52 protein-coding genes, 1 pseudogene and 1 riboswitch (2 of these 54 only partly in view) are annotated in these 56,143 nt (G+C 62.4%); of the genes and pseudogenes, 31 read left to right on the forward strand and 22 right to left on the reverse strand.

Annotated elements, in window-relative coordinates:
* Together gatA and gatC are read right to left on the reverse strand one after the other, a co-directional pair.
* Nucleotides 1-935: the 5' portion of an Asp-tRNA(Asn)/Glu-tRNA(Gln) amidotransferase subunit GatA gene (gatA, locus tag ACIPQ1_RS23070; RefSeq protein WP_411386495.1), read on the reverse strand. 517 nt of this gene lie to the left of the window's left edge; only the first 935 of its 1,452 coding nucleotides appear in the window; it begins with the start codon at nucleotides 933-935; the stop codon falls past the left edge of the window.
* A 16-nt stretch (nucleotides 936-951) separates the two neighbouring features.
* Nucleotides 952-1,239, reverse strand: a complete 288-nt coding sequence (gatC, locus tag ACIPQ1_RS23075) for an Asp-tRNA(Asn)/Glu-tRNA(Gln) amidotransferase subunit GatC (protein ID WP_039592252.1) — start codon at nucleotides 1,237-1,239, stop codon at nucleotides 952-954.
* A gap of 214 nt (nucleotides 1,240-1,453) precedes the next feature.
* Between gatC and mreB the strand changes: the two genes are divergently transcribed.
* From mreB to tldD, 8 genes are all read left to right on the forward strand, one after another.
* Nucleotides 1,454-2,491, forward strand: a complete 1,038-nt coding sequence (gene mreB / locus ACIPQ1_RS23080; protein WP_002555108.1) for a rod shape-determining protein MreB — start codon at nucleotides 1,454-1,456, stop codon at nucleotides 2,489-2,491.
* A gap of 171 nt (nucleotides 2,492-2,662) precedes the next feature.
* Nucleotides 2,663-3,766: a rod shape-determining protein MreC gene (gene mreC / locus ACIPQ1_RS23085; protein ID WP_250965721.1), complete on the forward strand. Its 1,104-nt coding sequence runs from the start codon at nucleotides 2,663-2,665 to the stop codon at nucleotides 3,764-3,766.
* Nucleotides 3,763-4,251 carry a rod shape-determining protein MreD gene (gene mreD / locus ACIPQ1_RS23090; RefSeq protein WP_003197820.1) on the forward strand — a complete coding sequence of 163 codons (489 nt, stop codon included), beginning with the start codon at nucleotides 3,763-3,765 and terminating at the stop codon, nucleotides 4,249-4,251. Before mreC ends, mreD begins: the two co-directional genes overlap by 4 nt.
* Before the next feature lie 162 nt (nucleotides 4,252-4,413).
* A complete protein-coding gene (locus ACIPQ1_RS23095) occupies nucleotides 4,414-5,010 on the forward strand; it encodes a Maf family protein (protein WP_250965722.1) in 597 nt (198 codons plus the stop codon).
* A gap of 56 nt (nucleotides 5,011-5,066) precedes the next feature.
* Entirely contained in the window at nucleotides 5,067-6,524 is a 1,458-nt protein-coding gene (rng, locus tag ACIPQ1_RS23100) for a ribonuclease G (RefSeq protein WP_053118461.1), read from the forward strand.
* 60 nt (nucleotides 6,525-6,584) lie between these two features.
* Complete coding sequence (locus tag ACIPQ1_RS23105; RefSeq protein ID WP_411386496.1) at nucleotides 6,585-10,388, forward strand: YhdP family protein; 3,804 nt, start codon at nucleotides 6,585-6,587, stop codon at nucleotides 10,386-10,388.
* A gap of 139 nt (nucleotides 10,389-10,527) precedes the next feature.
* Complete coding sequence (locus ACIPQ1_RS23110; RefSeq protein ID WP_186710679.1) at nucleotides 10,528-11,391, forward strand: carbon-nitrogen hydrolase family protein; 864 nt, start codon at nucleotides 10,528-10,530, stop codon at nucleotides 11,389-11,391.
* 5 nt (nucleotides 11,392-11,396) lie between these two features.
* Nucleotides 11,397-12,839 carry a metalloprotease TldD gene (tldD, locus tag ACIPQ1_RS23115; protein ID WP_186710681.1) on the forward strand — a complete coding sequence of 481 codons (1,443 nt, stop codon included), beginning with the start codon at nucleotides 11,397-11,399 and terminating at the stop codon, nucleotides 12,837-12,839.
* 153 nt (nucleotides 12,840-12,992) lie between these two features.
* Here tldD and yjgA read toward each other — a convergent pair whose 3' ends face one another.
* Entirely contained in the window at nucleotides 12,993-13,517 is a 525-nt protein-coding gene (gene yjgA / locus ACIPQ1_RS23120) for a ribosome biogenesis factor YjgA (RefSeq protein ID WP_014336624.1), read from the reverse strand.
* Between the two features lie 108 nt (nucleotides 13,518-13,625).
* On the opposite strand from yjgA, the gene pmbA reads away from it, so the two are divergent.
* The 6 genes from pmbA to ACIPQ1_RS23150 all read left to right on the forward strand — a co-directional run bounded on the left by pmbA (nucleotide 13,626) and on the right by ACIPQ1_RS23150 (nucleotide 19,002).
* Complete coding sequence (pmbA, locus tag ACIPQ1_RS23125) at nucleotides 13,626-14,972, forward strand: metalloprotease PmbA (protein ID WP_207963246.1); 1,347 nt, start codon at nucleotides 13,626-13,628, stop codon at nucleotides 14,970-14,972.
* A 260-nt stretch (nucleotides 14,973-15,232) separates the two neighbouring features.
* Nucleotides 15,233-15,628 carry a hypothetical protein gene (locus ACIPQ1_RS23130; RefSeq protein ID WP_053118468.1) on the forward strand — a complete coding sequence of 132 codons (396 nt, stop codon included), beginning with the start codon at nucleotides 15,233-15,235 and terminating at the stop codon, nucleotides 15,626-15,628.
* Nucleotides 15,621-16,997 carry a class II fumarate hydratase gene (locus tag ACIPQ1_RS23135; RefSeq protein WP_411386499.1) on the forward strand — a complete coding sequence of 459 codons (1,377 nt, stop codon included), beginning with the start codon at nucleotides 15,621-15,623 and terminating at the stop codon, nucleotides 16,995-16,997. The genes ACIPQ1_RS23130 and ACIPQ1_RS23135 overlap by 8 nt, the downstream gene beginning before the upstream one ends.
* A gap of 28 nt (nucleotides 16,998-17,025) precedes the next feature.
* On the forward strand, nucleotides 17,026-17,466 hold the full coding sequence (locus tag ACIPQ1_RS23140) for a hypothetical protein (protein WP_446534827.1): 441 nt from the start codon (nucleotides 17,026-17,028) through the stop codon (nucleotides 17,464-17,466).
* Nucleotides 17,467-17,468: 2 nt separating this feature from the next.
* Entirely contained in the window at nucleotides 17,469-18,092 is a 624-nt protein-coding gene (locus ACIPQ1_RS23145; protein WP_411386500.1) for a superoxide dismutase, read from the forward strand.
* A 19-nt stretch (nucleotides 18,093-18,111) separates the two neighbouring features.
* Nucleotides 18,112-19,002 (forward strand): ZIP family metal transporter, encoded by an 891-nt coding sequence (locus ACIPQ1_RS23150; protein WP_250964709.1) that lies wholly within the window; start codon nucleotides 18,112-18,114, stop codon nucleotides 19,000-19,002.
* A 167-nt stretch (nucleotides 19,003-19,169) separates the two neighbouring features.
* Here ACIPQ1_RS23150 and ACIPQ1_RS23155 read toward each other — a convergent pair whose 3' ends face one another.
* From ACIPQ1_RS23155 to ACIPQ1_RS23200, 10 genes are all read right to left on the reverse strand, one after another.
* The gene (locus ACIPQ1_RS23155) at nucleotides 19,170-19,445 is read right to left on the reverse strand and encodes an HPr family phosphocarrier protein (protein WP_053118478.1); all 276 of its coding nucleotides are present in this window, start codon (nucleotides 19,443-19,445) and stop codon (nucleotides 19,170-19,172) included.
* Nucleotides 19,446-19,460: 15 nt separating this feature from the next.
* The gene (gene rapZ / locus ACIPQ1_RS23160) at nucleotides 19,461-20,318 is read right to left on the reverse strand and encodes an RNase adapter RapZ (protein WP_003178001.1); all 858 of its coding nucleotides are present in this window, start codon (nucleotides 20,316-20,318) and stop codon (nucleotides 19,461-19,463) included.
* Between the two features lie 2 nt (nucleotides 20,319-20,320).
* Nucleotides 20,321-20,785, reverse strand: a complete 465-nt coding sequence (gene ptsN / locus ACIPQ1_RS23165; RefSeq protein ID WP_186708763.1) for a PTS IIA-like nitrogen regulatory protein PtsN — start codon at nucleotides 20,783-20,785, stop codon at nucleotides 20,321-20,323.
* A 12-nt stretch (nucleotides 20,786-20,797) separates the two neighbouring features.
* Nucleotides 20,798-21,106, reverse strand: a complete 309-nt coding sequence (gene hpf / locus ACIPQ1_RS23170) for a ribosome hibernation-promoting factor, HPF/YfiA family (protein WP_003178005.1) — start codon at nucleotides 21,104-21,106, stop codon at nucleotides 20,798-20,800.
* 77 nt (nucleotides 21,107-21,183) lie between these two features.
* Nucleotides 21,184-22,677, reverse strand: coding sequence for an RNA polymerase factor sigma-54 (locus ACIPQ1_RS23175; protein WP_186708766.1), 1,494 nt, complete (start codon nucleotides 22,675-22,677; stop codon nucleotides 21,184-21,186).
* A 164-nt stretch (nucleotides 22,678-22,841) separates the two neighbouring features.
* Nucleotides 22,842-23,567, reverse strand: coding sequence for an LPS export ABC transporter ATP-binding protein (gene lptB / locus ACIPQ1_RS23180; protein ID WP_018614004.1), 726 nt, complete (start codon nucleotides 23,565-23,567; stop codon nucleotides 22,842-22,844).
* Nucleotides 23,567-24,112, reverse strand: a complete 546-nt coding sequence (gene lptA, locus ACIPQ1_RS23185; RefSeq protein WP_186708793.1) for a lipopolysaccharide transport periplasmic protein LptA — start codon at nucleotides 24,110-24,112, stop codon at nucleotides 23,567-23,569. The genes lptB and lptA overlap by 1 nt, the downstream gene beginning before the upstream one ends.
* Nucleotides 24,099-24,668, reverse strand: coding sequence for an LPS export ABC transporter periplasmic protein LptC (gene lptC, locus ACIPQ1_RS23190; RefSeq protein WP_250964713.1), 570 nt, complete (start codon nucleotides 24,666-24,668; stop codon nucleotides 24,099-24,101). The genes lptA and lptC overlap by 14 nt, the downstream gene beginning before the upstream one ends.
* 7 nt (nucleotides 24,669-24,675) lie before the next feature.
* Nucleotides 24,676-25,200, reverse strand: coding sequence for a KdsC family phosphatase (locus ACIPQ1_RS23195; protein ID WP_186708798.1), 525 nt, complete (start codon nucleotides 25,198-25,200; stop codon nucleotides 24,676-24,678).
* On the reverse strand, nucleotides 25,201-26,175 hold the full coding sequence (locus ACIPQ1_RS23200; RefSeq protein WP_186708801.1) for a KpsF/GutQ family sugar-phosphate isomerase: 975 nt from the start codon (nucleotides 26,173-26,175) through the stop codon (nucleotides 25,201-25,203).
* Nucleotides 26,176-26,448: 273 nt separating this feature from the next.
* On the opposite strand from ACIPQ1_RS23200, the gene ACIPQ1_RS23205 reads away from it, so the two are divergent.
* From ACIPQ1_RS23205 to hisC, 10 genes are all read left to right on the forward strand, one after another.
* Entirely contained in the window at nucleotides 26,449-27,258 is an 810-nt protein-coding gene (locus ACIPQ1_RS23205) for an ATP-binding cassette domain-containing protein (protein ID WP_446534828.1), read from the forward strand.
* Nucleotides 27,258-28,055: a lipid asymmetry maintenance ABC transporter permease subunit MlaE gene (gene mlaE / locus ACIPQ1_RS23210; protein WP_411386502.1), complete on the forward strand. Its 798-nt coding sequence runs from the start codon at nucleotides 27,258-27,260 to the stop codon at nucleotides 28,053-28,055. The genes ACIPQ1_RS23205 and mlaE overlap by 1 nt, the downstream gene beginning before the upstream one ends.
* Nucleotides 28,055-28,522 (forward strand): outer membrane lipid asymmetry maintenance protein MlaD, encoded by a 468-nt coding sequence (gene mlaD / locus ACIPQ1_RS23215; protein ID WP_003178020.1) that lies wholly within the window; start codon nucleotides 28,055-28,057, stop codon nucleotides 28,520-28,522. Before mlaE ends, mlaD begins: the two co-directional genes overlap by 1 nt.
* Nucleotides 28,523-28,533: 11 nt before the next feature.
* Entirely contained in the window at nucleotides 28,534-29,187 is a 654-nt protein-coding gene (locus ACIPQ1_RS23220; RefSeq protein ID WP_092333293.1) for an MlaC/ttg2D family ABC transporter substrate-binding protein, read from the forward strand.
* 8 nt (nucleotides 29,188-29,195) lie between these two features.
* Nucleotides 29,196-29,501: an STAS domain-containing protein gene (locus ACIPQ1_RS23225; RefSeq protein ID WP_250964732.1), complete on the forward strand. Its 306-nt coding sequence runs from the start codon at nucleotides 29,196-29,198 to the stop codon at nucleotides 29,499-29,501.
* 114 nt (nucleotides 29,502-29,615) lie between these two features.
* Nucleotides 29,616-29,855, forward strand: coding sequence for a BolA family protein (locus tag ACIPQ1_RS23230; protein WP_007953556.1), 240 nt, complete (start codon nucleotides 29,616-29,618; stop codon nucleotides 29,853-29,855).
* Nucleotides 29,856-29,877: 22 nt separating this feature from the next.
* Nucleotides 29,878-31,143 (forward strand): UDP-N-acetylglucosamine 1-carboxyvinyltransferase, encoded by a 1,266-nt coding sequence (gene murA / locus ACIPQ1_RS23235; RefSeq protein WP_186708857.1) that lies wholly within the window; start codon nucleotides 29,878-29,880, stop codon nucleotides 31,141-31,143.
* A 130-nt stretch (nucleotides 31,144-31,273) separates the two neighbouring features.
* Entirely contained in the window at nucleotides 31,274-31,909 is a 636-nt protein-coding gene (gene hisG / locus ACIPQ1_RS23240; RefSeq protein WP_053118502.1) for an ATP phosphoribosyltransferase, read from the forward strand.
* A gap of 123 nt (nucleotides 31,910-32,032) precedes the next feature.
* Nucleotides 32,033-33,370, forward strand: a complete 1,338-nt coding sequence (gene hisD, locus ACIPQ1_RS23245; RefSeq protein WP_446534829.1) for a histidinol dehydrogenase — start codon at nucleotides 32,033-32,035, stop codon at nucleotides 33,368-33,370.
* Nucleotide 33,371: 1 nt separating this feature from the next.
* Nucleotides 33,372-34,424 (forward strand): histidinol-phosphate transaminase, encoded by a 1,053-nt coding sequence (hisC, locus tag ACIPQ1_RS23250; RefSeq protein WP_411386504.1) that lies wholly within the window; start codon nucleotides 33,372-33,374, stop codon nucleotides 34,422-34,424.
* A gap of 345 nt (nucleotides 34,425-34,769) precedes the next feature.
* On the opposite strand, the gene ACIPQ1_RS23255 is transcribed toward hisC, so the two are convergent.
* Nucleotides 34,770-35,612: a methyl-accepting chemotaxis protein gene (locus tag ACIPQ1_RS23255; RefSeq protein WP_411387464.1), complete on the reverse strand. Its 843-nt coding sequence runs from the start codon at nucleotides 35,610-35,612 to the stop codon at nucleotides 34,770-34,772.
* 15 nt (nucleotides 35,613-35,627) lie between these two features.
* Nucleotides 35,628-36,908, reverse strand: a pseudogene (locus ACIPQ1_RS23260) (HAMP domain-containing protein); the annotation flags it as partial.
* 218 nt (nucleotides 36,909-37,126) lie between these two features.
* On the opposite strand from ACIPQ1_RS23260, the gene ACIPQ1_RS23265 reads away from it, so the two are divergent.
* On the forward strand, nucleotides 37,127-37,942 hold the full coding sequence (locus ACIPQ1_RS23265) for a M48 family metallopeptidase (RefSeq protein ID WP_446534830.1): 816 nt from the start codon (nucleotides 37,127-37,129) through the stop codon (nucleotides 37,940-37,942).
* A 140-nt stretch (nucleotides 37,943-38,082) separates the two neighbouring features.
* Here ACIPQ1_RS23265 and ACIPQ1_RS23270 read toward each other — a convergent pair whose 3' ends face one another.
* From ACIPQ1_RS23270 to ACIPQ1_RS23280, 3 genes are all read right to left on the reverse strand, one after another.
* Nucleotides 38,083-38,667, reverse strand: coding sequence for a TMEM165/GDT1 family protein (locus ACIPQ1_RS23270; RefSeq protein ID WP_446534831.1), 585 nt, complete (start codon nucleotides 38,665-38,667; stop codon nucleotides 38,083-38,085).
* Between the two features lie 90 nt (nucleotides 38,668-38,757).
* A riboswitch (yybP-ykoY riboswitch) is annotated at nucleotides 38,758-38,880 on the reverse strand.
* A 50-nt stretch (nucleotides 38,881-38,930) separates the two neighbouring features.
* Entirely contained in the window at nucleotides 38,931-39,929 is a 999-nt protein-coding gene (locus ACIPQ1_RS23275) for a methyltransferase (RefSeq protein WP_446534832.1), read from the reverse strand.
* A gap of 33 nt (nucleotides 39,930-39,962) precedes the next feature.
* Nucleotides 39,963-40,928 carry a 2-hydroxyacid dehydrogenase gene (locus tag ACIPQ1_RS23280; RefSeq protein WP_411386505.1) on the reverse strand — a complete coding sequence of 322 codons (966 nt, stop codon included), beginning with the start codon at nucleotides 40,926-40,928 and terminating at the stop codon, nucleotides 39,963-39,965.
* A 296-nt stretch (nucleotides 40,929-41,224) separates the two neighbouring features.
* Between ACIPQ1_RS23280 and ACIPQ1_RS23285 the strand changes: the two genes are divergently transcribed.
* The 6 genes from ACIPQ1_RS23285 (at nucleotide 41,225) to ACIPQ1_RS23310 (ending at nucleotide 51,027) form a co-directional block, all read left to right on the forward strand.
* A complete protein-coding gene (locus ACIPQ1_RS23285; protein WP_207963216.1) occupies nucleotides 41,225-41,854 on the forward strand; it encodes a LysE family translocator in 630 nt (209 codons plus the stop codon).
* Nucleotides 41,855-42,008: 154 nt separating this feature from the next.
* Complete coding sequence (locus ACIPQ1_RS23290) at nucleotides 42,009-43,691, forward strand: fatty acid--CoA ligase (protein ID WP_446534833.1); 1,683 nt, start codon at nucleotides 42,009-42,011, stop codon at nucleotides 43,689-43,691.
* A gap of 331 nt (nucleotides 43,692-44,022) precedes the next feature.
* On the forward strand, nucleotides 44,023-45,879 hold the full coding sequence (locus ACIPQ1_RS23295) for a DUF1302 domain-containing protein (protein WP_250964724.1): 1,857 nt from the start codon (nucleotides 44,023-44,025) through the stop codon (nucleotides 45,877-45,879).
* 25 nt (nucleotides 45,880-45,904) lie between these two features.
* Nucleotides 45,905-47,269 (forward strand): DUF1329 domain-containing protein, encoded by a 1,365-nt coding sequence (locus tag ACIPQ1_RS23300; RefSeq protein ID WP_053118519.1) that lies wholly within the window; start codon nucleotides 45,905-45,907, stop codon nucleotides 47,267-47,269.
* A gap of 353 nt (nucleotides 47,270-47,622) precedes the next feature.
* Complete coding sequence (locus ACIPQ1_RS23305; RefSeq protein ID WP_446534834.1) at nucleotides 47,623-50,355, forward strand: LuxR C-terminal-related transcriptional regulator; 2,733 nt, start codon at nucleotides 47,623-47,625, stop codon at nucleotides 50,353-50,355.
* A 171-nt stretch (nucleotides 50,356-50,526) separates the two neighbouring features.
* Nucleotides 50,527-51,027: a methylated-DNA--[protein]-cysteine S-methyltransferase gene (locus ACIPQ1_RS23310; protein WP_250964727.1), complete on the forward strand. Its 501-nt coding sequence runs from the start codon at nucleotides 50,527-50,529 to the stop codon at nucleotides 51,025-51,027.
* Nucleotides 51,028-51,213: 186 nt separating this feature from the next.
* On the opposite strand, the gene ACIPQ1_RS23315 is transcribed toward ACIPQ1_RS23310, so the two are convergent.
* The 4 genes from ACIPQ1_RS23315 to ACIPQ1_RS23330 form a co-directional block, all read right to left on the reverse strand.
* Nucleotides 51,214-53,121 carry an alkaline phosphatase D family protein gene (locus ACIPQ1_RS23315; RefSeq protein ID WP_446534835.1) on the reverse strand — a complete coding sequence of 636 codons (1,908 nt, stop codon included), beginning with the start codon at nucleotides 53,119-53,121 and terminating at the stop codon, nucleotides 51,214-51,216.
* A gap of 266 nt (nucleotides 53,122-53,387) precedes the next feature.
* Nucleotides 53,388-54,383: a TRAP transporter substrate-binding protein gene (locus ACIPQ1_RS23320; RefSeq protein WP_446534836.1), complete on the reverse strand. Its 996-nt coding sequence runs from the start codon at nucleotides 54,381-54,383 to the stop codon at nucleotides 53,388-53,390.
* A 106-nt stretch (nucleotides 54,384-54,489) separates the two neighbouring features.
* Nucleotides 54,490-55,773 (reverse strand): C4-dicarboxylate TRAP transporter large permease protein DctM, encoded by a 1,284-nt coding sequence (gene dctM, locus ACIPQ1_RS23325; RefSeq protein WP_411386509.1) that lies wholly within the window; start codon nucleotides 55,771-55,773, stop codon nucleotides 54,490-54,492.
* Nucleotides 55,770-56,143, reverse strand: the 3' portion of a protein-coding gene (locus ACIPQ1_RS23330) for a TRAP transporter small permease (protein WP_446534837.1). The gene runs 259 nt beyond the window's last position; 374 of the gene's 633 nt are visible here — the last part of the coding sequence; its start codon lies beyond the right edge, outside the window; the stop codon is at nucleotides 55,770-55,772. Before ACIPQ1_RS23330 ends, dctM begins: the two co-directional genes overlap by 4 nt.

Consider the following 56,143-nt stretch of genomic DNA (forward strand, 5'->3'; position numbering starts at 1 on the left):
GCCGGAGCGATCACGTAGTACGCCGGAATGGCGTGCTGCATGTTCGGCAGGCTGATTTCCTTGATGACCGCGCCGAGCTTCTCCAGCTCCTTGACGCTGTTGTGGACCAGCTCGGCGATGCGTGGGTCGAGGCCGGCGCTGAAGTATTCCTTTGGCACGCCGATGCGCAGGCCCTGCAGCGAGCCGTTGAGGCTGGCGCTGTAGTCCGGCACGGGCTCATCGATGCTGGTGGAATCGTTCGGGTCGAAGCCGGCCATGCCTTGCAGCAGGATCGCGCAATCTTCGGCGGTGCGCGCCAGTGGGCCGCCCTGGTCGAGGCTGGAGGCGTAGGCGATCATGCCCCAGCGCGAAACGCGACCGTAGGTCGGCTTCAGGCCGGTGAGGTTGGTGAATGCCGCCGGCTGGCGAATCGAGCCGCCGGTGTCGGTGGCGGTGGCGGCTGGCAACAGGCGCGCGGCCACGGCGGCTGCGGAACCGCCGGACGAGCCGCCCGGTACGTGCTCCAGGTTCCACGGGTTCTTCACCGCGCCGTAGTAGCTCGACTCGTTGGCCGAGCCCATGGCGAATTCGTCCATGTTGGTCTTGCCCAGGGTCACGGTGCCGGCGGCGGCCAGCCTGGCGACCACGGTGGCGTCGTACGGGGCCTTGAAATTGTCGAGCATCTTCGAGCCGCAGCTGGTGCGGATGCCTTGGGTGCAGAACAAGTCCTTGTGGGCAATCGGCGCACCGAGCAGGGCGCCGCTCTCACCGTTGGCGCGCCGGGCGTCGGCAGCCTTGGCCTGGCTCAGGGCCAGTTCTTCGGTGAGGCTGATGAAACTGTTGAGCTGCGGGTCGAGCTGGGCGATGCGCGCCAGCAGGACTTGGGTCAGCTCTTCAGAGGAAAACTTTTTATCGGCGAGTCCGCGGGCGATCTCGGCCAGGGTCATGTGATGCATGAGAGGCTCTTTCCCTTTAGTCGATGACTTTCGGAACCAGGTACAGGCCGTTTTCGACCGCTGGCGCGATGGACTGGTAGGCCTCGCGATTATTGGACTCGGTCACGACGTCGGCGCGCAGGCGCTGACTGGCTTCCAGTGGGTGGGCCAGCGGTTCTATGCCGTCGGTATCGACCGCCTGCATCTCGTCGACCAGCCCTAGAATGCTGTTCAGGGCAGAAGTGATGTGTGGAAGATCGGCTTCATTGAGGCCCAGACAGGCCAGATGAGCGATTTTTTCCACGTCGGAGCGTTCAAGCGCCATGGGATTCTCCAGTGGAAAACAAAACGGACGCAGTCTGTCCGTGTGTTAGATTGTCGGAACACTACCGCATTTCTACGGTCCTACGGCCGCGATCTCGGTGTTTGGTGCACAGAAAAGCGGCCAATTTAACATATTGGCGCCTTGCCCAAAATCCCTGTCGTTGTTAGAGTTTGCCGCACTTTTTTACCCACGCGTTGCCTAGGGTCCCTTTCCCATGTTCAAGAAACTGCGTGGCATGTTTTCCAGCGATCTTTCCATCGACCTGGGCACTGCCAACACCCTTATTTACGTGCGCGAGCGCGGTATCGTCCTGAATGAACCCTCGGTCGTGGCCATCCGCACCCACGGTAACCAGAAGAGTGTCGTGGCTGTCGGTACGGAAGCCAAGCGCATGCTGGGCCGTACACCGGGCAACATCGCAGCTATTCGCCCCATGAAGGATGGCGTGATCGCCGACTTCAGCGTCTGCGAAAAGATGCTGCAGTACTTCATCAACAAGGTTCACGAAAACAGTTTCCTGCAGCCCAGCCCTCGTGTGCTGATCTGCGTGCCATGCAAGTCCACCCAGGTCGAGCGTCGTGCCATCCGTGAATCGGCCCTCGGTGCCGGTGCCCGCGAAGTGTTCCTGATCGAAGAACCGATGGCCGCTGCCATCGGTGCCGGCCTGCCGGTGGAAGAAGCCCGCGGCTCGATGGTCGTCGACATCGGTGGTGGTACCACTGAAATCGCGCTGATCTCCCTCAACGGCGTGGTCTACGCCGAATCCGTACGTGTGGGCGGCGACCGTTTCGACGAAGCGATCATCACCTATGTGCGTCGCAACTACGGCAGCCTGATCGGCGAATCCACCGCCGAGCGCATCAAGCAGGAAATCGGCACGGCCTACCCGGGCGGTGAAGTGCGTGAGGTCGACGTACGCGGTCGCAACCTGGCCGAAGGCGTTCCACGGGCCTTCACCCTCAATTCCAACGAAGTGCTCGAAGCGCTGCAAGAGTCGCTGGCGACCATCGTCCAGGCCGTCAAGAGCGCCCTGGAGCAGTCGCCGCCGGAGCTGGCCTCGGACATCGCCGAGCGCGGCCTGGTGCTGACCGGTGGTGGTGCGCTGTTGCGTGACCTCGACAAGCTGCTGGCCCAGGAAACCGGCCTGCCGGTGATCGTTGCCGAAGACCCGTTGACCTGCGTTGCTCGCGGCGGTGGCCGAGCGCTGGAAATGATGGACAAGCACACCATGGACCTGCTCTCCAGCGAATAAGTCTGGCGCAGTGGTCTATGTTGTTTGCGCCCGGGCAGCACTTTGCAGTGCTGCCCGTTGGCGTTTATCTTCTGTCATTCGTATCCAGGCCGGTTTGATGCCGTATGAATAAAGAAAACATTTGCCTGGGAGGAGCGGCCTATTAAACCGCTTTTCGCCAAAGGCCCCTCATTGGGCGTGCGCCTGCTGGTGCTGACCGTGCTATCGGTCGCGCTGATGGTGGTCGATGCCCGCTTCACGCTGCTCAAGCCTGTACGCAGCCAGATGTCGCTGGTGTTGATGGAATCCTATTGGATCACCGACCTGCCGCAGCGCTTGTGGCAAGGTGTCGCCAGCCAGTTTGGCAGCCGGACCGAACTGGTCGCCGAAAACGAAAAACTCAAGACCGAAAACCTGCTGTTGCAGGGGCGCATGCAGAAGCTGGCGGCCCTCACCGAGCAGAACGTGCGGCTGCGCGAGTTGCTCAACTCGTCCGCGCTGGTCAACGAAAAGGTCGAAGTGGCCGAGTTGATCGGCATGGACCCCAATCCGTTCACCCACCGCATCCTGATCAATAAAGGCGAGCGCGACGGCGTGGTCCTCGGCCAGCCGGTGCTCGATGCCCGGGGCCTGATGGGCCAGGTGGTGGAGTTGATGCCCTACACCTCGCGGGTGCTGCTGCTGACCGACACTACCCACAGCATCCCAGTACAGGTCAACCGCAACGGCCTGCGGGCGATTGCCAGTGGTACCGGCAACCCGGAACGCCTGGAACTGCGGCACGTAGCCGACACCGCCGACATCAAGGAAGGCGACCTGCTGGTCAGCTCCGGCCTCGGCCAGCGTTTCCCGGCCGGGTACCCGGTGGCGACGGTCAAGGAAGTCATCCATGACTCCGGCCAGCCGTTCGCGATCGTCCGCGCGGTGCCGACGGCAGCATTGAATCGCAGCCGCTATCTGCTGCTAGTCTTCAGCGACAACCGTACGCCCGAAGAGCGCGCCAACGACGCCGCCGTGGCCCAGGAAGCCCAGGACCGGCAGGGCGGCGAGTCGGTTACGCCGGCTGCGCCCGTGCCTGCACCCGCTGCGCCGGCCACGGTGCCCAAGCCTCAAGCGGCAACACCCGCTACGAGCGCACCGGCCACCACTCCGTCGACCGCACCCGCCACGCCTGCCGCGGCACCCGCCAGGCCGGCCACCCACGCACCGGCGTCCCAGCCTGCCAGGCCTGCGGCTCGACCACCGGCCTCGACACCCGCCGCTTCACCGGCGACCAGGGGAGCACGAGAAGAATGAGCAGTACCCAATCCGGTAACGGCTGGATGGTCTGGCTGACCTTCGCCATCGGCCTGTTGCTCAGCGTTTCGCCGCTGCCGCAATTCATGGAAATCCTGCGTCCCCTGTGGCTGGCCTTGTTGCTGGCCTTCTGGGCGCTGGCCTTGCCCCACAAGGTCGGCATGGTCACCGCCTGGTGCCTGGGCCTGGCCGAGGACGTGCTCTACGGCACGTTGCTGGGGCAGAACGCATTGATCCTGACGCTGATCACGTTCCTGGTGCTGTCGCTGCAACAACGCCTGCGGATGTTCCCCATGTGGCAGCAATGCCTGGTGATCCTGGTGATTTTCGGTCTGGCACAACTGGTGCAGCTGTGGCTCAGCGCACTGACCGGCAATCGTCAGCCGACCTTGGCGCTGGTCTTGCCAGCCCTGGTCAGCGCCTTGCTCTGGCCATGGGTCAGCTTCGGTTTGCGTGGCCTGCGCCTGCGTTTCAAAATCAACTGATTCGCGCAGGATATCGACACTTTTTTGATGACTTACATCCCTGTGGCGAGGGAGCTTGCTCCCGCTCGGTTGCGTAGCGACCGTAGGATTGGGGCCGCTACGCAGCCCAGCGGGAGCAAGCTCCCTCGCCACAAAAGCCGGTCGCGTTAGGGAGATGTCTTGATGAAGCCGCTTTACCTCGCCTCAGGCTCGCCGCGTCGGCGTGAGCTGCTCACGCAGATTGGCGTGCCCTTTACCGCCATCGGTGCGGACATCGACGAAACTCCCCTGGACCACGAAACCCCATCGGCCTATGTCGAGCGCCTGGCGCGCGGCAAGGCCGAGGCTGGGCTACGTGCGCTGCAACCCGGGGTGGATGGCTGCGTGCTCGGTGCGGACACCGCCGTGGTGCTGGAGGGGCGGATTCTCGGCAAGCCCATGGACCAGGCCGACGCCTTGTCCATGCTGCTGGGCCTGTCCGGTCGCGAGCATGAGGTGCTGACCGCCATTGCCGTGCTGGACGGCTCGCGCTGCGAGTCCCGGGTGGTGCGCAGCCGGGTGCGTTTCCGACCCATCACCGAACAGCAAGCGCTGGCCTATTGGGCCAGCGGCGAACCCCGGGACAAGGCGGGCAGCTATGGTATCCAAGGGCTGGGCGCGGTGTTCGTCGCCGGGCTCGAAGGCAGTTATTCGGCCGTGGTCGGCCTGCCGCTGTGCGAAACCGCAGAACTGCTGGGCCATTTCGGCATACCCTGTTGGCAAACCTTGAGCGTGCGCTGAGCGCCGTCCGACTTGATGCGGCCATTATCGTGAACATGCCTGAACGAGACCCTGCCATGAGTGAAGAGATCCTGATCAACATCACGCCGATGGAATCGCGCGTGGCGGTGGTTGAAAACGGCGTGTTGCAAGAGGTTCACGTCGAGCGCACGCAAAAACGTGGCATCGTCGGCAACATCTACAAGGGCAAGGTCGTGCGGGTGCTGCCGGGCATGCAGGCGGCCTTCGTCGACATCGGCCTGGACCGCGCGGCATTTATCCACGCCTCGGAAATCTCCATGCGCGAAGGGCCGGCCGTGGAGAGCATCAGCGCGCTGGTGCATGAAGGCCAGAGCCTGGTGGTGCAGGTCACCAAGGATCCCATCGGCTCCAAGGGCGCGCGCCTGACCACGCAACTGTCGATCCCGTCGCGCTACCTGGTGTACATGCCGCGTACCGCCCATGTGGGCATTTCCCTAAAGATCGAAGACGAAGCCGAGCGCGAGCGCCTCAAGCAGGTGGTCAGCGACTGCGTGGAAAAAGAGGGCATCAAGGAAACCGGTGGCTTCATCCTGCGCACCGCCGCCGAAGGGGCCGGGGCCGATGAGATCCTCATGGACATCCGCTACCTGCGAAGGCTCTGGGACCAGATTGCCGCGCAGATCAAGACCATCGCCACCCCCAGCGTGATCTACGAAGACCTGGGCCTGGCGCTGCGAACCTTGCGTGACCTGGTCAGCCCCAAGATCGAGAAGATTCGCATCGATTCCCGGGAAACCTTCCAGAAAACCACCCAGTTCGTCGCCGAACTGATGCCGGAAATCGCCGACCGTCTCGAGCATTATCCTGGCGAGCGGCCGATTTTCGATCTGTACGGCGTCGAGGACGAAATCCAGAAAGCCCTCGAGCGCAAGGTGCCGCTCAAGTCCGGCGGGTACCTGGTGGTCGATCCGGCCGAAGCCATGAGCACCATCGACGTCAACACCGGGGCGTTCGTCGGCCACCGCAACCTGGAAGAAACCATCTTCAAGACCAACCTGGAAGCCGCCACGGCCATCGCCCGGCAACTGCGCCTGCGCAACCTGGGGGGGATCATCATCATCGATTTCATCGACATGGAAGATGAAGAGCATCAGCGCCAGGTACTGCGGACCCTGGAAAAACAACTCGAACGCGATCACGCCAAGACCAACATCATCGGCATCACCGAGCTGGGCCTGGTGCAGATGACCCGCAAGCGTACCCGCGAAAGCCTCGAGCAGGTGCTGTGCGAGCCGTGCAGCAGTTGCCAGGGGCGCGGCAAGCTGAAGACCCCGGAAACCGTGTGTTACGAAATCTTCCGGGAAATCCTCCGGGAGGCGCGCGCCTACCAGGCGACCGGTTATAGAGTGTTGGCGAACCAGAAAGTGGTGGACCGTCTGCTCGATGAGGAGTCAGGCAATGTCGCGGAGCTGGAAGCGTTTATCGGACGCACGATTCGCTTCCAGGTCGAAACCATGTACTCCCAGGAACAATACGACGTGGTGTTGCTCTGAAGAGCTTGGGAAGCGGCGGGCCCGCGGATTTGATTGTCTTTGCCAGGGGAGCCCACTGACATGGAGCGTCTGACACGCTTGATCGCGACGCTGACTCGTTGGGGCTTGGGGCTTTGCGCGCTGCTGCTGGTGCTGCTGGCGTTGTACGTCAGCCTCGGTCGCGAGCTGGTCCCGCTGGTGGCCGAATACCGCGCCGAGGTCGAGACCCGCGCCGGCGCGGCCCTGGGCATGCCCGTGCACATCGGCAGTCTCGACGGCAGTTGGGACGCCCTGGCGCCGATCGTGGCGGCGCGCGACGTGGTGGTTGGCGAGGGCCCCAACGCCTTGCACCTGGATCAGGTGCGGGCCGTGCCCGACCTGTGGGACAGCTTGTTGGCGCGGCAGGTGCGCATCGCCCACCTGGAAGTCAGCGGCCTGAAGATCAGCCTCAAGGAAGGCGCCGACGGCAAGTGGGCCCTGGAAGGCCTGCCGGTGAAGGACGATCAGCCCCTCGATCCGCAGCAATTGCTCGAACGCATGCAAATGGTTTCAAGGCTCTCGGTGCTCGATAGCCAGGTGACCTTGCAACCCGTCGAGCAACCCCCGCTGACCCTGACCTACGTCGGCTTGAGCCTGCGCACCGGCGCCACCCGCCAGCGCCTGGACGCACGCCTGACCCTGCCCGACGGCCAGCCGGTGGCGATCAACCTGCGCACTCGCCTGCGCGCCAGCGACTGGAAGAATGGCCAGGCCGACGCCTACTTGAGCCTGCCGCAAAGCGACTGGTCCAAATGGCTGCCGAAGCGCCTGACCCAGCAATGGAATTTTTCCCGGATCCAGGCCGGCGGCGAATTCTGGCTCAGTTGGGGCGAGGGCACGGTGCAAAGCGCGGCCATGCGCCTGAACGCGCCGCAGCTCGACGGCGCCTATGGCGAGCGCAAGCCGGTGCAGGTCCACAACCTGGCCCTCAACGCGTACTTCCAGCGCGGCAGCCAAGGGTTCACCGCGACCTTCGACTCCCTGGCGATGAACCTGGGCGAAACCCGCTGGGAATCGCACCTGCAACTGCAACAAAGCGCTGCCACCGAGCAGGCCGAGGAGCGTTGGCACCTGCAGGCCGATCGCCTGGACCTGACTCCGCTCACGCCGTTGCTCAACGCCCTGGCGCCTTTGCCCGAAGGCCTGGCCACGACGATTGACCGGCTCAAGGTGACCGGCGCCCTGCGCAACGTGCTGTTGGACTATCGGCCGCAGAACACCGGCGACCAGAAAATCAGCTTCGCCACCAACCTGGACACTGTCGGTTTCAATGCCTATCGCGGCGCCCCGGCGGCGCGCAACGTCTCCGGGAGCCTGAGCGGCGACCTGGGCGGCGGCGAGCTGCGCATGGACAGCAAGGACTTTTCCCTGCACCTGGACCCGATCTTCGCCAAGCCCTGGCAGTACCTGCAAGCCAACGCCCGGCTGACCTGGAAGCTCGACAAGCAAGGCTTCACCCTGATCGCGCCGTACCTGAAAGTGCTGGGCGAGGAGGGCCGGATTGCCGGCGATTTCCTGATCCGCCTGCATTTCGACCATAGCCAGGAGGACTACATGGACCTGCGGGTCGGCCTGGTGGACGGCGATGGGCGCTACACCGCCAAGTATCTGCCGGCGGTGCTCAGCCCGGCGCTGGATGAGTGGCTGCGCACGGCCATCGTCAAGGGCGCGGTGGACGAGGGCTTTTTCCAGTACCAAGGCTCGTTGAACAAAGGTGCCGGGGACGCGGACCGCAGCATCAGTCTGTTTTTCAAGGTGCATGACGCCGAGCTGGCGTTCCAGCCGGGCTGGCCTTCGGTCAGCAAGGTCAGCGGCGATGTCTTCGTCGAAGACAGCGGCGTGCGCATCTTCGCCAGCCAGGGGCAGTTGCTCGATACCCAGGTCAAGGATATTTCGGTGAACATTCCCCACGTGCCGACCGGGCAGAGTTCCCATCTGCTGCTGGACGGCGGGTTCGCCGGCGGGCTGGGCGACGGCCTGAAAATCCTCCAGACCGCGCCCATCGGCACGGCCGAGACGTTCGCCGGCTGGGAAGGCGAGGGCGACCTGAACGGCAGCGTGAAGCTCGATATCCCGCTGGTCAAAGGCGAGCAGCCGAAGATCCAGGTGGATTTCGCCACCGACAAGGCCCGGCTCAAACTCAGCGAACCGGCGTTGGAGCTGACTCAGCTCAAGGGTGATTTCCGCTTCGACAGCCACAAGGGCCTGAGCGGCAAGGGCATCAGTGCCCGGGCATTCGACCGGCCCGTGACCGCGCAGATTTTCGCCGAGGGCCGTGCTGGTGCGCTCAATACGCGGGTCACCGCGTCTGGGCAAGTGGAGGTCAAGAAACTCACCAGTTGGCTGAATGTCACCCAACCGCTGCCGGTCTCCGGCGTCGTGCCCTACCAGTTACAAGTGATCCTCGACGGCGCCGACAGCCAGTTGTCGGTCAGTTCCAGCCTCAAGGGCGTGGCCGTCGACCTGCCGGCCCCCTTCGGCATGGCCGCCGACGTCGGGCGCGACACGGTGTTTCGCATGACCCTGCAAGGGCCGGAGCGGCGTTATTGGGCCGACTATGGCGACCTCGCCAGCTTCACGTACGCCGCGCCAGGCGGGAAAGTCGCTGACGGTCGCGGCGAATTGTTGCTGGGCGCCGGCGATGCGGTGTTGCCGGGCGCCAAGGGGTTGCGGCTGCGTGGCACGTTGTCGGAACTGGACGTCAGCCCCTGGCAGGACCTGGTGAACAAGTACGCTGGCCACGATCCAGGCGGCAGTGCCAAGCAACTGCTCAGCAGTGTCGACCTGACCGTCGGCAAACTCACGGCCATGGGCACCACCCTCGACCAAGCCTCGGTGCAACTGGACCGCAAGCCGGACGCCTGGGCCTTGCAGCTCGCCAGCCAGCAGGCCAAGGGCAACGTCAACCTGCCGGACGCCAAGGCCGCACCGATTGGTATCAAGCTTGATTACGTTCGCCTGCCGGCCACAGACCCGACGGTCCAGGCGGATGAAAATGCGCCGGACCCGCTGGCGTCGGTCGATCCCGGCAAGATCCCGGCCATGGATATCGCCATCGACCAACTGTTCCAGGGCCCCGATCTGATCGGCGCGTGGTCGTTGAAAGTGCGACCGACCGCCAAGGGCATCGCGCTGAACAACCTGGACATGGGCCTCAAGGGCATGGTGTTGAACGGCAGTGGTGGCTGGGAAGGCGCGCCCGGTTCCACCAGCAGTTGGTACAAGGGCCGGATCAGCGGCAAGAACCTGGGCGATGTGCTCAAGGGCTGGGGGTTTGCGCCAAGCGTGACCAGCCAGGCGTTCCGCCTGGATGTCGATGGCCGTTGGCCAGGCTCGCCAGCCTGGGTCGCCACCAAGCGCTTTTCCGGCAGCCTCGACGCATCGTTGAGCAAGGGCCAGTTCGTCGAAGTCGAAGGCAGCGCCCGGGCGTTGCGGGTGTTTGGCCTGCTGAACTTCAACTCCATCGGCCGACGCTTGCGCCTGGACTTCTCTGACCTGTTCGGCAAGGGCTTGAGCTACGACCGGGTCAAGGGGCTGCTGGTGGCGAGCGACGGGGTGTACGTGACCCGAGAGCCCATTACCCTGACCGGGCCGTCGAGCAACCTGGAACTCAACGGCACGCTGGACATGGTGGCCGACCGGGTCGACGCCAAGCTGTTGGTCACGCTTCCGGTGACCAACAACCTGCCGATTGCCGCGCTGATCGTTGGCGCGCCGGCGGTGGGTGGGGCGCTGTTTCTGATCGACAAGCTGATCGGTGACCGCGTGGCGCGCTTTGCCAGCGTAAGATACGACGTCAAGGGGCCGTGGAAAGAGCCGAAGATCACCTTCGACAAGCCGTTCTGACAGACGATGAGATAACCCCTGTGGGAGCGAGCTTGCTCGCGATAGCGGTGGGTCAGCAAAGGAAATGTGACTGATACACCGCAATCGCGAGCAAGCTCGCTCCCACAGGGGCAGTGATGCAAAAAATGAGGGAAGTACCATGCCAGTCGCCGTGATTCAAATGGTCAGCCAAAGCGATGTGCTCGCCAACCTGGCCCGTGCCCGGGTGCTGCTGGAGCAGGCTGCCGCTGGCGGTGCGAGGCTGGCGGTGCTGCCGGAGAATTTCGCGGCGATGGGGCGGCGGGACGTGGCCGATATCGGGCGTGCCGAAGCCTTTGGTCAGGGACCGATCCTGCCCTGGTTGAAACAGGCCGCCCGTGACCTCAAGTTATGGATTGTGGCCGGCACGCTGCCGTTGCCACCCAAGGACCAGCCCGAGGGCCGGTCCCATGCCTGTTCGTTGCTGGTCGATGACCAGGGCCAGATCGTCGCGCGTTATGACAAGCTGCACCTGTTCGATGTGGACGTGGCGGACAATCGCGGGCGCTATCGGGAATCGGATGACTATGCTTATGGGGCCAACGTGGTGGTGGCCGATACCCCCGTCGGCCGGGTGGGCCTGACGGTCTGCTATGACTTGCGGTTCCCGGAGCTCTACAGCGAACTACGCGCTGCCGGGGCCGAGCTGATCACGGCGCCGTCGGCGTTTACCGCGGTGACCGGCGCGGCCCATTGGGACGTGCTGATCCGCGCCCGGGCCATCGAGACCCAGTGCTACGTGCTGGCGGCCGCCCAGGGTGGCGTGCATCCGGGGCCTCGGGAAACCTTTGGCCATGCGGCGATTGTCGACCCGTGGGGCCGCGTGCTGGCGCAACAGGATCAAGGCGAGGCCGTGCTGGTGGCCGAGCGCGACAGCAGCGAACAGGCGTCCATCAGGGCGCGTATGCCGGTGGCCAGCCATCGGCGCTTTTTCTCGCAGGGCGCTCGACAGCGACCTGTCCAAGACGACGAATTCAAGGCGTAAAACATATGAGCGGGTTGTTGTCCTCAGTCAGTGAACACCTTTTAGCCCCCGGCGGCGTGACCCTCGAAAGCCTGCAAGGCGTGCTGGGCGACCTGGCCGGCCCGGGTATCGATGCCGCCGACCTGTATTTCCAAGGCCAGATCTCCGAGTCCTGGTCGCTGGAAGACGGCATCGTCAAGGAAGGCAGTTTCAACCTCGACCAGGGCGTGGGCGTGCGTGCCCAGTCCGGCGAAAAGACCGGTTTTGCCTACAGCAACGCCATCACCCTCGAAGCCCTCGGCGCAGCGGCCCGTGCGGCCCGCTCTATCTCCCGGGCCGGGCAGAACGGCACGGTCCAGGCATTCAGCAGCCAGGACGTGGCGCAGCTCTATGCCCCGGACAACCCACTGGAGGTCATGAGCCGCGCCGAAAAAGTCGAGCTGCTCAAGCGCATCGACGTCGCCACCCGCGCCCTCGACCCACGCATCCAGCAAGTGTCGGTCAGCATGGCCGGGGTCTGGGAACGGATCCTGGTGGCCTCCACCGACGGCGGCCTGGCGGCGGACGTGCGGCCATTGGTGCGTTTCAACGTCAGCGTGATCGTCGAGCAGAACGGCCGTCGCGAGCGCGGCGGCCATGGCGGCGGCGGGCGCACCGACTACCGTTATTTCCTCAGTGAAGACCGCGCCATGGGCTATGCCCGCGAAGCACTGCGCCAGGCGTTGGTCAACCTCGAAGCCATCCCGGCCCCGGCCGGTACATTACCCGTGGTGCTCGGCTCCGGCTGGTCCGGCGTGCTGCTGCACGAAGCGGTGGGCCACGGCCTGGAAGGCGACTTCAACCGCAAGGGCAGCTCGGCCTACAGTGGGCGCATGGGGGAAATGGTCGCCTCGAAACTCTGCACCATTGTCGATGACGGCACCCTGGCCGGGCGTCGTGGCTCCCTGAGCGTCGACGATGAAGGCACGCCGACCGAATGCACCACGCTGATCGAAAACGGTGTGCTCAAGGGCTACATGCAGGACAAGCTCAACGCCCGATTGATGGGTGTGGCCCGCACCGGCAACGGTCGCCGTGAGTCTTATGCACACCTGCCGATGCCGCGCATGACCAACACCTACATGCTGGGTGGCCAGAGCGATCCGGCGGAGATCATCGCCTCGGTGAAAAAAGGCATTTATTGCGCCAACCTCGGCGGTGGCCAAGTGGACATCACCAGCGGCAAATTCGTGTTCTCCACCAGCGAGGCCTACCTGATCGAAGACGGCAAGATCACCGCACCGGTCAAGGGCGCGACCCTGATCGGCAACGGGCCGGAGGCGATGAGCAAGGTGTCGATGGTGGGTAACGACCTGTCGCTGGACAGCGGGGTGGGTACGTGCGGCAAGGACGGGCAATCGGTGCCGGTGGGCGTCGGCCAGCCGACCCTGAAGATCGATGCGATTACCGTGGGTGGCACGGGCGCTTGAAGACATTCGGGGACTTGCTTGAGTCGTGGCGAGAGAGCTTGCTCCCGCTGGGCTACGCAGTAGCCCAAATGCGGTTGCTACGCAACCGAGCGGGAGCAAGCTCCCTCGCCACGGTAACAGTCACCCCGTGGAGGGGCGTGAAGCGGGTGAAACTCAACGCAGGCCGCGTTGAGTCTCGTCCAGCTCACGGATGTACTTGAAGATTTTACGGCTCGAGGCCGGTGGCTTGTTCTGCGCCAGTTCGTGCTGGGCCTGACGGATCAGGGAGCGCAATTGCTGGCGATCGGCCTCCGGGTAGTCGATGACGAACTTTTCCAGGGTGCCGTCGTCGCCTGCGATCAAGCGATCGCGCCAGCGTTCCAGGTTGTGGAAGCGTTCGTTGTACTGCCGGGTGGAGGCATCGAGTTGATCGAGCAGCACCAGGATGGCGTCAGTGTCCTGGTCGCGCATCAGTTTGCCGATGAATTGCAGGTGCCGTTTACGCGCGATATTCGCGGTGTGCTTGGGCGCATCGGCCAGGGCCCGGCGCAAGGCGTCGGTCAAAGGCAGTTTGGCCAGCAAGTCAGGCTTGAGTGTTGTCAGGCGCTCGCCGAGGTCAACCAGAGCATGCAGCTCGCGTTTGACCTGGGATTTGCTTTTTTCACCCTCGTAGAGGGAGTCGTCGTAAGAATCAACCATGGTGGCAGTCCGCAAAGAAACGCCGCCATGATAACCAGTCGGGGGCCGCTTGTCCGGCCCGGTCGCTCGATGGCCATCACCGAAAACAGAATTTGAGTGGAGAACACCATGAGTGCAGTTCAAAGCGTCGGCCCGCAAGCATTGCCGGCACTGCAGGAACAGGTCGAGCAGATCCTCGCCGAGGCCAAGCGCCAGGGTGCCAGTGCGTGCGAAGTGGCGGTGTCCCTGGAGCAGGGCCTGTCGACGTCGGTACGCCAGCGCGAGGTGGAAACCGTCGAGTTCAATCGCGACCAGGGGTTTGGCATCACCTTGTACGTGGGCCAGCGCAAGGGCTCGGCCAGCACCTCGGCCAGCGGCCCGGACGCCATCCGCGAAACCGTCGCCGCCGCGCTGGCGATTGCCCAGCACACCTCCGAAGACGAAGCTTCGGGCCTGGCCGATGCTGCGCTGATGTGCAAGGAACTGAAGGATTTCGACCTGTTCCATGCCTGGGACATCACCCCAGAGCAGGCCATCGAGCAGGCACTGCGTTGCGAAGCGGCGGCGTTCGAGACCGACAGCCGGATCAAGAACGCCGACGGCACGACGCTCAATACCCACCAGGGCTGCCGGGTCTACGGCAACAGCCACGGTTTCATCGGCGGTTATGCATCGACCCGCCACAGCCTCAGTTGCGTGATGATCGCCGAAGCCGACGGCCAGATGCAGCGCGACTACTGGTACGACGTGAGCCGCCAGGGCACCTTGCTGGCGGACCCGGTGAGCATCGGCCGCAAAGCCGCGCAACGGGCGGCCAGCCGCCTGGGCGCGCGGCCGGTGCCGACCTGCGAAGTGCCGGTGCTGTTTTCGGCCGAGTTGGCCGGTGGCCTGTTCGGCAGCTTCCTGTCGGCGGTGTCCGGCGGCAACTTGTACCGCAAGTCGTCGTTCCTCGAGGGCGCGCTGGGCCAGAAGCTGTTCCCGGAATGGATGACCATCGACGAGCGTCCGCACCTGATGCAGGCCATGGGTAGCTCGGCGTTCGATGGCGATGGCCTGGCCACCTATGCCAAGCCATTCGTGGAAAACGGCGAGCTGGTGTCCTATATCCTCGGCACCTATTCGGGCCGTAAGCTCGGCATGCCGAGCACCGCCAATGCCGGTGGCGTGCATAACCTGTTCGTGACCCATGGCGAAGAAGACCAGGCTGCCTTGCTGCGCCGCATGGGCCGGGGCCTGCTGGTGACGGAACTGATGGGCCACGGCCTGAACATGGTCACCGGGGATTATTCCCGTGGCGCGGCGGGTTTCTGGGTCGAGAACGGCGAGATCCAGTTCCCGGTCCAGGAAGTCACCATCGCCGGCAACATGCGCGACATGTTCAAACAGATCGTGGCCGTGGGCAACGACCTGGAATTGCGCAGCAACATTCGCACCGGCTCGGTGCTGATCGAGCGGATGATGGTGGCGGGGAGCTAACGCCTCACCGTGTAAAAAAGGCGCGTCATCCACTGGGGTGACGCGCCTTTTTTGTGCCCGAAGATCCTGTGGCGAGAGCGCTTTTGTGGCGAGGGAGCTTGCTCCCGCTGGACTGCGCAGCAGGCCCCAAGATCTTGCGGTCGCTACTGAACCGAGTGGGAGCAAGCTCCCTCGCCACATTGTTTTTTGTGTCGTTCGTGGTTGTGTTGCTTCTTATTATCATCTAATAATGAATCTCATTAGCCGAGTGAGCCCCGGTCATGAGTTCTGCCCTGCACGAACAACCCTACCTTGAAAGCTGGCGCTGGATGAGTCGCCAGATCCGTTGCGCGATGAACCCGGACGAGCCGCGGCTGATCGAGCATTACCTGGCCGAGGGCCGCTACCTGGCGTGTTGTACCGCCACCTCGCCGTGGATGATTTCCGAAACTGCCTTCCGTTTGCTGCTCGACACCGCCTCGGACGTCGCGCTGCCCTGGCATTGGCGCAGCCTCTGCCTCGACCAGGCCTGGCGACCATTGCGTGACCTCGAACGACAATCACTGTGCCGCTGCCGCCTCAAGCGTTGGCAGAGTCACGCCTGGGCGCTGGCCACCTGTGCCCTGGCGCCGTCGATTCCCCTTATTGAACTGGTGCAAGGATCTCCCGATGAGTAATACCCGTATCGAACGCGACAGCATGGGCGAGTTGCACGTCCCGGTGGACGCTCTCTATGGCGCCCAGACCCAGCGTGCCGTGGAAAACTTCCCGGTCAGCGGCCAGCGGATGCCGGCGCAATTCATCCGGGCCCTGATCCTGGCCAAGGCCGCGGCCGCACGGGCCAACGTAGAGCTGGAGCAGATCAGCGCGGCCCAGGGCAAGGCTATCGTCGATGCCGCCCTGGGACTGCTCGAAGGTCGTTACATGGACCATTTCCCGGTGGATATCTTCCAGACCGGCTCCGGCACCAGTTCCAACATGAACGCCAACGAAGTGATCGCCACCCTCGCCAGCGGCCTGCTGGGAGAGACGGTCAACCCGAACGACCACGTCAACTGCGGCCAGAGCAGCAACGACATCATTCCCACCAGCATTCATGTCAGCGCCGCGCTGGCCTTGCATGAGCAACTGCTACCGGCGCTGTCGCACCTGGTGCAGGTGATCGAGCGCAAGGCGAAAGAAGTCCATCCGTTCATCAAGACCGGCCGCACCCACCTGATGGACGCGATGCCGGTGCGCCTGAGCCAGGTGCTCGACGGTTGGGCCCAGCAACTCAAGGCCAATATCGGCCACTTGCAAGACCTGCTGCCGAGCCTGCAGTCCCTGGCCCAGGGGGGGACAGCGGTGGGCACTGGGGTCAATGCCCATCCGCGCTTCGCCGAGTTGTTCAGCCAGCAACTGACGCAATTGACCCAGGTGCAATTCACCCCAGGCAAGAACCTGTTCGCCCTGATCGGCTCCCAAGACACCGCCGTGGCGGTTTCCGGGCAGCTCAAGACCACGGCCGTGTCGCTGATGAAAATCGCCAACGACCTGCGCTGGATGAATTCCGGGCCGCTGGCAGGCCTGGGCGAGATAGAACTCGAGGGCTTGCAGCCGGGTTCCTCGATCATGCCCGGCAAGGTCAATCCGGTCATTCCTGAAGCCACCGCGATGGTGGCGGCCCAGGTAATCGGCAACGACACGGTGATCACCATCGCCGGTCAATCGGGCAATTTCGAATTGAACGTGATGCTGCCGATCATTGCCCAGAACCTGCTGAGCAGCATCACCCTGATGTCCAGCACCAGCCGCTTGCTGGCGGACAAGGCCATCGCCACGTTCAAGGTCAACGAAGCCAGGCTCAAGGAAGCGTTGTCGCGCAACCCGATCCTGGTGACCGCGCTGAACCCGATCATCGGTTACCAGAAGGCCGCTGAAATCGCCAAGAAGGCTTACCAGCAAGGCCGGCCGGTCATCGACGTCGCCCTGGAACACACCGACCTGACGCGCAGCGAACTCGAAGTCCTGCTGGACCCGGAGAAGCTCACCGCTGGCGGCGTGTAACCCCCGACACCTGTGTGGAGGACTCATCATGGAACACTGGAAACGTACGATCGAACGGGCCAATCGCTGTTTCATGCAAGGCGAGCTGGTGGATGCCCGCGAAGCCTACCTGCAAGCCCTGGCGCTGGCCCAAGTGTTGTTCGAGCGCTGGGCGGACGCCGACGAAGCCGTGGCCGCCTGCGTCGTCTCCCACCACAACCTGGCGGACCTTCACCTGCGCTTGAACCAGCCGGAGGAGAGCGCCGAATACTTGTGCGCGATCCACCAGCGGTTGTTGCAGACAATGCAGGACGAACGGCTGGCACCGGCCTTGCGCGCCGCTGCACAACGCCAGAGTCACAGGACCTATGTCGAACTGCTGAATTTCATCAGCGAGCACGGTGAGTACCCGCGCACCCAACGCCTGCTGCACTGCAATGCCACCACGCCCCGGCAGCGCTATGCCCCTCTTCATCATGGAGTTCATTGAACATGGCTTTTACCTTGCCTGCATTGCCTTACGCCTACGACGCCCTGGAACCGCACATCGATGCGCAAACCATGGAAATCCACTACACCAAGCACCACCAGACCTACATCAATAACCTCAACGCGGCGGTGGATGGCACCGAATACGCCGAATGGCCCGTCGAAAAACTGGTGGCCAGCGTGGAACAGTTGCCACAAAACCTGAAGGCTGCGGTGATCAACCAGGGCGGTGGCCACGCCAACCATTCGTTGTTCTGGGAGGTGATGACGCCCCAGGGCGGCGGCCAGCCCGAGGGCGCCCTGGCGGCGGCGATTGACGCGCAGCTGGGCGGCATCGAGCGTTTCAAGGAAGCTTTCACCAAAGCGGCGCTGACCCGTTTCGGCAGCGGCTGGGCCTGGTTGAGCGTGACCCCGCAAAAGACCCTGGTGGTGGAAAGCAGCGGCAACCAGGACAGCCCGTTGATGAATGGCAACGCGCCGATTCTTGGCCTGGACGTCTGGGAGCATGCCTATTACTTGCGTTACCAGAACCGTCGACCGGAATACATCAACGCCTTCTACAACGTGATCAATTGGCCTGAAGTTGCCCGACGCTATCAGGCAGCGCTGGCTTCAAGTCCTTCATGAACACAACCCAAGGCTGATCATGGACACTCAAACACTGGCGATTGGCGGCGGACGGATGTTCCGCTATGCCTTGGGGTCGCTGTTGCTGTTGGCCGGCATGACGTTGTTGGCGGCCCAGGGCCTGGCGTGGCTGGACCTGGAGCCCAAGCTGTTGCGGGCGCTTCAAGGCGGTGGGTTGTGCGCCTTGGGCACCGCGCTGGGGGCCGTGCCGGTGTTGGTCATTCGACGCATGCCCCAGGCCGTGAGCGATTCATTGCTAGGCTTCGGGGCCGGGGTGATGCTCGCCGCCACGGCGTTTTCGCTGATCGTGCCGGGCATTGCCGCGGCCGAGCAACTGGGGCTCACACCTTGGGCCGCCAGCGGTCTTATCTGTTTTGGCATCATGTCGGGGGCGTTCGGGCTGTACCTGGTGGACCGCAAGGTGTCGGCCAGTCCTGAGAGGCTGATCGCAGCGCCAGGACGTCCGGTCATTGCGCCGCGGATCTGGTTGTTCGTGTTCGCCATCATCGCCCACAACATTCCGGAAGGCATGGCGGTGGGCGTGTCAGCAGGCGGCGGCATGCCCGATGCCGACAGCCTGGCAATGGGTATCGCCTTGCAGGATGTCCCCGAAGGGCTGGTGATCGCGCTGGTGCTGGCCGCGGCGGGTATGTCGCGGGTGAAGGCGTTCCTGATTGGCGCCGCGTCCGGGCTGGTCGAACCCGTGTTCGCGCTGTTGTGCGCCTGGTTGGTGAGCCTGGCCGAAATGCTCTTGCCCCTGGGGCTGGCGTTGGCGGCCGGGGCGATGCTGCTGGTGGTGACCCATGAGGTCATACCCGAATCCCGTCGCAATGGTTACGAGAAATTGGCGAGCCTGGGATTGCTGGTGGGGTTTTGTCTGATGATGGTGTTGGATACGGCGTTGGCCTGATCCAATCCAGGGGCCATGCGTTTGTGCTGTTGTGGCGAGGGAGCTTGCTCCCGCTGGCCTGCGAAGCGGGCCCCGTTGTGTTTTCCTGCTGTGGATTTACGGCTGCTTCGCAGCCGAGCGGGAGCAAGCTCCCTCGCCACAACAAGCTCGGCTCGAGTCCTGGGGGGTTACTCGCCTTCGTCGAAATAATTGTTGATCAGCGCCACCAGCGCATCCATCGCTTCCTGCGCCTGCTCCCCTTCAGTGCTCAGGTGAATCCTGGTGCCCTTGCCAGCGGCGAGCATCATCATCGCCATGATGCTTTTACCGTCGACGGTGCTCTCGGGCGTACGCCCGACCCTGATCGTGGTATCCGGAAACTTCCCCGCCACACCGACGAATTTTGCCGACGCCCGGGCATGCAAACCCAGCTTGTTGATGATTTCAATTTCCCGAGCAGGCATCGCGATGTGAATCCTTTAGCTGAGGTCGCGGTGGCGAACCTGGACATTCTTCAGGGATTGTTGCAGGAGCTGACCCAGGCGTTCGGTCAGGTAGACGGAGCGGTGATGACCGCCGGTACAGCCGATGGCGATCGTGACATAGGCGCGATTGCTCGCGGCAAAGCGGGGTAGCCATTTGAGCAGGTAGCTGGAGATGTCCTGGTACATTTCCTCGACGTCCGGCTGTGCGGCCAGGTAGTCGATCACTGGTTGGTCAAGTCCGGACTGCTCGCGCAATTCCGGCTTCCAGTAGGGGTTGGGCAGGCAGCGCACATCGAACACCAGGTCGGCGTCCACCGGCATGCCACGCTTGAAGCCGAACGACTCCACCAAAAACGCCGTGCCCGGCTCCGGTTGGTTCAGCAGGCGCAGCTTGATTGTGTCACGTAGCTGATACAGGTTCAGGTGCGTGGTGTTGACCTTCAGGTCGGCCAGGTCGGCAATCGGCCCCAGCAACTGGCTTTCATCGTCGATGGCTTCGGCCAGGGAGCGGTTGGCGTTGCTCAGGGGGTGGCGCCGGCGGGTTTCGGAAAAGCGCTTGAGCAGCGTCTCCTCATCGGCATCCAGGTACAACACATCGCACTGGATATGCCGGCTGCGCACTTCCTCGAGCAGTTCAGGGAAGCGCGACAGGTGGCTCGGCAGGTTGCGCGCATCGATGGACACCGCCACCAGCGGCTGCGCCAGTTCCGTGTGGATCAGGGCGCGCTCGGCCAGTTCCGGCAGCAGGCCGGCGGGCAGGTTGTCGATGCAATAGTAGCCGCTGTCCTCAAGCACGTTGAGGGCCGTGCTTTTACCGGAGCCGGAGCGGCCACTGACGATGATCATGCGCATGTTTAATGACCGTTCTGCTCGTCCAGGACCACCTGGTACAAAGCTTCGTTACTCGGTGCGCTGCGCAGTTTTTCGCGCACTTCCTTGCGGTCCAGCATGCTGGCAATCTGGCGCAGCAGCTCAAGGTGCGCATCGGTCGCCGCTTCCGGAACCAGCAATACAAACAGCAGGTCGACCGGGGCGCCGTCGATGGCGTCGAAATCTATGGGGGTATCAAGGTGCAACAATGCGCTGATCGGCGCGGCACACCCCTTGAGACGGCAGTGAGGAATGGCGATGCCGTTGCCAAAACCGGTGGAACCGAGTTTTTCACGGGCAACCAGGGCCTCGAAGACGTCCTGCATCACCAGATCAGGCACCTCGCGGTGGATCAGGTTGGCAATTTGTTCGAGGGCTTTCTTTTTACTGCCGCCCGGCGCGTTCACTTGGGAACGGCCGGGGGTCAGGATGGTTTCTAGTCGGATCATGGATTGGGGGGGTTAACGACCGGTGGCGCCCTGGAGGAGGCTCTGGGTCTTTTCCTTATGCTTTTTGAGTTGGCGATCCAGCTTGTCGGTCAGCAGGTCAATCGCGGCATACATGTCTGTGTGCTCTGCGTTGGCAACCACTTCTCCGCCGGGAATATGCAGCGTGGCTTCGATTTTCTGCAGCAGCTTCTCGACGTTCATCGTGACTTGCACGTTGGTGATCTTGTCGAAATGCCTCTCCAATCGGTCGAGTTTTTCGCCGATGTAGGTGCGCAGGGGTTCGGTCACTTCCAGTTGGTGTCCACTGATGTTGACTTGCATACAGCTTCTCCTTCGTTGCCAGTGCATAAAGCGGCAGGCAGAAATGCCTGCCACTGGAACGCTGTGGCGTGGCCTTGTTACATCAACCGCTTGCGTTCGCTCGAAGGCGCGATCCCGAGGGATTCACGGTACTTGGCGACGGTACGGCGGGCCACCTGAATGCCTTGTGCCTCCAGTAAACCAGCGATCTTGCTGTCACTCAACGGCTTTTTCTGATTTTCCGCAGCCACCAGTTTTTTGATGATCGCGCGGATGGCCGTGGACGAGCATTCGCCGCCTTCGGAGGTGCTGACGTGGCTGGAGAAAAAGTATTTCAATTCATAGATGCCCCGGGGGGTATGCATGAATTTCTGGGTGGTCACCCGGGAAATCGTCGACTCGTGCATGCCCACGGCCTCGGCAATGTCATGCAGGACCAAGGGTTTCATCGCTTCATCGCCGTACTCCAGGAAGCCGCGCTGATGCTCGACGATCTGGGTGGCAACTTTCATCAATGTTTCGTTGCGGCTTTGCAGGCTCTTGATGAACCAGCGGGCTTCCTGCAGCTGATTGCGCATGAAGGTGTTGTCGGCGCTGGTGTCGGCACGCTTGACGAAGCCGGCGTACTGGGCGTTGACGCGCAGCTTGGGCACCGACTCCTGGTTGAGCTCCACCAGCCAGCGATCATTGTGCTTGCGCACGATCACGTCGGGCACCACGTACTCAGGCTCGGTGGATTCGATCTGCGAGCCGGGGCGCGGGTTGAGGCTCTGCACCAGCTCGATGACCTGGCGCAGCTCATCTTCCTTGAGCTTCATGCGGCGCATCAGTTGGCTGTAGTCGCGACCGCCCAGCAGGTCGATGTAATCGGTGACCAGTCGCTTGGCTTCGGCCAGCCACGGCGTCTTGGCGGACAGCTGGCGCAATTGCAGCAACAGGCACTCGCCCAGGTTGCGAGCGCCGATGCCGGCCGGCTCGAACTGCTGGATGCGATGGAGGACGGCTTCGATCTCGTCCAGCTCGATGTCGAGCTCGGGGTCGAAGGCTTCGAGGATTTCCTCGAGGGTCTCGTCCAGGTAGCCCTGGTTGTTGATGCAATCGATCAGGGTCACGGCGATCAGGCGATCGGTGTCGGACATCGGTGCCAGGTTCAGTTGCCACAACAGATGGCTTTGCAGGCTCTCGCCGGCAGAGGTGCGGGTGGTGAAGTCCCACTCGTCGTCATCGCTGCTTGGCAGGTTGCTGGCGCTGGTCTGGTAGACGTCTTCCCAGGCCGTGTCCACGGGCAGCTCGTTGGGAATGCGTTCGTTCCATTCGCCCTCCTCGAGGTTGTCCACCGTCGGGGCGGCTTCCTGGTAGGACGGTTCCGGGATCTCGGTGTTGGTCTTTTGCTCGACGTTGTCGGCCAGCGGATCGGTGTTATCGAAGTCGTCGCCTTCTTCCTGGCGTTCGAGCATCGGATTGGACTCCAGGGCCTCCTGGATTTCCTGTTGCAGGTCCAGGGTCGACAATTGGAGCAGGCGGATGGCCTGTTGCAGCTGCGGTGTCATCGTCAGCTGCTGGCCCATTCTCAAGACTAGCGATGGTTTCATGGCAGGGGCTTAACACCTTATTCGCCGGCGCACATGCGCCATCCACTACAGGGCGCCGGAGCGCCAAACTTAAGCAAATTATATGCCTGAAACTGAAGTGTTTGCCTAGAGCGTCGCCATAATAAAATCAAACGACGCCCGGGCAATTCGCCAGACACGTGTGCTTACAGGCGGAACTCATGGCCCAGGTACACTTCCTTGACCAGGTCGTTGGCCAGGATCGCAGCGGAGTCACCTTCGGCGATCAACTGACCGTCATTGACAATGTAGGCGGTTTCGCAGATGTCCAGCGTCTCGCGCACGTTGTGGTCGGTGATCAGCACGCCGATGCCCTTGGCCTTGAGGTGATGGATGATCTGCTTGATGTCCCCCACCGAGATCGGGTCCACGCCGGCGAACGGTTCGTCGAGCAGGATGAATTTCGGCGCGGTGGCCAGGGCGCGGGCGATTTCCACGCGACGCCGTTCACCACCGGACAGGCTCATGCCCAGGTTGTCGCGAATGTGGCTGATGTGGAATTCCTGCAACAGGCTTTCCAGCTCCTGGCGACGGCCGGCCTTGTCGAGTTCCTTGCGGGTCTCGAGGATTGCCATGATGTTGTCGGCCACCGACAGTTTGCGGAAGATCGACGCTTCTTGCGGCAAATAGCCGATACCGGCCTTCGCGCGGCCGTGCATCGGCTGGTGGCTGACATCCAGGTCGTCGATCAATACGCGACCCTGATCGGCCTGGACCAGGCCGACGATCATGTAGAAGCAAGTGGTCTTGCCCGCGCCATTGGGGCCGAGCAGGCCGACGATCTGGCCGCTGTCGATGGACAGGCTGACATCACGCACGACTTGACGGCTCTTGTAGCTCTTGGCCAAGTGCTGAGCTTTCAGAGTTGCCATTACTGGGCCTTCTGCTCGGTTTTCTTTTTAGGCTGGATCACCATGTCGATCCGCGGACGCTGCTCGGTCACCTTGCTGCCGGTGGCGCGACCGGCGCTGGCGAGTTTCTTGTTTGTGTCATAGACGATTTTCTCGCCTTGGGTGACGTTGTTGTCCTTGTCGACGACCTTGGCACGGTCGATCAGGACCACGCGATCCTGGGAGGCGTGGTACTGGATGGTCACCCCGTAGCCTTGTACCGGCTTGGTGTCGCCTGCGGTTTGCATCTGCTCGAAATAGGCCAGGTTGCCCACCGAGGTCACCACGTCGATATCGCCGGACTGGGTGCGGGTGATGGTCACGGTGTTGCCGGTGACCTTCATCGAGCCTTGGGTGATGATCACGTCGCCTTTATAGGTGGCGACGCCATTCTTGTCGTCGAGTTGCGCGTCGTCGGCCTGGATGCGGATAGGCTGGTCGCGGTCGGTGGGAAGAGCCCAGGCGCTCGCGCTTCCCAGTGCTGCGCCCAGACTGAGCAAAATAGGGAGGGTTTTAGCGAGCTTCATACTGTCCTCTTACGTTCGATAGCAGGTGTATCCTGCTTTCCTTCAAATACGCCTTCATTCCCGTGCCAGTCGATACACCCCCGGCGCCGTCGATTCTAACGGGTTGCTCGGTCTGCGCATATTCTTGCTGCGGGAATACCGTCATGCGTGTGCTGGTGATGATGGTCGTACGGTTTTTCTCGTCGGTCCGGGCGATGCGTACCGAGTCGATTAGTTCCACTTCGGTGCCACCGGAATTGACTTCGGCGTGCTCGCTCTGCACATGCCAGGGAAAATCGGTGCCGCGGAATATGTTCAAGTCCGGCTTGGTGACCAGCGTAATGTCAGTGGCCTTGACGTGGTCGACCTTGTCGGACGTCATCTCATATTGCACTTTGCCGTCGGGCAGGTACTGCAGGGTGTGGGTGTTGGTCGCGTACCAGTCGATCTTTTCCTCGACTTGGGCCGCAGGCTGGTCGAGAAACCGTTCAGGGCTGATGTTCCAATAGCCCACCGCGGCGAAAATCGCCGCGATACAGGCAAACACCACAACGGTGCGAATCTTTTTGCTCAGCATAAATGGCTCACAGGTACGCGGCGTTGGCCGCTTCGAGACGGCCCTGGGCGCGCAGGATCAGTTCACAGAATTCACGGGCGGCACCTTCGCCGCCTCGCGCCGTGGTGATTCCGTGGGCGTGCTCGCGCACGAAGCTGGCCGCGTTGGCGACGGCCATGCCCAGGCCGACCCGGCGAATCACCGGCAGGTCCGGCAGGTCGTCACCGAGATAGGCCACTTGTTCATAGCTTAGGTTGAGTTGGCCCAAGAGCTCGTCCAGCACCACCAGTTTGTCTTCGCGCCCCTGGTAAAGGTGCGGGATGCCGAGGTTCTTCGCGCGCCGCTCGACCACCGGGGTCTTTCGGCCACTGATGATAGCGGTCTGCACGCCGGCGGCCATCAACATCTTGATGCCCTGGCCGTCGAGGGTGTTGAAGGTCTTGAACTCGCTGCCGTCTTCGAGGAAATACAGGCGACCGTCAGTCAGCACGCCGTCCACATCGAACACGGCCAGCTTGATGGCTTGGCCCCGTTGCAACAGGTCTGTGTTCATTTACATGACTCCCGCGCGCAGCAAATCGTGCATGTTCAGGGCGCCCACCGGACGGTCTTCGCCATCGACGACGACCAGGGCACTGATTTTGTGGTCTTCCATGATTTTCAAGGCCTCGGCGGCGAGCATCTCGGCACGGGCGGTCTTGCCGTGGGGCGTCATGACTTGCTCGATGGTCGCGCTGTGGATGTCGATGGCGCGGTCCAGGGTGCGGCGCAGGTCGCCGTCGGTAAAGATCCCGGCGAGCTTGCCGTCGGCTTCCAGCACTACCGTCATGCCCAGTCCCTTGCGGGTCATCTCCATGAGCGCGTCCTTGAGCAACGTGCCGCGCACAACCTGTGGCAATGCCTGGCCGGCGTGCATCACGTTTTCGACTTTCAGCAGCAGGCGACGGCCAAGGGCACCACCGGGATGGGAAAAGGCGAAGTCTTCCGCGGTGAAGCCCCGGGCCTCCAGCAGCGCCACGGCCAGGGCGTCGCCCATGACCAGGGCTGCGGTGGTGGAGGAGGTCGGCGCCAGGTTCAGCGGGCAGGCTTCGTGTTCGACATGGACGTTGAGGTTCACTTCGGCGGCCTTGGCCAGCGGCGAGTCCGGGTTGCCGGTCATGCTGATCAACTGGATGCCCAGGCGTTTGATCAACGGCAGCAACGTAATGATTTCATTGGTGGAGCCGGAGTTGGACAAGGCCAGGATGACGTCGTCCCGGGTGATCATGCCCATGTCGCCGTGGCTGGCCTCGGCCGGGTGGACAAAAAAGGCCGTGGTGCCGGTGCTGGCGAGGGTGGCGGCGATCTTGTTGCCGATGTGCCCGGACTTGCCCATGCCGACCACGACCACGCGGCCCTTGCTGGCCAGAATCATCTCGCAGGCGCGTACGAAATCAGCGTCGATATGGGCCAGCAAGCCTTGCACGGCTTCAAGCTCGAGGCGGATGGTACGTTGTGCCGATTGAATCAGGTCGCTGGATTGGTTCATGTCAGAAATCGTATGGCCCGATGAAAAGGCGGCGATTATAGCGGCAATGAACAATTCCCTCACGTAAGTTCGTCATGCTTTGTGCTGGCGGCTGCAAGGTTCGACGTAATATCAGACTTTTTACCTTAAGCCAGGCTTAACGGCGGGGCCGTTGGCCTTGGGCGCTTCGCTGTTGCAGTGATATAGTTCGCCGCCGGTTCGCTGCCCGGTGGTAGCGACGCTTGTCGGCTGCCCAAGGCATTCGAATGTGAGGCTGCATCGCAAGGAGTTTAGATGAGTGCCGACAACGCCTACGTGGTCGAGCTGAAGGGACTGTCCTTCAAGCGAGGGACGCGCAGCATTTTCAATGACATCGATATTCGCATACCACGGGGCAAGGTCACCGGCATCATGGGGCCCTCCGGGTGTGGCAAGACCACGCTGCTGCGGCTGATGGGCGCGCAGCTGCGTCCCAGCGCCGGCGAAGTCTGGGTCAATGGCCAGAATCTTCCCCAATTGTCTCGCAGCGACCTGTTCGATGCGCGCAAGCACATGGGGGTGCTGTTCCAGAGCGGCGCGCTGTTCACCGACCTCGATGTGTTCGAGAACGTGGCGTTCCCGCTGCGGGTCCATACCGATCTGCCGGAAGAAATGATCCGCGACATCGTCCTGCTCAAATTGCAGGCCGTCGGGCTGCGCGGCGCCATCGACCTGATGCCGGACGAGCTGTCCGGCGGCATGAAGCGTCGTGTCGCGCTGGCGCGGGCGATTGCCCTCGATCCGAAGATCCTCATGTACGACGAGCCCTTCGTCGGCCAGGATCCGATCGCCATGGGTGTGCTCGTGCGCCTGATCCGCCTGCTTAATGATGCGCTGGGCATCACAAGTATCGTGGTCTCCCACGATTTGGCCGAAACCGCGAGCATTGCCGACTACATCTATGTGGTCGGCGATGGGCAGGTGCTGGGGCAGGGCACGCCGCAGGAACTGGCGGATTCGGACAACCCGCGCATTCGCCAATTCATGAAGGGTGATCCGGACGGGCCGGTGGCGTTCCATTTCCCGGCCACGGATTACCGTACCGATCTGCTGGGGAAGCGCTGATGCGCAAGAAATCACTGTTGGAAAGAATTCGCCTGTTCGGTCGCTCCGGCATCGACGTGGTGGCGGTGCTGGGGCGTTCCTCGCTGTTTTTGATGCACGCCTTGCTCGGTCGCAACTCGACGGGCGGCGGCTTTGGCCTGCTGGTCAAGCAGTTGCACTCGGTGGGCGTGATGTCCCTGGTGATCATCGTCGTCTCCGGGATCTTCATCGGCATGGTGCTGGCGCTGCAAGGCTTCAGCATTTTGTCCAGCTACGGTTCGGAGCAGGCGGTCGGGCAGATGGTCGCCCTGACGCTGCTGCGCGAGCTTGGTCCCGTGGTGACCGCGCTGCTGTTCGCCGGGCGTGCCGGTTCGGCGCTGACGGCTGAAATCGGTAACATGAAGTCCACCGAGCAGCTGTCCAGCCTGGAAATGATCGGTGTCGACCCGCTCAAGTACATTGTTGCCCCGCGCCTGTGGGCCGGCTTCATTTCCCTGCCGGTGCTGGCGATGATCTTCAGCGTCGTGGGGATCTGGGGCGGCTCCTGGGTGGCCGTCGACTGGCTGGGGGTCTATGAGGGTTCCTATTGGGCGAACATGCAGAACAGCGTCGATTTCCTCGACGATGTCCTCAATGGCGTGATCAAAAGTGCCGTGTTCGCGTTCGTCGTGACCTGGATCGCCGTGTTTCAAGGCTATGACTGTGAGCCCACTTCAGAGGGGATCAGCCGTGCCACAACCAAGACCGTGGTGTACGCCTCGCTGGCGGTCCTGGGCCTTGACTTTATTCTGACCGCCTTGATGTTTGGAGATTTCTGATGCAAAACCGCACCCTGGAAATCGGTGTCGGCCTTTTCTTGCTGGCTGGCATCCTGGCTTTGCTGCTGCTGGCCCTGCGGGTCAGTGGACTGGCGCCGACGGCAAGCACCGATACTTATAAACTTTATGCCAACTTCGACAATATCGCCGGTTTGACGGTCAGAGCCAAGGTGACCATGGCCGGTGTGACCATCGGCAAGGTCACGGCAATCGATCTGAACCGCGAGGATTTCACCGGTCGGGTGACGCTGCAGCTGGAAAAGCGCGTGGACAACCTGCCGACTGACTCCACTGCATCTATCCTCACGGCTGGGCTGCTGGGCGAGAAGTACATTGGCATCAGCGTGGGTGGGGAAGACACCGTGCTCAAGGACGGTGGTGTCATCCACGACACGCAGTCGTCCCTGGTGCTCGAGGACCTGATCGGTAAATTCCTGCTCAATACCGTTAGCAAAGACGCCAAATGAGGAGCTTTTGAATGATCTCTATCTTGCGACGTAGCCTGTTGGTGCTGCTCGCGGCGCTGCCGTTGATGGCCAACGCCGTGGCCGCGCCTTCGGCCCATGACATCATCCAGGACACGACCACCCGGTTGCTGGCGGACCTTGCCGCCAACAAAGAGAAATACAAGCAGGACCCCAGCGCGTTCTATGACGCGCTGAACGGCATCGTCGGCCCTGTGGTGGATGCCGATGGCATCTCCAAGAGCATCATGACCGTCAAGTACTCGCGCAAGGCCACCCCGGCGCAGATGACCCGTTTCCAGGAAAACTTCAAGCGCAGCCTGATGCAGTTCTATGGCAACGCCTTGCTGGAGTACAACAACCAGGGCATCACCGTTTCCCCGGCCAAGGATGAAAGCGGCACCCGCACCAGCGTCGACATGCAGGTCAAGGGCAACAACGGCGCGGTCTACCCGGTGTCCTACACGCTCGAGAAGATCAACGGCGAGTGGAAGGTGCGCAACGTGATCATCAACGGCATCAACATCGGCAAGCTGTTCCGCGATCAGTTCGCCGACGCCATGCAGCGCAATGGCAACGACCTGGACAAGACCATCGACGGTTGGGCCGGTGAAGTCGCCAAAGCCAAGGAAGTGACCGAAGAAGCCAAAGAGAAGCAGGAACAATGATCGAGTCGGTGAGTGAGTCGGCCGTTCGTCTGGGCGGGGCCGGTGAGCTGCTGCTCAGCGGCGTGCTGGATTACCGCACTGGGCCGACTCTGCGCAAGCAGGGCCAGGCGCTGATCAAGTCCATTGGCGGCGCCGAGGTGGTCATTGACTGCTCGGCGGTGCAGAAGTCCAGCAGTGTCGGCTTGTCGCTGCTGCTGTGTTTCATGCGGGACGCCAAGGCGGCCGGCAAAACGTGGAGCATCCGTGGGATGCCCGAAGACATGCGCGAAATAGCCCAGGTCAGCGAGCTGACCGAGCTGTTGGCGCACCCCTGACCCACATTGTTGGAAAGCCCCTCTGTCAGAGTCCTGCTTCGCGGGGTTCGCAGGCGCGGGGCTTTTTTGTATGATGTGCGACCCGCGCGCACAGGGCGCCGATTGAGGTTGAGCATGCAGGCTGTAGAAGTGAAGAGCTTCCTTGAAGGAAAGCTGCCTGGTACGCAGGTGGAGGTTGAAGGCGAAGGCTGCAATTTCCAGCTGAACGTAATCAGCGATGAACTGGCGGCGTTGAGTCCAGTGAAGCGTCAGCAGAGCATCTATGCCCATTTGAACCCATGGATCGCCGATGGCAGCATCCACGCGGTCACGATGAAATTTTTCAGCAGCGCGGCCTGGGCCGAGCGCACCTGAGCCCAAGGGCCTCGAGATTCTTATGGATAAACTGATTATTACCGGCGGCGCTCGTCTTGATGGCGAAATCCGTATTTCCGGGGCAAAGAACTCCGCCCTGCCAATCCTGGCCGCGACCCTGCTGTGCGACGGTCCTGTGACTGTAGCCAACCTGCCGCACCTGCACGACATCACCACGATGATCGAGCTGTTCGGCCGCATGGGCATCGAGCCGGTGATCGACGAGAAGCTCAGCGTCGAGATCGACCCGCGCACCATCAAGACCCTGATCGCCCCGTACGAGCTGGTGAAAACCATGCGCGCATCGATCCTGGTATTGGGCCCGATGGTCGCTCGTTTCGGTGAAGCCGAAGTCGCCTTGCCTGGCGGTTGCGCCATCGGCTCGCGTCCGGTGGACCTGCACATCCGTGGCCTGGAAGCCATGGGCGCGGTGATCGACGTCGAAGGCGGCTACATCAAGGCCAAGGCGCCGGAAGGCGGCTTGCGCGGTGCGCACTTCTTCTTCGACACCGTCAGCGTGACCGGTACCGAGAACATCATGATGGCTGCCGCACTGGCCAAGGGCCGCAGCGTGCTGCAGAACGCCGCCCGCGAGCCTGAAGTGGTCGACCTGGCGAACTTCCTGATCGCCATGGGCGCCAAGATCAGCGGCGCCGGCACCGACACCATCACCATCGATGGCGTCGAGCGCTTGCATTCGGCCACCTACAAGGTGATGCCGGACCGGATCGAAACCGGCACCTACCTGGTAGCTGCTGCCGTCACCGGTGGCCGCGTCAAGGTCAAGGACACCGATCCGACCATCCTCGAAGCCGTCCTGGAAAAACTCAAGGAAGCCGGTGCCGAAGTCACCTGCGGCGAAGACTGGATCGAAGTGAACATGCACGGCAAGCGGCCCAAGGCCGTCAACGTGCGGACCGCGCCGTACCCGGCGTTCCCCACCGACATGCAGGCGCAGTTCATCTCCCTCAACGCCATTGCCGAAGGCACCGGCGCGGTGATCGAGACGATCTTCGAAAACCGCTTCATGCACGTCTACGAACTGCACCGCATGGGCGCCAAGATCCAGGTCGAAGGCAACACCGCCATCGTCACGGGCACCGAGAAGCTCAAGGGTGCGCCAGTCATGGCCACCGACCTGCGGGCTTCGGCCAGCCTGGTCATCTCGGCCCTGGTTGCCGAAGGCGATACCCTGATCGACCGCATCTACCACATCGACCGTGGCTACGAGTGCATCGAAGAAAAACTGCAGATGCTCGGCGCCAAGATCCGCCGCGTGCCGGGCTAGTTCCGGCTGCATGGGCATAGGGATGTGCCCGTTGAATTCGTTTCAGGTCGAGGGTGGTTGCCACCCTCGATGTGTGTCCGGCGCCGCTTGCGACCGGGCATGAGTACCTTGATAAGGACTGACGTTTCCCATGTTGACTATCGCACTGTCCAAGGGCCGCATCCTTGACGACACCCTGCCGCTTCTGGCTGAAGCGGGCATCGTGCCGACCGAGAATCCGGACAAGAGCCGCAAGCTGATCATCCCCACGACCCAGGCCGACGTGCGCTTGCTGATCGTGCGTGCCACCGACGTGCCGACCTACGTGGAACATGGCGCCGCCGACCTGGGCGTCGCCGGCAAGGACGTGCTGATGGAATACGGCGGCCAGGGCCTGTACGAGCCCCTGGACCTGCGGATCGCCCGCTGCAAGCTGATGACCGCCGGGAAAGTCGGCGCGCCGGAGCCCAAGGGGCGTCTGCGGGTGGCGACCAAGTTCGTCAACATTGCCAAGCGTTACTACGCCGAGCAGGGCCGCCAGGTCGATATCATCAAGCTGTACGGTTCGATGGAGCTGGCGCCGCTGATCGGCCTGGCGGACAAGATCATCGACGTGGTCGACACCGGTAACACCCTGCGGGCCAACGGCCTGGAACCCCAGGACTTCATCGCTGACATCACCTCCCGGTTGGTCGTCAACAAGGCGTCGATGAAAATGCAACATGCTCGTATCCAGGCTCTGATCGATACCCTGCGCAAGGCAGTGGAATCGCGACACCGCGGCTGATTCACCTGCGCGACCTTGAGTCGCGCCCGTCTATCCGTGTCATAGCCAATTTTCTCAGGTGCCCACGCGAATGGACTGGTAGCTTAGGGCGCCTGAGCATTTGCCATTAATGAGGCCCTCGCTATGACCGCTCCCACTTCGATTCGCCGACTCAACGCTGCCGACCCGGATTTCGCACATCATCTGGATCATCTGCTGAGCTGGGAAAGCGTGTCTGACGACTCGGTCAATCAGCGGGTGCTGGACATCATCAAGGCCGTGCGCGAGCGTGGCGATGCCGCCCTGGTGGAATTCACCCAGAAATTCGACGGCCTGCAAGTGGCGTCCATGGCCGACCTGATCCTGCCGCGCGAGCGCCTGGAACTGGCCTTGACCCGGATCACTGTGCCCCAGCGCGAAGCCCTGGAAAAAGCTGCGGCTCGGGTGCGCGATTATCACGAAAGGCAGAAACAGGACTCCTGGAGCTACACCGAAGCCGATGGCACGGTGCTGGGCCAGAAGGTCACCCCGCTGGACCGCGCCGGCCTGTATGTGCCGGGGGGCAAGGCGTCCTATCCGTCCTCGGTGCTGATGAACGCCATCCCGGCCAAGGTCGCCGGTGTGACCGAAGTGGTCATGGTCGTCCCGACCCCGCGAGGTGAGATCAACGAGTTGGTGCTGGCCGCCGCGTGCATCGCTGGCGTGGACCGGGTGTTCACCATCGGCGGTGCCCAGGCCGTGGCGGCGCTGGCCTATGGCACCGAAAGCGTGCCACGGGTGGACAAGGTGGTCGGCCCGGGCAACATCTATGTCGCCACCGCCAAGCGCCACGTGTTTGGCCAGGTTGGCATCGACATGATCGCCGGCCCTTCGGAAATCCTCGTGGTGTGCGACGGCCAGACCGATCCGGACTGGATCGCCATGGACCTGTTTTCCCAGGCCGAGCACGACGAAGACGCCCAGGCGATCCTGGTCAGCCCGGACGCCGAGTTCCTCGACAAGGTGGCCGCGAGCATCGACAAGCTGTTGCCGACCATGGACCGCGCCGAGATCATCAACACGTCGATCAATGGCCGTGGGGCGCTGATCAAAGTCGATGACATGGCGCAGGCCATCGAAGTCGCCAACCGCATCGCGCCGGAACACCTGGAATTGTCGGTCGCCGACCCGCAGGCCTGGTTGCCGCAGATCCGCCACGCCGGTGCGATCTTCATGGGCCGCCACACCAGCGAGGCCCTGGGTGACTATTGCGCAGGCCCTAACCACGTATTGCCGACGTCCGGCACCGCGCGCTTCTCGTCGCCTCTGGGGGTGTATGACTTCCAGAAGCGTTCGTCGATCATCTTCTGCTCCGAGCAGGGTGCCTCCGAACTGGGCAAGACCGCTTCGGTGCTGGCCCGTGGCGAATCGCTGAGCGCCCACGCCCGCAGCGCCGAGTACCGCATTCTTGACGAGCCATCCGTTGAACGGCAGGAGAACTGAAATGAGTAAATTCTGGAGCCCGTTCGTCAAGAACCTGGTGCCCTACGTGCCGGGTGAACAGCCGAAGCTGACCCGATTGGTCAAGCTCAACACCAACGAGAACCCCTACGGCCCATCGCCCAAGGCCCTCGCGGCGATGCAGGCCGAGCTGAACGACAATCTGCGCCTGTATCCGGATCCCAACAGCGACCTGCTGAAAGGCGCCGTGGCCCGCTATTACGGCGTGCAGGGCAACCAGGTGTTCCTGGGTAACGGTTCGGATGAAGTGCTGGCGCACATTTTTCACGGCCTGTTGCAGCACGACCAGCCGCTGTTGTTCCCGGACATCAGCTACAGCTTCTATCCGGTGTATTGCGGCCTGTACGGTATTCAGTTCGAGGCGGTGTCGCTGGATGAGCAATTCCAGATCGACCCGGCCGACTACGCCAAACCCAACGGCGGGATCATTTTCCCCAACCCGAACGCGCCGACCGGCTGCCTGCTGGCGCTGGAGGCGGTCGAGCGGATCCTCAAGGCCAGCCCGGATTCGGTGGTCGTGGTGGACGAGGCTTATATCGACTTCGGCGGCGAGACGGCCATCAGCCTGGTGGATCGTTATCCGAACCTGCTGGTGACCCAGACCCTGTCCAAGTCCCGCTCGCTGGCGGGGCTGCGCGTGGGCCTGGCGGTGGGGCATCCGGACCTGATCGAAGCGCTGGAGCGGATCAAGAACAGCTTCAACTCCTACCCGTTGGATCGCCTGGCGAATGTCGGCGGCGCGGCGGCGTTCGATGATCGCGAGCATTTCGACCGGACCTGCCGATTGGTCATCGAACACCGTGAGTGGGTGGTGGATCAGTTGGAAGCGAAGGGCTTCGAAGTATTGCCCTCGGCGGCCAACTTCATCTTCGCCCGCCACCCCCGGCACGACGCGGCAGGGCTGGCGGCGAAACTGCGGGAGCAGGGCGTGATCGTGCGGCACTTCAAGCAGGAGCGGATTGCCCAATTCCTGCGGATCAGCATCGGCACGCCGGAGCAGAACCAGGCCCTGATCGAAGCCCTCGGCGAACTCTGAAACCCTGCATTGAGCCTGTGGAATCCTGTGGAGTCTGTGGGAGCAAAGCTTGCTCGCGAGGGCGGTGTGTCAGTCGCTTCAATGTTGGCTGACCCGAAGCCATCGCGAGCAAGCTTTGCTCCCACAGTCGTTTTGTGGTGTACACAAGATCTGCATACCGCCGCAAATCCCCCTGTGGGAGCGAGCTTGCTCGCGAAAGCGGTGTGTCAGTCACTGTAATGTTGGCTGAACTGACGCCATCGCGAGCAAGCTCGCTCCCACAGTTGTTTTGTGGTGTACGCAAGATCTGCATACCGCCGCAAATCCCCCTGTGGGAGCGAGCTTGCTCGCGATGGGGCCTTAGAATCAGACCCTGAACTGGTTGATCAGCCGCCGCTGCTGCTCTGCCAGTTTGGTCAGCCCGGCGCTGGCCGCGCTGGATTCGTCGGCACCGCTGGCCACTTCGTTCGCCACTTGCCCGATGTTGATCACGTTGCGGTTGATGTCGTCGGCCACGGCGCTCTGTTCCTCGGCAGCGCTGGCGATCTGGGTATTCATGTCGTTGATCACCGACACCGCCTGGGTAATCGTTTCCAAGGCCTGGGCCGCTTTCGCCGCATGTTGCACGCTTTCATCGGTACGATGCTGGCTGTCTTCCATCACCCGAACCACATCCCGGGTGCCTTGTTGCAGTTGCTGGATCATTGCCTGGATTTCTTCAGTCGCCTGCTGGGTCTTCTGCGCCAGGTTGCGCACTTCATCGGCGACCACCGCGAAACCACGGCCCTGTTCACCGGCCCGGGCGGCTTCGATGGCTGCGTTGAGGGCCAACAGGTTGGTCTGCTCGGCGATCCCGCGGATGGCGGTGAGGATCGCATTGATGTTCTCGCTGTCCTTGGCCAGGGTCTGCACCACACCCACCGCCTTGCCGATTTCCACGGCCAGGGCGCCAATGGAGGTGGAAGTGTCCCGCACGATCTGCATGCCCTGGCTGGCGGCCTGATCCGCATGACTGGCAGCCTGGGCCGCCTGGGTCGCGTTGCGGGCCACGTCCTGGGCGGTGGCGGTCATTTCGTGCACGGCCGTGGCGACCTGATCGATCTCCGTCATCTGCTTGTGCACGCCCTGGTTGGTGCGGATCGCGATATCGGCGGTGTGCTCCGATGAATCGCTGACACTCTGCACCGAGGTCACCACCTGGGTGATCATGCCCTGCAACTTGCTCAGGAAGGTGTTGAAGCCCCTGGCGATCGCGCCCAGTTCGTCGGCGCGGTCGCTCACCAGGCGACGGGTCAGGTCGCCTTCGCCCTGGGCGATGTCATCGAGCATCGCCACCATCTGCTTGAGTGGCCGGGCGATGCCGTGGCCCACCAGCCAGATCACCAGCAGACCGATCCCGGCAATCACCAGGCCCACCATCGCCATGCCGAAGATATCGGTCTGGCGCCGATGGTCGAGGTCTTGCTGCAAGGCTTGCAGGTCGGCCATGACCGCGTTCAGCGGCAGTTGCAGCATCAGTGTCCAGCGGGCGTTGGTCTCGCCGATGCCGAACGGCATGTACACCTCGATATGCCCGTGGGCTTCGTCGATGTCGTAACGCACTTCGCCGACGCCCAGTTTGGTCAGGTTATCCAGTTCATTGGCGTCCAGCAGGTCGCTGGCCTTTTCCCCGAGTTTGCTCGGGTCCTTGGTGAAGGCCACCAGCCGGTTGTTGCTTGAGAGCAAGGCCATTTCCCCGGCGCCGTCGTACAGCTTGCCGTCGGCGGCCACGAGCATGTCCTGGATGAAGTTCACCGACAGGTCGGCACCGACGATGCCCTGGAACTTGCCCTCGATCATGATCGGTTCGATGAACGAAGCGAGCATGGTCATCGTGCTGCCGACGCGGTAGGGCGCCGGATCGATCACGCAGGCTTTCTTGCTGTCCTGGGAGCACAGGTAGTACTCACTGGCGCGAATGCCGGTGGAGAGCAGTTTTTGATCGGTCACATCTGCGAGCTTTTCCAGGCCCAGGGAGCCGTCCTGGTTGCGAAACCACCAGGGCAGGAAACGCCCGTTGGTTTCCATGCCCAGCACCGGGCTGTCCACGTAATTGGCGTCGTCGCGGTCGATGGCATTCGGCTCCCAGGCGATGTAGGCGCCGAGGATTTTCGGGTTGCGTACGACGGTTTCGCGCAACAGGCTGATCATCTGCTCCCGGGGCACCTTCAGTTGCGGGTTGCCGTCCGCGCCGTTCATGCCCATCAAGGCATTCGTGGTGGCCAGGCCGCGGGCGAGCAACAGCGGGGCTTCCAGTTCCCGCTGGATCAGGCTGGCCTGGGTACGTGCCAAGGCACTGAGGCGTTGTTCGATGAGTTGCTCGAACTGCGCCTTGGTTCGCTGTTGCACCATCTCCTGGGTGCGGGCGCCGGCAAACAGCGCGTACAACACAAGGGCGCCGACCACGCTGAGCACGATGGCACCGGCCAGGGCGGCCACGGAAAACTGGATCGATCTGAATTTCATAAAGACTCCGGACGCGGAAATGACGTCTGGGATCTTTATCGGCGTTTCTGTGGCGTGGCATGAGGCGCTGTTCGTCGGGTGACTGTTTTGGCTAGGTGGGTGTCGCAAATGGGCGCGGTGGTTTTGTCCAAAAAATCCGCAATCCCCTCGTTGTGTATCTGGCGCCGATACAAATCAAGGCCTAGGATACGCCCACGTTTCCAGGGAGCTTCTTTTACATGAACAAGACATTGATGGTGAGTGTTCTGAGCGCGGCGCTGCTGCTCGCCGGTTGCCAGTCGGTCAATACCACCAGCGGCGGAGCCGTGGGTGTGGAACGCAAGCAGTACATGTTCAGCATGCTGTCGACTGACCAGGTCAACCAGATGTATGCCCAGTCCTATCAAAAGACGATGGGCGAGGCGAGTGCCCAGGGCGTCTTGGACAAGACCAGCAGCGATGCCAAGCGCGTCCAGGCCATCTCCAGTCGACTGATCGCCCAGGCGCCGGTGTTCCGTCCGGATTCGGCGCAATGGAACTGGGAAGTGAACCTGATCAAGAGCGACGAGCTCAACGCCAGCTGCGGCCCTGGTGGGAAAATCATTTTCTACACCGGCTTGATCAATAAGCTGAAGCTCACCGACGATGAGATCGCCGCGATCATCGGCCATGAAATCGCCCACGCCCTGCGCGAGCACGGGCGCGAGGCGATGTCCAAGGCCTACGGCATCGAAATGGCCAAGCAGGGCGCCGGTGCCTTGTTCGGCCTCGGCCAGGACAGCCTGGCGTTGGCCGACACCGTCGCCAACTACGGCATGACCTTGCCCAACAGCCGTGGCAACGAGAACGAAGCCGACCTGATCGGCCTCGAACTGGCCGCCCGCGCCGGCTATAACCCGAACGCCGCGATCACCTTGTGGAACAAGATGGCCAAGGCGTCGGAAGGCGCGCCACCGGAGTTCATGAGCACCCACCCATCGTCGAGCAGCCGTATTGCTTCGTTGCAGGCGGCGATTCCGAAGGTGATGCCGCTGTATCAGCAGGCCAAGAAGTAACCATCGTCATGTGGTGAAACTTTTTTGTGGCGAGGGAGCTTGCTCCCGCTGGGCCGGTCCGACGCCTCGGGCGAAGCGGCCCCAAAAGCTTGCGGTCGCTGCGCAACCGAGCGGGAGCAAGCTCCCTCGCCACAACAGCCTCAAACCCACCCACTGCTCTGCATCGCCTTGTACACCGCCACGATCGCCAGGACGAAGAACGCCGAGGCGGCCAGGCGGCGGATCAGGGTCAGGGGCAGCTTCTCGGCGGCGAAATTGCCCGCCAGGACCACCGGCACGTTGGCAATCAACATGCCCACGGTGGTGCCGATGATCACCAACCACAGCTCCGGGTATTGCGCGGCGAGCATCACCGTGGCGATCTGGGTCTTGTCGCCGATTTCCGCCAGGAAAAACGCAATCAGCGTGGTCAGGAACGGTCCGAACTTGCGGGCCGTGTTGGCTTCTTCATCGTCCAGTTTGTCCGGGACCAAGGTCCACAGTGCCGTGGCCGCGAAGCTGGCCGCCAGTATCCAGTGCAGGACCGCGTCGGAGAAAAAACCGCTGACCCAGGCGCCGACCGCGCCGGCCGCCGCATGGTTGGCCAGGGTCGCGGCCACGATGCCAGCGATGATCGGCCAGGGTTTGCGAAAGCGTGCCGCCAGGATGAGCGCGAGCAATTGCGTCTTGTCGCCGATTTCGGCCAGCGCAACGATCGCCGTGGGTATCAGGAGTGAGTCCAGCATCAGGGAATTTCCTAAAGGGGCGGGTCGACACGGCTATGACACGTACAGCCTTCCCGCCCCGGGTAAGGTGTGCGTGTCATAGGTCTTGTCAAACCCAGCGACCATCTGCGTGGACGCTTGGGCCGCATACGCCATGGTCTGCTGACCAAGTATGTTGACGTATGCCGGGCGAGCATGGCGCTCGCGGGAGACTACTCCCCTAGGACGGAGCGGATTCTGCCTAGGCAAATCCGATTGGGCAAGTGCTGTTTTGTAAAAACGCCTCAGCCACGCTTGGCCCGGTAGATGCGAAAACCCTGGCCTTCGGCCTTGATCGCGCAGACGCCCAGATGCTCTTCGATCAAGGGTTGGTACTTGAGGAAACTATTGGCCACCAGGCGAAGTTCGCCGCCGTTTTTCAGATGTTTGGCCGCTTTTCGCAGCAGGTTCTCCGTGGCGTGGTAATCGGTGTGCACGCCCACATGGAACGGTGGGTTGCTCAGGATCGCGCTCAAACCCATCGGCGCGGCGTCAATGCCATCACCGGTCAGCACGTCGGCTTCCAGGCCATTGGCGGCCAAAGTCAGGCGGCTGCTGGCGGCGGCGAAAGCGTCCACGTCCAGCAGGGTGACGGTATTGTGCGGGTAGCGTCGCTTGACCGCCGCCCCCAGCACCCCGGCACCGCAGCCGAAGTCCAGCAGATGGCCGCTAGGCAGTTTATCCAAGTGTTCCAACAGCAGCGCACTGCCGCGATCCAGGCGGCCATGGCTGAACACCCCGGGCAGGCTGATGACTTTCAGCGGGCCTTCGGCCAGGGGCAGTTCGTAGGTCTGGGCCAGGCTTTCCAGCGGCTTGGCCTCGGGCGCATTCGCGACCGTGACCTGCCACAGCTGGCAGTGCCGTGCGCTATCGAGCTTGCGCGGCTTGCCGAACGGGTTGAGCTGCTTGGACGCCCCTTCGATGCCGCTGCGTTTTTCCCCCACCAGGTACACCTCACGACCAGCCAGGCGCGCCGCCACGGCATTGAGGATGTAATCGGTCAGGTCCTTGGCCTTGGGCAGGAATACCACGGCGGTGTCGAACCCATGCTCCGGGACGTTCACGCCAAAGTGGCTGCGCTCGGGGAAACGAGCATCCAGCGCGGCCTGATCGCCGGCATGCCAGCACCAGCCATGGGCCTCGGGCAAACGGCCGAGCAGGTCGTCGGCGGGCAGGCCGGCCAACAACACCGAACCCTGGAATAACTCGGCCTGACGAAGCAGTACTTCACTGCGCGGATCCATGGTCTGCTCCTTGAAAAAAAGTGCGGCAGTTTATCAACTGACGACACGCCGCGCTGTACCGCTGAAAAAGCCTTGGGCGTTTTCGCTCATTTGGCCGACGATCCGTTGCCGAGCCTCGCGGCTGCCCCAGGCGTTGTGGGGGGTGACGATCAAGCGTGGAATATCGCCGGCCAGCAGCGGATTGCCTTGGACCGGCGGCTCCACGCTCAGCACGTCGGTGGCCGCGCCACCCAAGTGACCGCGGCGCAGGGCCTCGGCCAGCGCCTGTTCGTCGATCAGGCCGCCACGGGCGGTGTTGACCACGAACGCACCGGGCTTGAGCAATGCCAGTTCGCGGGCGCCGATGAAGTGGCGGGTGTGCTCATTGAGCGGGCAGTGCAGGGTCAGGGCATCGACGTGTGGCAGCAATTGCTCCAGCGGCAAGCGGTCGGGGCGGGCCGGGCGGCCGGGGATCTGCCCCAGCAGCACACGCATGCCAAAGGCTTCGGCCAGCCGCCCGACGGCGCTGCCCAACTCGCCATGGCCGAGCAGGCCCAGGGTCTTGCCCTCCAGTTCGACAATCGGATAGTCCAGCAGGCAGAACTGCGAAGCCTGCTGCCAGCGACCTTCACCCACCGCCTTTTGATAATCGGCCAGGCGCGTCGCCAGGTTCAGCAACAGCATGATCGTGTGTTGGGCCACCGATGGCGTGCCGTAGCCTTGGCAATTGCACACGGTGATGCCGTGGCTGCGGGCCGCCGCCAGGTCGACATTGTTGGTGCCGGTGGCACTGATCAAAATCAGCTTCAGGTCCGGGCTGGCCGCCATCGCTTGGGCATCGATCACGATTTTGTTGGTGATTGCCACGGTGGCGCCCTTGAGCCGCTCGGTCACCTGGTCTGGCGTGGTCCGGGCGAACAGTTGCAGTTCGCTGAAGCAGCCGCGCAGCGGGCCCAGGTCCAGGTCGCCGAGGTCCAGGGAAGGGTGGTCGAGGAAAACGGCGCGAGCGGTGTTCGTCATCAGCTGTACCTTTTATGTCAAGAACCGAAGGCGTAATGTGGCGAGCCTATCAGATGGAATGTGGCTTTGGCCTAGCTCGATATTGGGGCTAATGAAGATCCTTGTGGCGAGGGGATTTATCCCCGTTGGGCTGCGAAGCAGCCCTGAAACCTGAACACTGGATGTGCCAGGCAAAAAATGTCTGAAGCTTCTTGGGGCTGCTTCGCAGCCCAACGGGGATAAATCCCCTCGCCACAGATTCATTTGCCACACAATGATGTTTGTTTTGAGATTTGAGTTAGCCAAGGAGCTCCACCATGTACCTCGCTGAATTCCTCACCGTCGCCCTGATCCACCTGCTGGCCGTCGCCAGCCCCGGGCCGGATTTTGCCGTGGTGGTGCGCGAAAGCGTGACCCATGGCCGGCGCGCCGGGACCTGGACGGCGCTGGGCGTCGGCACGGCGATTTTCCTGCATGTGGGCTATTCGTTGCTGGGCATCGGCCTGATCGTGTCGCAATCGATCGTGCTGTTCAACGCGCTGAAGTGGGCCGCCGCCGCGTACTTGCTGTACATCGGTTTCAAGGCACTGCGGGCGCAACCGGCCAAGCCGGCCGAGGAAAACCTGCATCAGGAGATCGGTGAGCGTACCGCCCGCGGCGCGTTCATTTCCGGTTTTGTCACCAATGGCCTGAACCCCAAGGCGACGCTGTTTTTCCTGTCGCTGTTCACCGTGGTGATCAACCCGCATACGCCGCTGGCGATCCAGGCCGGTTACGGCGTGTACCTGGCGGTGGCGACGGCCGTCTGGTTCTGCCTGGTGGCGCTGCTGTTCAGCCAGCAACGGGTGCGCGCCGGTTTTGCGCGCATGGGCCACTGGTTCGACCGGACCATGGGCGCGGTGCTCGTCGCCATTGGCGTGAAGCTGGCGTTTACCGAGTCGCACTGATCCCGCTCTGTGGCAGCACCTACAGTCCCAGGCATGGCTCAAGGCTAGTATCTACGCGCGGATCAAATCATTCCTTTGGCTGATTTGATCCGTGTATAAGCGCTCTAGAGTGCTTACTTCCAGCCAAGACCGTGCAGTCAGAAAAGGGACTCTTATGTTGCAGACTCGCGTTATTCCTCCCGCCGAAGGCGCCTATCAATACCCGCTGCTGATCAAGCGGCTGCTGATGTCCGGCACGCGTTACGAGAAAACCCGCGAGATCATCTACCGTGACCAGTTGCGCTACAGCTATCCGACGCTGATCGAGCGGGTCGCGCGCCTGGCCAACGTGTTGACCGAGGCGGGGGTCAAGGCCGGCGATACCGTGGCGGTGATGGACTGGGACAGCCATCGCTACCTGGAATGCATGTTCGCGATCCCGATGATCGGCGCGGTGATCCACACCATCAACGTGCGCCTGTCACCGGAGCAGATCGCCTACACCATGAACCACGCCGAGGACCGCTTCGTGCTGGTCAACAGCGAGTTCGTCGGCTTGTACCAGGCGATAGCCGGGCACCTGACCACGGTGGACAAGACCCTGCTGCTGACCGACCTGCCGGAAAAAACCGCCGACCTGCCGAACCTGGTGGGCGAGTACGAACAATTGCTGGCCGCCGCCGCCCCCACCTACGATTTCCAGGATTTCGACGAAAACTCCGTCGCCACCACGTTCTATACCACCGGCACCACGGGCAACCCCAAGGGCGTGTACTTCACCCATCGGCAACTGGTGCTGCACACCATGGGCGTGGCGACCATCATGGGCTCCATCGACAGCGTGCGGCTGCTGGGCACCAACGACGTGTACATGCCCATCACGCCGATGTTCCATGTCCACGCCTGGGGCCTGCCCTACGTGGCGACCATGCTCGGGCTCAAGCAGGTCTACCCGGGCCGCTACGACCCGGAATTCCTGGTCCAGTTGTGGCGCAAGGAAAAGGTCACCTTTTCCCATTGCGTGCCGACCATCCTGCAAATGGTCCTCAATGCCAAGGGCGCCCAGGACACCGACTTCGGCGGCTGGAAAATCGTCATCGGCGGCAGCGCCCTGAACCGCAGCTTGTACGAAGCGGCCAAGGCCCGGGGCATCCAGCTCACGGCGGCCTACGGCATGTCGGAAACCGGCCCGCTGGTGTCCTGCGCCCACCTCAACGCGGAACTGATGGCCGGCAGCGAAGACGAACGCACCACCTACCGGATCAAGGCCGGGGTGCCAGGGCCACTGGTGGAAGCGGCGATCGTCGACACCGAGGGCAATTTCCTGCCGGCCGACGGCGAGACCCAGGGCGAACTGGTGCTGCGTGCGCCGTGGCTCACCGAAGGCTATTTCAACGAGCCGCAGAAGGGCGCCGAGCTCTGGGCCGGCGGCTGGCTGCACACCGGTGATGTCGCCACGCTCGACAACATGGGCTTCATCGACATCCGCGACCGCATCAAGGACGTGATCAAGACCGGTGGCGAATGGATCTCCTCCCTGGACCTGGAAGACCTCATCAGCCGTCACGCGGCGGTACGCGAAGTAGCAGTGGTCGGCATTCCCGATCCGCAGTGGGGCGAGCGGCCGTTTGCCTTGCTGGTGATTCGCGAAGGGCATGAGATCGGGGCTCGCGAGCTCAAGGAACACCTCAAGCCGTTCGTCGAGCTGGGGCACCTGAGCAAGTGGGCGATCCCGAGCCAGATCGCCCTTGTTACGGAAATTCCCAAGACCAGCGTCGGCAAGCTCGACAAGAAGCGCATCCGCGTCGACATCACCGAATGGCAGAGCAACAACAGCACCTTCCTGTCCACGCTTTAGGCCTTTTTGCCGTGCCCGAAAGGGCACGGCAGCCCCACCAAGCAAGCGCTTGCCTTGTCAAACCGAAAATTTCAGCCATCCTTGCCGTGCCGGCATCTGTCGGCCTGGCGAAAGGACTGTTCCAGAGTGGTTGAGGGCTGCAAATCACACTTTAGAGGGATCAAGCCGTACTACCTGCTGGCTATAGTCCGCTCACGGATTCTCAAGAACGGGGCGCACGCACGAAAGGGCGATGCGACTTCGACGGATGTCGGGACGCTGCCGCTCCCTGCCGCCGAGGTGTTCTTGAAATGTCCATTGCCATAACAATAATGCACATGGAGTAGCGTCGATGACCTCAGCAACCACGTTCTGGCGCCGGGCAAAACTGCCTCTGGCGGTCAGTCTCGCCTCTTCGCTCGCCGGGCCTGCATTCGGCGTCAGTTTCAACATCGGTGAAATCGAAGGCCAGTTCGACTCGTCCCTGTCCGTCGGCGCGAGCTGGTCCACGGCCAACGCCAACAAGGACCTGATCGGCGTCAACAATGGCGGCAAGGGTTTGTCGCAGACCTCCGATGACGGCCACCTGAATTTCAAGCGCGGGGAAACCTTCTCGAAGATCTTCAAGGGCATCCATGACCTGGAACTGAAGTACGGCGATACCGGCATATTCGTGCGCGGCAAGTACTGGTACGACTTCGAACTCAAGGACGAACATCGCCTGTACAAGGACATCAGCGACAGCAACCGCAAGGAAGGCGCCAAGTCCTCCGGCGGGCAGATCCTCGACGCATTCATCTACCACAACTACGCCATTGCCGATCAGCCGGGCTCGGTCCGCCTGGGCAAGCAGGTGGTCAGCTGGGGTGAAAGTACCTTCATCCAGGGCGGCATCAACTCCATCAACCCGGTCGACGTGTCCGCGTTCCGTCGTCCTGGCGCCGAGGTCAAGGAAGGCCTGATCCCGGTGAACATGTTCTACGTCTCCCAGAGCCTGACCGACAACCTGTCGGCCGAGGCGTTCTACCAGTTGGAGTGGGACCAGACCGTGGTGGATAACTGCGGCACGTTCTTCTCCCAGCCGGATGTGATTGCGGATGGGTGTACCGACAATCTGCGGGTGCTGAATAAACGTTCGTCCGTTCCGCTGCCGGGCGTCATTCTTCCGATATTGGAAGGCCAGGGTGTCGATATCAACGAAGAAGGCGTGCTGGTACGTCGAGGCCCGGACCGCGATGCTCGCGACAGCGGCCAGTGGGGCGCGTCGTTGAAGTACATGTTCGAACCGCTGGACACCGAGTTCGGTGCCTACTTCATGAACTACCACAGCCGTGCGCCGATTTTCAGTGCCCAGGGGGCTGCGCAGCAGTTCTACACCGCGGGGCCAATCGCGGCACTGCGCCCTCTGATCGTGGCAGGTAACTCCAATTACTTTGTTGAGTACCCAGAAGATATCCGTCTCTATGGCCTGAGTTTCTCCACGACACTGCCTACCGGCACGGCGTGGAGCGGTGAGATCAGCTATCGTCCGAATGCACCGGTACAACTGAGCACCACTGACATTCTCTTCGCTGGCGTGACGCCGCTTCCCGGCTTTGGCGATGCATCGGTGCTCCAGGGCACGCCGGGCCAAGACCTGCATGGCTATCGCCGTAAAGAGGTCACTCAGTTCCAGACTACATTCACGCACTTCCTGGATCAGGTCATGGGCGCCAGCCGCCTGACGCTGGTCGGTGAAATCGGGGTGACCCATGTTGGTGGCCTGGAAAGCAAATCCGACGCGCGTTATGGTCGCGATCCGGTGTTCGGGCCGGGCAAACTGCCCAACGATTTCTGTGAGTCGCTCAACGGCTCTACTGCGGGGGGAGGCGGCCAGACGATCAACGACGTGAACAGCAATTGCAACAACGACGGCTTCACCACCTCCACCTCCTGGGGCTACCGCGCGCGCGCCATCTGGGAATACCCGGACGTGTTCGCCGGCGTGAACCTCAAGCCCAACGTGGCCTGGTCCCATGACGTCAAGGGCTACTCGCCAGGCCCTGGCGGCAACTTCGAAGAAGGCCGCAAGGCCGTCAGCCTCGGGCTGGATGCCGAGTACCAGAACACCTACAACGCCAGCCTGGCCTACACCAACTTCTTTGGTGGCGACTTCAGCACCGTGGACGATCGCGACTTCCTGGCGCTCAGCGTCGGCGTGACCTTCTAAGCACCGTATTTCAGGACGACACACTATGAAAATAACAAAGAATCTGATGCAGGCCGGTGTTCTGGGGCTATCCCTGCTGGCCGCCAGCGTCATGGCGGCGGTACCCGCGGCCGAGGCCGACAAACTGGGCAAGAGCCTGACGCCGATGGGCGCCGAGATGGCCGGCAATGCCGATGGCTCGATCTCGGCCTGGAAACCCATGGCCAAGAACGCCGGTGCCGTGGACAGCAAGGGCTTCCTTGCCGACCCGTTCCCGACTGAGAAACCGCTGTTCACCATCACCGCGCAGAACGTCGAGCAGTACAAGGCCAAACTCGCCCCGGGCCAGTACGCGATGTTCAAGCGCTACCCGGAAACCTTCAAGATGCCGGTCTACCCGACCCATCGCGGCGCCACCGTGCCGGACGAGGTGTTCGCCTCCATCAAGAAGAATGCGGTCAACACCAAGCTGGTGTCCGGCGGCAACGGCCTGGAGAACTTCGAGACGGCCGTGCCGTTCCCGATTCCCCAGAGCGGCGTGGAAGTGATCTGGAACCACATCACCCGCTATCGCGGCGGCAGCGTGACGCGCCTGGTCACCCAGGCCACCCCGCAGCCCAACGGCTCCTACAGCCTGGTGTACTTCCGCGACCAGTTCGTCTTCCGCGACAAGATGAAGGATTTCGATCCGGCCAACCCAGGCAACATCCTGTTCTACTTCAAGCAACAAGTGACCGCGCCGGCGCGCCTGGCCGGTGGCGTGCTGCTGGTGCACGAAACCCTCGACCAAGTGAAGGAACCGCGTTCGGCATGGGTCTACAACGCTGGCCAGCGCCGTGTGCGCCGTGCCCCGCAAGTGTCCTATGACGGCCCGGGTACCGCAGCCGACGGCCTGCGTACTTCCGACAACCTGGACATGTACAACGGCGCGCCGGATCGCTACGACTGGAAGCTGGAAGGCAAGAAAGAGCTGTACATCGCCGCCAACAGCTACAAGATCGATTCGCCACAACTCAAGTACGCCGACATCATCAAGGCCGGCCACATCAACCAGGACCTGACTCGCTACGAGCTGCGTCGTGTCTGGCATGTGACCGCGACCCTGAAGGAAGGCCAGCGTCACATCTACGCCAAGCGTGACTTCTACATCGACGAAGACACCTGGCAAGCCGCGGTGATCGACCACTACGACGGTCGTGGCCAACTGTGGCGCGTGGCCGAGGCCCATGCCGAGAACTACTACGACAAGCAAGTGCCGTGGTACGCCCTGGAAACCCTCTACGACCTGCAGTCCGGCCGCTACCTGGCGCTGGGCATGAAGAACGAAGAGAAATCGGCCTACGACTTCGGCTTCACCGCCACCACCGCCGACTTCACTCCGAACGCATTGCGCCAGGACGGTATCCGCTAAACCGCTCCACCCGAGGCCGCATCCTCGAAACAACGCCCCGACTGGTTCGGGGCGTTTTTTTTGACCCACACAAAACCCCTGTGGCGAGGGAGCTTGCTCCCGCTGGACTGCGCAGCAGTCCCAAAGCGGAGTACTCGGGGTATCAGATCAAACGGGGCGGCCTTGGGGCTGCTGCGCACCCCAGCGGGAGCAAGCTCCCTCGCCACAAGAGCGGCGGCTGCCTGGATTTTTCACGGCCATCAACGTGTAGTCTTTTTGTAGCCATTTGTAGCACTCCCTTCAATACCTCCTCGTTTACCGCTAGTCTGCGGACATCTGCAACGCCGCCACCCGCATTCCAACAAGAGCCGGCCATGACTGATTTGTCTTCACTTCCGGATTCTGCCCGCGCAGCCATCGCGGTACAGGACGGGCGTTTCTACCGCCCGCCCTTGCCCGACGGCCACGTCGTGCGGCCGCGGTTGTGCCAGCGTTTGGCCGCTGGGCTCGGGGGCAGGTTGTTGTTGGTCAGTGCGCCGGCGGGGTTTGGTAAAAGCTCCCTGGCGGTGGAGTTCTGCCAGAGCCTGCCGGCCTATTGGCAAAGCCTCTGGTTGGGACTCAGTGCCCGGGACAACGATCCCGGGCGTTTCCTGGAACGTTTGCTCGAAGGGCTCCAGGCCTTTTTCCCGCAACTGGGTGGCCGGGCACTGGGGTTGCTGAAAATGCGCCAGCGCCACCAGCCCTTTGCCTTCGAAGAATGGCTCGATGGCTTGCTGGACGAACTGTCCACGCACTTGTCGCCGCGCAATCCCTTGTTGCTGGTCCTGGACGATTACCACCTGGCCCAAAGCCCGGTGCTGGATCGCTGCCTGCAATTTTTCCTCAATCACCTGCCCGACGGTCTGCTGGTCCTTGTCACCAGCCGCCAGCGTCCGGACTGGCACCTGGCGCGCCTGCGCCTGTCGCGGCAATTGCTCGAACTCAATGAACAAGACCTGCGCCTGACCCATGACGAAGCCTTGACCCTGCTCCAGCATCACAGCAGCTCGTTGCGCGGTGAGGCGTTGGAAAACCTCATCCAGCGCAGCGAAGGTTGGGTGGCGGGTCTGCGGTTCTGGTTGCTGGCGGCGTCTGAAGCCGGCACCGAAGGCCTGCTGCCCCAGGCCTTGAATGGCGGCGAAGGGTTGATTCGCGATTACCTGCTCGAAGAAGTCATCGATTGCCTGCCCGCCGAGGTGCAGGCGTTCCTGTATGACACGGCCCCTCAGGAACGCTTCTGCAGCGCGCTGTGCGACGCCGTGCGCGAAGCCCATGACAGCGCCGAGATCCTGCGCTACCTGGCGTCCCACCAAGTATTCCTGGTGCCTTTGGACGAGCACGGCCATTGGTACCGTTACCACCATCTGTTTTCCGATCTGCTGCGCAGTCGTCCCAGCGCGCCGGCCATGGTCCCGGCCGCGACCCTGCACCTGCGGGCCTGCCGCTGGTTCAACGCCCAGGGCCTGATCGACGAAGCCGTGGAACAGGCCCTGCGGGCCGGCCATCTGGATGTGGCGGCGAACCTGGTGCAGAACCTCTCGGAGGAACAACTGCTGGCCGAGCAGAACGTCGGCATGTTGCTGCGCTGGAAAATGGACCTGCCCGACAGCCTGCTCATCAGCACGCCGCGGCTGATCGTGCTCTACAGTTGGGCGCTGGGCTTGGCCTGCCAGCTGGATGCCGCCGAAGAGCTGGCCGCGCACTTGAGTCGTTTCCTGCCGGCCCCTTCGGCCACTGCACAAAAATCCATGCTCGCCCAATGGCTGGCCCTGAGCGGCATCGTCGCCCGGGGTCGTGGCGATCGCGAGGCCACCGTGCGTTATTGCAGCGAAGCCCTGGAGAGCCTGCCGCAAAAACGTTACGGCCAGCGGCTGATGTGCCTGTCCACCTTGTCGAACCTGGCCATTGCCGACGGCGACCTGTGGCGCGCGCGTAACCTGAACCGCGATTCCCTGGAGCTGGCGCAGCGGGTCGGCAATCCATTGTTCGAGGCCTTGGCCCATTACGATCGCGCCCGGGTCCTGCAGGCGCGGGGAGAGATCTTGCGGGCACTGGATGAAGTGCACCATGGCCTGCAACGTTTGCACAAGCTGTCGCCCCAGCGGCTTTATGCGGTGCGGGCACGACTGATCATGTACGAAGGTTTCCTGCTGACTTTGCGCATGCAGCCCCAGGCCGGCCTGGCGCGGTTGCAGGCGGGCCTCACCGAAGCCCGCGCCTGCCGCGACATCAGCGTGCTGATCGGTCATTGCGTGGTCGCGCGGATCGAAGGCTACAGCGGCGAGTTCGCCCGGGCTTTTGCCGAACTGGCTGAAGCCGAGCGCCTGATGCACATCTGGGATGTTCCGCCGATCTACTACCTGGCGATGATTACCCTGGTCAAATGCGAACTCTGGCTGGCCCAGGGCCGTACCGACCTGGCCGAAGCCTGGCTGGCCCGCCTGGGCCAGACCTACACGGGTGAGCGGGCCGCCGCGCCTCCGGAATTCCACCCGCAACTGCCGCTGCATGTCGAACTGCAACAGGCGGTGCTGGAATCCATCCGGGGTCAACCGATGCTCGCCGAAGGCCGGCTCAATGCCTTGTTGGAGCACGGCCAGCAAACCGGCCGGCAGATGCTCAGCGTGATGGCGCTCAACCAGAAAGTCGCCTTGCTGTTGAGCCTCGGCCGCGAACCCGAAGCCCGCCGCACCCTGGCCCAGGCTTTCGAAGCCGCCAGCGGTGGGGTGTTGCAGCCGTTCGAGTGGTTGCTGGGCAAGCACTGTGAATGGCTGCGCGAACAACTGCTGAACGCGCCGCCCAGCACCTTGCGCGAACATCTGCTCGAACGCCTGCCCTCGGTGGCCCAACTGGTCGACCCTGCGGCACCTGTCGAAACCCTGAGCAGTCGCGAACGGGCGGTGTTGCAGTTGATTGCCCAAGGCTGTTCGAACCAGGAGATCAGCGAGCAATTGTTTATCTCCCTGCACACCGTCAAGACCCACGCCAGCCACATCAACAGCAAACTCGGCGTCGAGCGCCGCACCCAGGCGGTGGCGCGGGCGAAAGCGTTGGGGTTGTTGGGCTGAGCAAGATATTGCGGCTGGTGAGATCCCCGTGGCGAGGGAGCTTGCTCCCGCTGGGCTGCGAAGCAGCCCCAACTGATAATCTGACACACCGCAGTGCCACGTGTAGGGTCGCTTCGCAACCCACCGGGAGCAAGCTCCCTCGCCACAAAGGCTTTGACAAGGAATCCCTCGATGTTGCCCCTCTACAAAACCATCCCATCCCCCGTCGGCCAACTGATCCTCGTCGCCCGGGAGACAAGGCTGGCGGCCATCCTGTGGGAAAACGAGCGGCTCAATCGGGTACGCCTGGGGCCTTTGGAAGAGGACACCCGGCATCCGCTCCTCAAGGAAACCGAACGTCAGTTGCTGGAATACTTCGCCGGCCAACGCCGCCGTTTCGAGCTGGAACTGGATTTTGCCGGCACTGACTTTCAGGTCCGGGTCTGGCAGGCCCTGTTGACCATCCCCTTTGGTGAAACCCGCAGCTACCGCGACATCGCCCTCCAGATCGGCCAACCCACAGCGGTCCGGGCGGTCGGCGCCGCCAATGGCCGCAACCCTATCTCGATCATCGCCCCGTGCCACCGCGTCATCGGCAGCTCCGGCAGTCTTACCGGCTTCGCTGGCGGCCTGGCAGCCAAACAGTTCCTGCTCAGCCTCGAAGGCCAGGAGAGCCTGCAACTACCGTTCTGACCTGATACAGGGATTGGGGGGATGCAAAATTTATAATCAGACCCAAACCACTGTGGGAGCGAGCTTGCTCGCGATGACCTCGGCACAGCCTGCATCACCGGCAACTGACCCACCGCTATCGCGAGCAAGCTCGCTCCCACAGTTGATGTGAGGTGACTGTAAATTTTGCATTTGCTCTCACGAGTCTCAGGCTGACGGCGATTTGGGAGGACGCATACGCGTCGGTGGCAGGCCGTTGGCGTTGTGCTGGTAGATCTGCGCGGGCTGGCCCTGTTCGTTGAAGAACACCTGGCCGATGCCTGCGCTGTTCCACAACCGTTCGCCCGCTTCAGCGTGTTCCGGCGTGTGGGGGACGATGCGCATGCTGCGGCGCTTGGTGAACCAGTTCAGGGGCGAGCGCGGCGAGTAGAGCCAGCGGTTCAGGCGGTCGAACCATTCCAGCAGCACCGGTGGGAATTCATTCTTGATGCCGCTGCTGGTGATCTGCCAAATGCGCGGGCCGCCCTTGCGGTGTGGGATCAGCACCTCGTAGACGAAGGAATAATGCACATCCCCTGACAGCACCACGTAGTTACCGGGTGTACGCGAGTGTCGGAAAATGTTCAGGATCACCTGGGCGGCGCCGCGATGGGCCATCCAGTTTTCCGCATCCACCAACAACGGAAAACCGCACCAACTGAACACCCGCTGCACGGTCTCGATCAGCTTCACGCCGAAGATCGGTGCCGGCGAGACGATGATTGCCGAGGGGTGATCCAGCAGATCCTGTTGCAACTCGCTCAGGGCTTCCCAGTCCAGCAGGCCGGAAGGTTGCTTGAGGTTGTTCTCGCTGCGCCAGCGGCGGGTACGGGTATCGAGCACCACCAGGGCCGGGGTGCTTGGCAGCACGTAATGCCAGCGCTGGAAACCCAGCAGGGTGTCGATCAGTTGGTCCTGTGGCGCGCTGTCGAGGTAGCGGTCCCGGGCGGTGTCGCTCAGGGCCAGGGTTTGCGCTAGCACATCAGCAAAGGCATCCGGGTTGTTGCCCCAGCCCTGGCAGAGCATATAGGCGATCAAGGCGTTGCCGATGATGCGTTTGGAGAACGGATGGCCGTAGGCGGTTTCTTCCCATTGCGCGGACAGGTTCCAGTCGTCGGTGATGTCGTGGTCATCGAAAATCATCAGGCACGACAAGTGCGCAAACACCCGGGCCACGCCGTCCAGCCCGGTCTTGAACGCATCGATGCGTTGCTGTTCCAGGTCGTAGCGCTGGCGCCGTTCGACGGTCAGTTCGGGCGGTTGGACAGTGATCAGTGTCCAGGGCACCGGCGACCACACCAGCAGGTACATCGCCATGACCTCGGCGAAGGTCACCAGGTGATTATCGGCGCTGCTGCTGGTGAAGATCGGCTTGCGCGCCCCGCCAAAAAAGCGCTCGCGCAGGGTTTCGTTGCTTTCCAGGGCCGGTAGCAAATCGGCCCGATGGTAATAGCTGGCCGGGTGTTGGTAGAGCTTGGCGCTGTCTTCCACCACGGCACCGTCCAGGCGCTCCTCGAACAGCCCCAGGCGTTCGATCAGCCCATGAATCGCCCGCAGCATGGGCCCGGCGACGTCGTCGGCATACACCTGGTCGCCGCTCATCATCAGCAGCGCCGGGCGTTGCGCCGGGTCTTGCGCCAACAATCGGTCAACACACAGCAGGCCGTCGTTGGCCGGGTAGTGGGGTTTGCGGCAGGAGCCGTGGACCAATTGCTCGATGCGCGAATGCAACATGAAGTTCGGGCACTGTGCCCCGTCATACAACAGGTGCGGCGCCCATTCGGCGATGGGCGCGCCCTCTACCAGCAGGTCGTAGTCAATCGCTACGTCCTGGGGCAGGGGCGTGTCGAGCGTCACGTCGATCAGGTGCACAAAAGCGTGTTGCCCCACCGGCACCACGGTGCAACGCGACGCATCCAGCGTCAGGTCGCCGACCCCGTCAATACGCAGGGTTAACGCTAGCGCTCGTGTGCCCACCAGCCACATCACCAGGCGCACAGGTTCCAGCCGCCGTAACAGCGGGCCGACCAGGACGGGTGGGAGGGTAGAGGTGATGTCTGGGGTGGACGACAGCATTAGCGAAAAAAGCTCTATTCAGGGAGAGGCGGGGATCATAGCGCAATGTGCTTTGCAACTGGGGAGGGTTGGATTGAAGTGGAGGAATTGCGCCCTTGTGGCGAGGGAGCTTGCTCCCGCTGGGGCGCGAAGCACCCCCAAAACCTGACACCTCGGTGTGTCAGGCAAACATTGGGGGCTGCTGCGCAGCCCAGCGGGAGCAAGCTCCCTCGCCACAGAGAGTGTTGAGCCAAGGGCATCAATTTATCCACAGTCCTGTCACGCGCTTATTGAGCGACGTTGGAAGCCTGCGCCGCCTTGATCAAATCCGCCCCGATGTCCTTTTCAAACTTCGCCCACACCGGTTTCATCTTGTCGCGCCAGGCGCTGCGTTCCTGGGGCGTGAGGGCAATGATCTCGGTGGTCTTGGCGTCCAGGACTTTTTGTTTGTCCTGCTGGTTGAATCGTTCCGCTTCCTGGTTGGCATAGGCCGTGGATTCGACGACGATCTTCTCCAGTTCGCTGCGGATGTCCGGCGCCAGGCCGTTCCAGAAGTCCGACGTGGTGATCAACATGTAGTCGAGTATGCCGTGGTTGGACTCAGTGACGTATTTCTGCACTTCATTGAGTTTCTGGTTGTAGAAGTTCGAATAGGTGTTTTCCGTGCCGTGGACCAAACCGGTGCGCAACCCCTGGTACACCACCGAGAAAATCATTGGCTGCGCTTTGGCGCCCACCGCCTTGAATTGTTCGTCCAGCACGGCGGAAGTCTGTATCCGGAACGTCAGGCCGCGGGCATCCTCCGGGGTGCGCAATGGCTTGTTGGCCGACAGTTGCTTCATGCCGTTGTGCCAATAGGCCAGCCCGGTGATGTTCTTGCTTTCCATGGACTTGAGCAGCTCCTGCCCCTCGGGGCTCTGCTGGAAACGGTCCACTGCCGCGATGTCATCGAATAGAAACGGCAAGTCGAACAACTGCACGGTCCGCGTGTACTGATCGAACTTGGCCAGCGACCGCGCAATGATCTGCACTTCCCCCAGGAGCAAGGCTTCCATCTCCTTGTCATCGCCGTACAGCGTGGAGTTGGGGTACACCTCGACCTTCACTTTGCCCGGCAACCGCTCCTCCGCCAGCTTCTTGAACATCAACGCACCCTGGCCCTTGGGCGTTTGTTCGCCTACTACGTGGGAGAACTTGATGACGATTGGCTCGGTCGCCATGACCGTTCCCCATGCGCCGAAAGCCAGGGCGCAGGCGAGGGCTTTCCATACAGGTTTGAGCATTCAAGAGGTCCTTTTTTTGTCTGGAGGAATCGGGCCGACAGATCGGCCCGATACCTCCATGGCAAGGCAAAATCATCCTTTGCCCGCCACAGAGTGTTTGCCGGATTTAACTCATCCCCAACCAATTTGGCAGCGCCAGGGAAATCCACGGCACATAGGTAATCAGCACCAGGAACGCCAACAGGATCATCAACCACGGCATCGCCGCACGGATCGTGGCAGGCAAGGACATGCCGGTCACCGCCGAGGTGACGAACAGGTTCAGCCCCACCGGTGGCGTGATCAGGCCAATCTCCAGGTTCACCACCATGATGATGCCCAGGTGGATCGGGTCGATGCCCAGTTTCATGGCGATGGGGAACAGGATCGGCGCCAGGATCAGGATGATCGCCGAAGGCTCCATGAACGCGCCAGCGATCAGCAGCACGATGTTCACCACTAACAGGAAGGTCACCGGCGTCAACCCGGCATCGATCACCCAGGCGGTGATTTGCTGCGGCAGTTGTTCGGTGGTCAGCACGTGGGCGAAGAGCATGGCGTTGGCGATGATGAACATCAGCATGATACTCAGCTTGGCCGACTCCAGCAGCACCTTGGGCGTCTCGCGGAAGGTGAGGTCCTTGTAGACGAACAACGCGATGAACGCCGAATACACCGCCGCCACTGCCGCGGCTTCGGTGGGGGTGAACATCCCGGAGTAGATCCCGCCGAGGATGATGAACATCAGCAACAGGCCCCAGATCGCCTTGCGCGCGGTGGTCAACCATTCGCGGAACGTGGCGCGGGGCAGGGCTGGCAGGTTTTTCTTCACGGCGACGATGTAGATCGCCACCATCAGGAACAAACCCAACAGCAAGCCCGGGATGACGCCGGCCATGAACAACTTGCCCACCGAGGTTTCGGTCGCCGCGGCATACACCACCATCACGATCGACGGCGGAATCAGGATGCCCAGGGTCCCGGCGTTACACACGATGCCAGCGCCAAACGCCTGTGGATAACCCGAGCGGACCATCCCGGCAATGGCAATGGAACCCACCGCTGCCACCGTCGCGGGGCTTGAACCCGATAGCGCCGCAAACAACATGCAGGCCAGCACTGCCGCAATCGCCAGGCCCCCGCGGATATGCCCGACGCAGGCATTGGCAAAGTCGATCAACCGTCGCGCCACGCCGCCCGTGGTCATGAACGCACCGGCCAGCAGGAAGAACGGAATCGCCAGCAACGTGTAGTGCTCGGAGGTTTCGAACAGCTTGATCGCCAGGGAGCGCACCGAGTCGGGGCTGAAGAAGATGATGGTCAGCGATCCCGCCAATCCCAACGAAATGGCAATGGGCACGCCGATAAACATCAGTACGAACAGTGCAACGAACAGGAAGGCAATGGTCATGGCTTGTCTTCCTCGTGCTCGGTCAATTTGATGGCTTCGGCCGCTTCATCGGCCAGGCCAAGGCCGGTCTGGCGGTTCATCAGGATGCGCACGAGAATTTCTGCGAAACGAATGAACACCAGCGCGAACCCCGCTGGCACGATCAGCCCGATATGCCATTGCATGATGCCGAAATGACCAAGGTCCTCGGCACCGATCTCGGCAATCATCAAGGTGTTGATCCATTCGTAACTCGCCACCGCCAGCAGGCCGGCGTAGGCGAGGCAGCACAGGCAGGCGATGACGCCGATAAAACGCTGCACCGGTTTGCTCGCCAGCTTCACCAGCGCATCGACGCCGATGTGCCCGGCGGTGCGAACACCGTACGAAA

This window comes from Pseudomonas sp. LARHCG127 (assembly GCF_052871455.1).

Bases quoted from the DNA above. Each gene is read 5' to 3' on its own strand.
- gatC (WP_039592252.1), bottom strand. From the start codon at position 1,239: ATGGCGCTTGAACGCTCCGACGTGGAAAAAATCGCTCATCTGGCCTGT.
- mreB (WP_002555108.1), top strand. From the start codon at position 1,454: ATGTTCAAGAAACTGCGTGGCATGTTTTCCAGCGATCTTTCCATCGAC.
- mreD (WP_003197820.1), top strand. From the start codon at position 3,763: ATGAGCAGTACCCAATCCGGTAACGGCTGGATGGTCTGGCTGACCTTC.
- ACIPQ1_RS23095 (WP_250965722.1), top strand. From the start codon at position 4,414: ATGAAGCCGCTTTACCTCGCCTCAGGCTCGCCGCGTCGGCGTGAGCTG.
- rng (WP_053118461.1), top strand. From the start codon at position 5,067: ATGAGTGAAGAGATCCTGATCAACATCACGCCGATGGAATCGCGCGTG.
- ACIPQ1_RS23105 (WP_411386496.1), top strand. From the start codon at position 6,585: ATGGAGCGTCTGACACGCTTGATCGCGACGCTGACTCGTTGGGGCTTG.
- ACIPQ1_RS23110 (WP_186710679.1), top strand. From the start codon at position 10,528: ATGCCAGTCGCCGTGATTCAAATGGTCAGCCAAAGCGATGTGCTCGCC.
- tldD (WP_186710681.1), top strand. From the start codon at position 11,397: ATGAGCGGGTTGTTGTCCTCAGTCAGTGAACACCTTTTAGCCCCCGGC.
- yjgA (WP_014336624.1), bottom strand. From the start codon at position 13,517: ATGGTTGATTCTTACGACGACTCCCTCTACGAGGGTGAAAAAAGCAAA.
- pmbA (WP_207963246.1), top strand. From the start codon at position 13,626: ATGAGTGCAGTTCAAAGCGTCGGCCCGCAAGCATTGCCGGCACTGCAG.
- ACIPQ1_RS23130 (WP_053118468.1), top strand. From the start codon at position 15,233: ATGAGTTCTGCCCTGCACGAACAACCCTACCTTGAAAGCTGGCGCTGG.
- ACIPQ1_RS23135 (WP_411386499.1), top strand. From the start codon at position 15,621: ATGAGTAATACCCGTATCGAACGCGACAGCATGGGCGAGTTGCACGTC.
- ACIPQ1_RS23140 (WP_446534827.1), top strand. From the start codon at position 17,026: ATGGAACACTGGAAACGTACGATCGAACGGGCCAATCGCTGTTTCATG.
- ACIPQ1_RS23145 (WP_411386500.1), top strand. From the start codon at position 17,469: ATGGCTTTTACCTTGCCTGCATTGCCTTACGCCTACGACGCCCTGGAA.
- ACIPQ1_RS23150 (WP_250964709.1), top strand. From the start codon at position 18,112: ATGGACACTCAAACACTGGCGATTGGCGGCGGACGGATGTTCCGCTAT.
- ACIPQ1_RS23155 (WP_053118478.1), bottom strand. From the start codon at position 19,445: ATGCCTGCTCGGGAAATTGAAATCATCAACAAGCTGGGTTTGCATGCC.
- rapZ (WP_003178001.1), bottom strand. From the start codon at position 20,318: ATGCGCATGATCATCGTCAGTGGCCGCTCCGGCTCCGGTAAAAGCACG.
- ptsN (WP_186708763.1), bottom strand. From the start codon at position 20,785: ATGATCCGACTAGAAACCATCCTGACCCCCGGCCGTTCCCAAGTGAAC.
- hpf (WP_003178005.1), bottom strand. From the start codon at position 21,106: ATGCAAGTCAACATCAGTGGACACCAACTGGAAGTGACCGAACCCCTG.
- ACIPQ1_RS23175 (WP_186708766.1), bottom strand. From the start codon at position 22,677: ATGAAACCATCGCTAGTCTTGAGAATGGGCCAGCAGCTGACGATGACA.
- lptB (WP_018614004.1), bottom strand. From the start codon at position 23,567: ATGGCAACTCTGAAAGCTCAGCACTTGGCCAAGAGCTACAAGAGCCGT.
- lptA (WP_186708793.1), bottom strand. From the start codon at position 24,112: ATGAAGCTCGCTAAAACCCTCCCTATTTTGCTCAGTCTGGGCGCAGCA.
- lptC (WP_250964713.1), bottom strand. From the start codon at position 24,668: ATGCTGAGCAAAAAGATTCGCACCGTTGTGGTGTTTGCCTGTATCGCG.
- ACIPQ1_RS23195 (WP_186708798.1), bottom strand. From the start codon at position 25,200: ATGAACACAGACCTGTTGCAACGGGGCCAAGCCATCAAGCTGGCCGTG.
- ACIPQ1_RS23200 (WP_186708801.1), bottom strand. From the start codon at position 26,175: ATGAACCAATCCAGCGACCTGATTCAATCGGCACAACGTACCATCCGC.
- ACIPQ1_RS23205 (WP_446534828.1), top strand. From the start codon at position 26,449: ATGAGTGCCGACAACGCCTACGTGGTCGAGCTGAAGGGACTGTCCTTC.
- mlaE (WP_411386502.1), top strand. From the start codon at position 27,258: ATGCGCAAGAAATCACTGTTGGAAAGAATTCGCCTGTTCGGTCGCTCC.
- mlaD (WP_003178020.1), top strand. From the start codon at position 28,055: ATGCAAAACCGCACCCTGGAAATCGGTGTCGGCCTTTTCTTGCTGGCT.
- ACIPQ1_RS23220 (WP_092333293.1), top strand. From the start codon at position 28,534: ATGATCTCTATCTTGCGACGTAGCCTGTTGGTGCTGCTCGCGGCGCTG.
- ACIPQ1_RS23230 (WP_007953556.1), top strand. From the start codon at position 29,616: ATGCAGGCTGTAGAAGTGAAGAGCTTCCTTGAAGGAAAGCTGCCTGGT.
- murA (WP_186708857.1), top strand. From the start codon at position 29,878: ATGGATAAACTGATTATTACCGGCGGCGCTCGTCTTGATGGCGAAATC.
- hisG (WP_053118502.1), top strand. From the start codon at position 31,274: ATGTTGACTATCGCACTGTCCAAGGGCCGCATCCTTGACGACACCCTG.
- hisD (WP_446534829.1), top strand. From the start codon at position 32,033: ATGACCGCTCCCACTTCGATTCGCCGACTCAACGCTGCCGACCCGGAT.
- hisC (WP_411386504.1), top strand. From the start codon at position 33,372: ATGAGTAAATTCTGGAGCCCGTTCGTCAAGAACCTGGTGCCCTACGTG.
- ACIPQ1_RS23255 (WP_411387464.1), bottom strand. From the start codon at position 35,612: ATGATCACCCAGGTGGTGACCTCGGTGCAGAGTGTCAGCGATTCATCG.
- ACIPQ1_RS23265 (WP_446534830.1), top strand. From the start codon at position 37,127: ATGAACAAGACATTGATGGTGAGTGTTCTGAGCGCGGCGCTGCTGCTC.
- ACIPQ1_RS23270 (WP_446534831.1), bottom strand. From the start codon at position 38,667: ATGCTGGACTCACTCCTGATACCCACGGCGATCGTTGCGCTGGCCGAA.
- ACIPQ1_RS23275 (WP_446534832.1), bottom strand. From the start codon at position 39,929: ATGGATCCGCGCAGTGAAGTACTGCTTCGTCAGGCCGAGTTATTCCAG.
- ACIPQ1_RS23280 (WP_411386505.1), bottom strand. From the start codon at position 40,928: ATGACGAACACCGCTCGCGCCGTTTTCCTCGACCACCCTTCCCTGGAC.
- ACIPQ1_RS23285 (WP_207963216.1), top strand. From the start codon at position 41,225: ATGTACCTCGCTGAATTCCTCACCGTCGCCCTGATCCACCTGCTGGCC.
- ACIPQ1_RS23290 (WP_446534833.1), top strand. From the start codon at position 42,009: ATGTTGCAGACTCGCGTTATTCCTCCCGCCGAAGGCGCCTATCAATAC.
- ACIPQ1_RS23295 (WP_250964724.1), top strand. From the start codon at position 44,023: ATGACCTCAGCAACCACGTTCTGGCGCCGGGCAAAACTGCCTCTGGCG.
- ACIPQ1_RS23300 (WP_053118519.1), top strand. From the start codon at position 45,905: ATGAAAATAACAAAGAATCTGATGCAGGCCGGTGTTCTGGGGCTATCC.
- ACIPQ1_RS23305 (WP_446534834.1), top strand. From the start codon at position 47,623: ATGACTGATTTGTCTTCACTTCCGGATTCTGCCCGCGCAGCCATCGCG.
- ACIPQ1_RS23310 (WP_250964727.1), top strand. From the start codon at position 50,527: ATGTTGCCCCTCTACAAAACCATCCCATCCCCCGTCGGCCAACTGATC.
- ACIPQ1_RS23315 (WP_446534835.1), bottom strand. From the start codon at position 53,121: ATGCTGTCGTCCACCCCAGACATCACCTCTACCCTCCCACCCGTCCTG.
- ACIPQ1_RS23320 (WP_446534836.1), bottom strand. From the start codon at position 54,383: ATGCTCAAACCTGTATGGAAAGCCCTCGCCTGCGCCCTGGCTTTCGGC.
- dctM (WP_411386509.1), bottom strand. From the start codon at position 55,773: ATGACCATTGCCTTCCTGTTCGTTGCACTGTTCGTACTGATGTTTATC.